Annotated in this window: 53 protein-coding genes, 1 tRNA gene, 1 pseudogene and 2 riboswitches (1 of these 57 only partly in view); of the genes and pseudogenes, 31 read left to right on the top strand and 24 right to left on the bottom strand. The window is 71.6% G+C overall.

What is annotated here, in order from left to right; genetic code table 11:
* The 4 genes from rph to ACGFIB_RS27655 form a co-directional block, all read left to right on the top strand.
* Positions 1-49, top strand: partial view of a ribonuclease PH gene (rph, locus tag ACGFIB_RS27670; protein ID WP_393376053.1) — the 3' portion only. 668 nt of this gene lie to the left of the window's left edge; 49 of the gene's 717 nt are visible here — the last part of the coding sequence; its start codon lies beyond the left edge, outside the window; the stop codon is at positions 47-49.
* Positions 50-67: 18 nt separating this feature from the next.
* Complete coding sequence (gene rdgB, locus ACGFIB_RS27665) at positions 68-670, top strand: RdgB/HAM1 family non-canonical purine NTP pyrophosphatase (RefSeq protein ID WP_357244772.1); 603 nt, start codon at positions 68-70, stop codon at positions 668-670.
* 46 nt (positions 671-716) lie between these two features.
* On the top strand, positions 717-2477 hold the full coding sequence (locus ACGFIB_RS27660; RefSeq protein WP_393376051.1) for a molybdopterin-dependent oxidoreductase: 1761 nt from the start codon (positions 717-719) through the stop codon (positions 2475-2477).
* Positions 2478-2597: 120 nt separating this feature from the next.
* Positions 2598-4502 (top strand): toxin glutamine deamidase domain-containing protein, encoded by a 1905-nt coding sequence (locus tag ACGFIB_RS27655; RefSeq protein ID WP_393376050.1) that lies wholly within the window; start codon positions 2598-2600, stop codon positions 4500-4502.
* Positions 4503-4541: 39 nt separating this feature from the next.
* Here ACGFIB_RS27655 and ACGFIB_RS27650 read toward each other — a convergent pair whose 3' ends face one another.
* On the bottom strand, positions 4542-5543 hold the full coding sequence (locus ACGFIB_RS27650) for an alpha/beta fold hydrolase (RefSeq protein WP_393376049.1): 1002 nt from the start codon (positions 5541-5543) through the stop codon (positions 4542-4544).
* 41 nt (positions 5544-5584) lie between these two features.
* Between ACGFIB_RS27650 and ACGFIB_RS27645 the strand changes: the two genes are divergently transcribed.
* On the top strand, positions 5585-6208 hold the full coding sequence (locus tag ACGFIB_RS27645; protein WP_393376048.1) for a TetR/AcrR family transcriptional regulator: 624 nt from the start codon (positions 5585-5587) through the stop codon (positions 6206-6208).
* A gap of 6 nt (positions 6209-6214) precedes the next feature.
* Here the strand turns inward: ACGFIB_RS27645 and ACGFIB_RS27640 are convergent, their stop codons facing one another.
* From ACGFIB_RS27640 to ACGFIB_RS27620, 5 genes are all read right to left on the bottom strand, one after another.
* The gene (locus tag ACGFIB_RS27640; RefSeq protein WP_393376046.1) at positions 6215-8704 is read right to left on the bottom strand and encodes an ABC transporter permease; all 2490 of its coding nucleotides are present in this window, start codon (positions 8702-8704) and stop codon (positions 6215-6217) included.
* A 3-nt stretch (positions 8705-8707) separates the two neighbouring features.
* Positions 8708-9451 carry an ABC transporter ATP-binding protein gene (locus tag ACGFIB_RS27635; RefSeq protein WP_357244783.1) on the bottom strand — a complete coding sequence of 248 codons (744 nt, stop codon included), beginning with the start codon at positions 9449-9451 and terminating at the stop codon, positions 8708-8710.
* A gap of 113 nt (positions 9452-9564) precedes the next feature.
* Positions 9565-10230, bottom strand: a complete 666-nt coding sequence (locus ACGFIB_RS27630) for a response regulator transcription factor (protein ID WP_229689778.1) — start codon at positions 10228-10230, stop codon at positions 9565-9567.
* A gap of 163 nt (positions 10231-10393) precedes the next feature.
* On the bottom strand, positions 10394-11575 hold the full coding sequence (locus ACGFIB_RS27625; RefSeq protein ID WP_393376044.1) for a sensor histidine kinase: 1182 nt from the start codon (positions 11573-11575) through the stop codon (positions 10394-10396).
* A gap of 174 nt (positions 11576-11749) precedes the next feature.
* A complete protein-coding gene (locus ACGFIB_RS27620; RefSeq protein WP_393376042.1) occupies positions 11750-12055 on the bottom strand; it encodes a hypothetical protein in 306 nt (101 codons plus the stop codon).
* A gap of 121 nt (positions 12056-12176) precedes the next feature.
* Here ACGFIB_RS27620 and ACGFIB_RS27615 point away from each other — a divergent pair, with 121 nt between their 5' ends.
* Positions 12177-12575 (top strand): hypothetical protein, encoded by a 399-nt coding sequence (locus ACGFIB_RS27615; RefSeq protein ID WP_357244788.1) that lies wholly within the window; start codon positions 12177-12179, stop codon positions 12573-12575.
* A gap of 83 nt (positions 12576-12658) precedes the next feature.
* Here the strand turns inward: ACGFIB_RS27615 and ACGFIB_RS27610 are convergent, their stop codons facing one another.
* The 4 genes and pseudogenes from ACGFIB_RS27610 to bcp all read right to left on the bottom strand — a co-directional run bounded on the left by ACGFIB_RS27610 (position 12659) and on the right by bcp (position 13945).
* A complete protein-coding gene (locus ACGFIB_RS27610) occupies positions 12659-12781 on the bottom strand; it encodes a hypothetical protein (RefSeq protein WP_263407833.1) in 123 nt (40 codons plus the stop codon).
* Between the two features lie 94 nt (positions 12782-12875).
* A tRNA-Leu gene (locus ACGFIB_RS27605) sits at positions 12876-12949 on the bottom strand.
* A 36-nt stretch (positions 12950-12985) separates the two neighbouring features.
* A pseudogene (locus ACGFIB_RS27600) lies at positions 12986-13189 on the bottom strand (HNH endonuclease signature motif containing protein); the annotation flags it as partial.
* Between the two features lie 288 nt (positions 13190-13477).
* Entirely contained in the window at positions 13478-13945 is a 468-nt protein-coding gene (bcp, locus tag ACGFIB_RS27595) for a thioredoxin-dependent thiol peroxidase (protein WP_142571476.1), read from the bottom strand.
* 135 nt (positions 13946-14080) lie between these two features.
* On the opposite strand from bcp, the gene ACGFIB_RS27590 reads away from it, so the two are divergent.
* The gene (locus ACGFIB_RS27590) at positions 14081-14416 is read left to right on the top strand and encodes a DUF3618 domain-containing protein (RefSeq protein ID WP_142571475.1); all 336 of its coding nucleotides are present in this window, start codon (positions 14081-14083) and stop codon (positions 14414-14416) included.
* Positions 14417-14500: 84 nt separating this feature from the next.
* On the opposite strand, the gene ACGFIB_RS27585 is transcribed toward ACGFIB_RS27590, so the two are convergent.
* Complete coding sequence (locus ACGFIB_RS27585) at positions 14501-15676, bottom strand: amino acid deaminase/aldolase (RefSeq protein ID WP_393376041.1); 1176 nt, start codon at positions 15674-15676, stop codon at positions 14501-14503.
* A gap of 201 nt (positions 15677-15877) precedes the next feature.
* Here ACGFIB_RS27585 and ACGFIB_RS27580 point away from each other — a divergent pair, with 201 nt between their 5' ends.
* Together ACGFIB_RS27580 and ACGFIB_RS27575 are read left to right on the top strand one after the other, a co-directional pair.
* Positions 15878-16594 carry a DUF6286 domain-containing protein gene (locus tag ACGFIB_RS27580; protein ID WP_393376039.1) on the top strand — a complete coding sequence of 239 codons (717 nt, stop codon included), beginning with the start codon at positions 15878-15880 and terminating at the stop codon, positions 16592-16594.
* A gap of 1 nt (position 16595) precedes the next feature.
* A complete protein-coding gene (locus ACGFIB_RS27575; protein WP_357261437.1) occupies positions 16596-17087 on the top strand; it encodes a hypothetical protein in 492 nt (163 codons plus the stop codon).
* Here ACGFIB_RS27575 and ACGFIB_RS27570 read toward each other — a convergent pair.
* From ACGFIB_RS27570 to ACGFIB_RS27530, 9 genes are all read right to left on the bottom strand, one after another.
* A complete protein-coding gene (locus ACGFIB_RS27570) occupies positions 17016-18503 on the bottom strand; it encodes a hypothetical protein (RefSeq protein ID WP_357261440.1) in 1488 nt (495 codons plus the stop codon). The two genes, ACGFIB_RS27575 and ACGFIB_RS27570, sit on opposite strands and share 72 nt — an antisense overlap.
* Positions 18504-18701: 198 nt before the next feature.
* Entirely contained in the window at positions 18702-20075 is a 1374-nt protein-coding gene (locus ACGFIB_RS27565; RefSeq protein ID WP_393376037.1) for an L-serine ammonia-lyase, read from the bottom strand.
* A gap of 33 nt (positions 20076-20108) precedes the next feature.
* Positions 20109-20501, bottom strand: a complete 393-nt coding sequence (gene gcvH, locus ACGFIB_RS27560; protein WP_142571470.1) for a glycine cleavage system protein GcvH — start codon at positions 20499-20501, stop codon at positions 20109-20111.
* Entirely contained in the window at positions 20498-21589 is a 1092-nt protein-coding gene (gene gcvT / locus ACGFIB_RS27555) for a glycine cleavage system aminomethyltransferase GcvT (protein ID WP_357244802.1), read from the bottom strand. Before gcvT ends, gcvH begins: the two co-directional genes overlap by 4 nt.
* A 41-nt stretch (positions 21590-21630) precedes the next feature.
* Positions 21631-21726, bottom strand: a riboswitch (glycine riboswitch).
* Positions 21727-21824: riboswitch (glycine riboswitch) on the bottom strand.
* Positions 21825-21923: 99 nt separating this feature from the next.
* Entirely contained in the window at positions 21924-22796 is an 873-nt protein-coding gene (locus ACGFIB_RS27550) for an AfsR/SARP family transcriptional regulator (protein WP_393376035.1), read from the bottom strand.
* A gap of 345 nt (positions 22797-23141) precedes the next feature.
* The gene (locus ACGFIB_RS27545) at positions 23142-23849 is read right to left on the bottom strand and encodes a gamma-glutamyl-gamma-aminobutyrate hydrolase family protein (protein WP_393376033.1); all 708 of its coding nucleotides are present in this window, start codon (positions 23847-23849) and stop codon (positions 23142-23144) included.
* Between the two features lie 11 nt (positions 23850-23860).
* Positions 23861-24625, bottom strand: coding sequence for a 3-oxoacyl-ACP reductase (locus ACGFIB_RS27540; protein WP_142571466.1), 765 nt, complete (start codon positions 24623-24625; stop codon positions 23861-23863).
* Between the two features lie 4 nt (positions 24626-24629).
* Positions 24630-26021 (bottom strand): aldehyde dehydrogenase family protein, encoded by a 1392-nt coding sequence (locus ACGFIB_RS27535; protein ID WP_457852314.1) that lies wholly within the window; start codon positions 26019-26021, stop codon positions 24630-24632.
* Positions 25988-27325 carry a glutamine synthetase family protein gene (locus ACGFIB_RS27530; protein ID WP_357244806.1) on the bottom strand — a complete coding sequence of 446 codons (1338 nt, stop codon included), beginning with the start codon at positions 27323-27325 and terminating at the stop codon, positions 25988-25990. The genes ACGFIB_RS27535 and ACGFIB_RS27530 overlap by 34 nt, the downstream gene beginning before the upstream one ends.
* Before the next feature lie 146 nt (positions 27326-27471).
* On the opposite strand from ACGFIB_RS27530, the gene ACGFIB_RS27525 reads away from it, so the two are divergent.
* From ACGFIB_RS27525 to ACGFIB_RS27505, 5 genes are all read left to right on the top strand, one after another.
* The gene (locus tag ACGFIB_RS27525; protein WP_393376031.1) at positions 27472-28275 is read left to right on the top strand and encodes a FadR/GntR family transcriptional regulator; all 804 of its coding nucleotides are present in this window, start codon (positions 27472-27474) and stop codon (positions 28273-28275) included.
* A 44-nt stretch (positions 28276-28319) separates the two neighbouring features.
* Positions 28320-29180 (top strand): hypothetical protein, encoded by an 861-nt coding sequence (locus ACGFIB_RS27520; protein WP_393376030.1) that lies wholly within the window; start codon positions 28320-28322, stop codon positions 29178-29180.
* Positions 29181-29286: 106 nt separating this feature from the next.
* Positions 29287-29481 (top strand): hypothetical protein, encoded by a 195-nt coding sequence (locus ACGFIB_RS27515; RefSeq protein WP_142571464.1) that lies wholly within the window; start codon positions 29287-29289, stop codon positions 29479-29481.
* Between the two features lie 278 nt (positions 29482-29759).
* Entirely contained in the window at positions 29760-31547 is a 1788-nt protein-coding gene (locus tag ACGFIB_RS27510; protein WP_393376028.1) for an ABC transporter ATP-binding protein, read from the top strand.
* A 295-nt stretch (positions 31548-31842) separates the two neighbouring features.
* Complete coding sequence (locus ACGFIB_RS27505; protein ID WP_357244812.1) at positions 31843-32661, top strand: alpha/beta fold hydrolase; 819 nt, start codon at positions 31843-31845, stop codon at positions 32659-32661.
* Here the strand turns inward: ACGFIB_RS27505 and ACGFIB_RS27500 are convergent.
* Genes ACGFIB_RS27500 through ACGFIB_RS27490 form a run of 3 tightly spaced genes read right to left on the bottom strand, consistent with a single transcriptional unit; the run spans position 32648 to position 33516 of the window.
* On the bottom strand, positions 32648-32794 hold the full coding sequence (locus tag ACGFIB_RS27500; protein ID WP_393376279.1) for an ABC transporter permease: 147 nt from the start codon (positions 32792-32794) through the stop codon (positions 32648-32650). The two genes, ACGFIB_RS27505 and ACGFIB_RS27500, sit on opposite strands and share 14 nt — an antisense overlap.
* A gap of 3 nt (positions 32795-32797) precedes the next feature.
* On the bottom strand, positions 32798-32938 hold the full coding sequence (locus ACGFIB_RS27495; protein WP_393376026.1) for a hypothetical protein: 141 nt from the start codon (positions 32936-32938) through the stop codon (positions 32798-32800).
* Between the two features lie 35 nt (positions 32939-32973).
* Positions 32974-33516 carry a PadR family transcriptional regulator gene (locus ACGFIB_RS27490; protein WP_142571462.1) on the bottom strand — a complete coding sequence of 181 codons (543 nt, stop codon included), beginning with the start codon at positions 33514-33516 and terminating at the stop codon, positions 32974-32976.
* 39 nt (positions 33517-33555) lie between these two features.
* Here ACGFIB_RS27490 and ACGFIB_RS27485 point away from each other — a divergent pair, with 39 nt between their 5' ends.
* The 6 genes from ACGFIB_RS27485 to ACGFIB_RS27460 all read left to right on the top strand — a co-directional run bounded on the left by ACGFIB_RS27485 (position 33556) and on the right by ACGFIB_RS27460 (position 41214).
* Positions 33556-33903, top strand: coding sequence for a hypothetical protein (locus ACGFIB_RS27485; RefSeq protein ID WP_393376024.1), 348 nt, complete (start codon positions 33556-33558; stop codon positions 33901-33903).
* Positions 33904-34459: 556 nt separating this feature from the next.
* Positions 34460-36619, top strand: coding sequence for a choice-of-anchor P family protein (locus ACGFIB_RS27480; protein ID WP_393376277.1), 2160 nt, complete (start codon positions 34460-34462; stop codon positions 36617-36619).
* A gap of 131 nt (positions 36620-36750) precedes the next feature.
* Positions 36751-37437 (top strand): SDR family oxidoreductase, encoded by a 687-nt coding sequence (locus ACGFIB_RS27475; RefSeq protein WP_357244818.1) that lies wholly within the window; start codon positions 36751-36753, stop codon positions 37435-37437.
* A gap of 74 nt (positions 37438-37511) precedes the next feature.
* Positions 37512-38855: a formimidoylglutamate deiminase gene (locus ACGFIB_RS27470; RefSeq protein ID WP_357028787.1), complete on the top strand. Its 1344-nt coding sequence runs from the start codon at positions 37512-37514 to the stop codon at positions 38853-38855.
* A 53-nt stretch (positions 38856-38908) separates the two neighbouring features.
* Entirely contained in the window at positions 38909-40057 is a 1149-nt protein-coding gene (gene hutI, locus ACGFIB_RS27465; protein ID WP_393376022.1) for an imidazolonepropionase, read from the top strand.
* 224 nt (positions 40058-40281) lie between these two features.
* Positions 40282-41214, top strand: coding sequence for a sigma-70 family RNA polymerase sigma factor (locus ACGFIB_RS27460; RefSeq protein ID WP_142571456.1), 933 nt, complete (start codon positions 40282-40284; stop codon positions 41212-41214).
* Between the two features lie 93 nt (positions 41215-41307).
* Here the strand turns inward: ACGFIB_RS27460 and ACGFIB_RS27455 are convergent, their stop codons facing one another.
* Entirely contained in the window at positions 41308-42174 is an 867-nt protein-coding gene (locus ACGFIB_RS27455; RefSeq protein ID WP_357244822.1) for an SDR family oxidoreductase, read from the bottom strand.
* Positions 42175-42271: 97 nt separating this feature from the next.
* On the opposite strand from ACGFIB_RS27455, the gene ACGFIB_RS27450 reads away from it, so the two are divergent.
* The 11 genes from ACGFIB_RS27450 to ACGFIB_RS27400 form a co-directional block, all read left to right on the top strand.
* Positions 42272-42691, top strand: coding sequence for a MarR family winged helix-turn-helix transcriptional regulator (locus ACGFIB_RS27450; RefSeq protein ID WP_142571657.1), 420 nt, complete (start codon positions 42272-42274; stop codon positions 42689-42691).
* Positions 42692-43077: 386 nt separating this feature from the next.
* Entirely contained in the window at positions 43078-44394 is a 1317-nt protein-coding gene (locus ACGFIB_RS27445; protein ID WP_142571454.1) for an ammonium transporter, read from the top strand.
* Positions 44391-44729, top strand: a complete 339-nt coding sequence (locus ACGFIB_RS27440; RefSeq protein WP_030510869.1) for a P-II family nitrogen regulator — start codon at positions 44391-44393, stop codon at positions 44727-44729. The genes ACGFIB_RS27445 and ACGFIB_RS27440 overlap by 4 nt, the downstream gene beginning before the upstream one ends.
* A 4-nt stretch (positions 44730-44733) precedes the next feature.
* On the top strand, positions 44734-47085 hold the full coding sequence (locus ACGFIB_RS27435) for a [protein-PII] uridylyltransferase (protein ID WP_393376020.1): 2352 nt from the start codon (positions 44734-44736) through the stop codon (positions 47083-47085).
* A 228-nt stretch (positions 47086-47313) separates the two neighbouring features.
* Positions 47314-50562, top strand: a complete 3249-nt coding sequence (locus tag ACGFIB_RS27430; RefSeq protein ID WP_393376018.1) for a nitrate- and nitrite sensing domain-containing protein — start codon at positions 47314-47316, stop codon at positions 50560-50562.
* On the top strand, positions 50559-50978 hold the full coding sequence (locus ACGFIB_RS27425; protein ID WP_142571452.1) for a roadblock/LC7 domain-containing protein: 420 nt from the start codon (positions 50559-50561) through the stop codon (positions 50976-50978). The genes ACGFIB_RS27430 and ACGFIB_RS27425 overlap by 4 nt, the downstream gene beginning before the upstream one ends.
* A 15-nt stretch (positions 50979-50993) precedes the next feature.
* The gene (locus tag ACGFIB_RS27420; RefSeq protein WP_142571451.1) at positions 50994-51353 is read left to right on the top strand and encodes a DUF742 domain-containing protein; all 360 of its coding nucleotides are present in this window, start codon (positions 50994-50996) and stop codon (positions 51351-51353) included.
* Positions 51354-51381: 28 nt separating this feature from the next.
* Positions 51382-51918, top strand: a complete 537-nt coding sequence (locus ACGFIB_RS27415; protein ID WP_229689775.1) for a GTP-binding protein — start codon at positions 51382-51384, stop codon at positions 51916-51918.
* Between the two features lie 367 nt (positions 51919-52285).
* The gene (locus ACGFIB_RS27410) at positions 52286-55543 is read left to right on the top strand and encodes a sensor histidine kinase (RefSeq protein ID WP_357244827.1); all 3258 of its coding nucleotides are present in this window, start codon (positions 52286-52288) and stop codon (positions 55541-55543) included.
* Positions 55543-55965, top strand: coding sequence for a roadblock/LC7 domain-containing protein (locus ACGFIB_RS27405; protein WP_138462164.1), 423 nt, complete (start codon positions 55543-55545; stop codon positions 55963-55965). The genes ACGFIB_RS27410 and ACGFIB_RS27405 overlap by 1 nt, the downstream gene beginning before the upstream one ends.
* Positions 55966-56083: 118 nt before the next feature.
* Positions 56084-56493: DUF742 domain-containing protein (locus ACGFIB_RS27400; protein ID WP_393376016.1), on the top strand; the 410-nt coding region annotated here is incomplete at its 3' end.

Here is a 56493-nt window from a genome sequence, read left to right as displayed (position 1 = left end):
GATCGGCTGCGCGGAGCTCACCCGCCTCCAGGCCGAGGCCCTCGCCTGATCAACGGGAGAACGACACATGAACAAGGTGGTCCTGGCCACTCGGAACGCCGGGAAGATCGTAGAACTGCGCCGGATCCTCGCCGACGCCGGTGTGCCGGTCGAACTCGTCGGCCTGGAGGCGTTCCCGCACATCGGCGACGTGGCGGAGACCGGCCTCACGTTCGCGGAGAACGCGCTGCTCAAGGCGCACGCGGTCGCCTCGCAGAGCGGGCTGCCCGCCATCTCCGACGACTCCGGCCTGTGCGTCGAGGCGCTGAACGGCATGCCGGGCATCTTCTCCGCCCGCTGGTCGGGCCGCCACGGCGACGACGACGCCAACCTCGACCTGCTGCTCGCGCAGATCGCCGACGTGCCGGACGGCCGCCGCCGGGCCCACTTCGCCTGTACGGCCGCGCTCGCGCTGCCGACGGGGGAGGAGCACGTGGTGGAGGGGGCCGTGCACGGCCACCTCATCCGCGAACGGCGCGGCACGGGCGGCTTCGGCTACGACCCGATCTTCGTGCCGGACGGCGACACCCGCACGACGTCCGAGATGTCGGCCGAGGAGAAGGACGCGATCAGCCACCGGGGCAAGGCGTTCCGGGCGATCGTCCCGGTGATCGCCGAGGTCGTCTCGTAATACCGTCGTAAGACCCCGGCGGGCCGGTAGGCGTACCGTTCGGAACGTGAACGCAGCAGGCATCCGCATGCCCGCCTGGGCGGCCGCACTGTCCGGCCTCGTCGCCGGCGCGGTGGCGCTCGGGGTGGCCCAGATCGTCGCCGGCCTGATCGATCCCGGCGCCGCGCCGGTCGTCGCCGTGGGCGGTGCGATGGTCGACGCCACGCCCGCCGGCCTCAAGGAATGGGCGATCCGCACCTTCGGGTCCAACGACAAGCCGGTCCTGCTCGGCGGCATCGTCGTCGTGCTCGCGCTTATCGCCGCCGGTCTCGGCCTGCTCGCCCGCCGCCGCACGGCGTACGGCACGCTGGGGCTGGCCCTGTTCGGCCTCGTCGGCGCCGCCGCGGCGCTGTCGCGGCCGGACGCGGGGGTGGCGCACGTCCTGCCCTCGATCGCGGGCGCCGCGGCCGCGGCCTGGACCCTGTCGCGCCTGATGCGCCGCGCCATGGGTGGCGACGAGGAGGAGTACGTCGCCGCCAGCCGGGCCGCCAGCCGGGCCCCCGGCCGGGCCGCAGACCAGGCGACGGGCGCCACGGTCCTGGCGGCGCACGCGCCGGCAGGACCGTCGTCGGCTGAGCGCACGAGAGCCGCGACCGTGGGGGAGGAGCGCCGCGCGGTGGAGCCCGGCCCCGCCCTGCCGCCCGTCATGCGGGCAGGAGGTGGTTCGGGCGCGGGATCGGGCTCCGCGCTGTACACCTTCGACCGGCGCAGGCTTCTGACCGGGGCGGCCGCGGGGATCGCGGTGGCGGGCGTCGCCGGTCTCGGCGGACGACTGCTGTCGGGCTCCAAGGACGCCGAACTGGCCCGGCGCGGCGTGGCCAAGATGCTGCCGCGCGCGGCGCGCCCCGCCGCGCCGATCCCCGCCGGGGCGGACCTGCGGATTCCCGGCCTCACGCCGTTCGTCACGCCCAACGCGGAGTTCTACCGTGTGGACACCGCGCTCGTCGTGCCGTCGGTGGACCCGGCCCGCTGGACCCTGAAGATCCATGGACTGGTGGACAGGCCGGTCGAGCTGACCTTCGCCGACCTGCTCAAACGCCCCCTGACCGAGGCGGACGTCACGCTGACCTGCGTGTCCAACGAGGTCGGCGGGCCGTACGCCGGCAACGCCCGCTGGCTCGGCGCGCGGCTCGCCGACGTGCTGCGCGAGGCCGGGGTCCGCCGCGAGGCCGACATGCTGCTCAGCGTCTCCGACGACGGCTGGACCTGCGGCACACCGGTCGACGTGGTGATGGACGGCCGCGACGCGCTGCTCGCCGTCGCCATGAACGGCGAGGTCCTCCCGGAGGCCCACGGCTTCCCGGTCCGTCAGGTCGTGCCCGGACTGTACGGGTACGTGTCCGGCACGAAGTGGGTCACCGAGATCAGGGCTACCCGCTTCGACCAGGAGGAGGGCTACTGGACGCCGCGCGGCTGGGCCCCACGAGGCCCGATCAAGACCCAGTCCAGGATCGACCTGCCCCATGACGGGGACAAGGTCACGACGGGCCGTACGACCGTGGCGGGCGTCGCCTGGGCGCAGCACCGCGGCGTCGACGCGGTCGAGGTGGGGGTGGACGGCGGCGCGTGGCGGCAGGCGAGGCTCGCCGACGTCCCGGGTCTGGACACCTGGAGGCAGTGGTCGCTCGACCTGGACCTGACGCCGGGCCGCCACACGATCTCCGTGCGGGCCACCGACGCGACCGGTTACACCCAGACAGCGGACGAGCTCCCACCCGCCCCCGACGGCGCCACCGGCTACCACACGATCACCGTGACGGCCCGCTGACCGTCCCCCGCACGTCTCCCGGTGCAGAGCCGGGTCTGGAGTTGGGAAAACCCGCCGTGCTTCGGACGGCCCGCCCCTACCATCGGCACCCTGATGTGCGCGAGGAGGGGGGCCAAGCGCGTGAGCCAGGAAAGGACGCGCCGGCATGCGAGGTGGCGGCTGCCGTCCGGTGTGTACAACCCGGTCGTGTCGGCCGACGGCCGGCGATGGCGGGACTACGAGCAGGCCGCCGAGGCGCCTGCGCCTTCGCTGGAGGACCGCCGCCTGGAAGTTCGGCTCGCGGCGCTGCCGCTGGGCGCGGACACCGTGACCATGCCAGTGGTGCCGGCCGCAAGGAACGGCGAGATCGGGGGACGCGGGGGACATGGCCTGGGGGCGCCGGCCGGACGGCGTGCGGGGTCGCCAGACGTCAGGGAAACAGGGTCGCCGGACCCTTGGGAACCAAGGTCGTCTGACAGCGGGGACGACTTCCCCCCCGCGACGCCCACAGACGCCGGGAACACCGAGGACACCGGGAACACCGAGGACACCGGCGACGCCGGAGACGGGAGAGATGCCGGCGACATCCGGGACCGGAGAGGCATTGGGGAGTCGGATGACGCCGAGGATTCCGAGGATTCCGAGGGCTTCGAAGGATTAGCGGACGCCGAGGGGTTCGAGGGGTTCGAGGACCCGGTGGAGGCTCCGGAAGCGGCGGGAGAGGCGGTGGCCGAGGCGACAGACGGGGAGGCCACCGAGGAGCCCACTGGGGAGTCCACTGGGGAGACCGCCGAGGAAACCGCCGGGGAAGTCACCGCGGGGACCGCCGCCGACGCCGCACTCGACGGCTCGCCGTCGACCGCAGAAGGGGCGAGCTTGGAAGAGCCAGGCTCGGAAGGGCCGGGCGCGGAAGAGGCTGGTTCGGAAGGGCTGGGTTCGGGAGAGGCAGACGCGGAAGAGCCCGGCCTCGGGGAGTCCGGCTCGCACGACTGGGGCGACTTCGCGCATGTGGAGCAGTGCGAGACCGCCGGAACTGAGCCGGACGACGTCGAAGCCGGGGTCGGGGCCGAAGTCGGGGCCGAAGCCGGAGTCGAAGCCGGGGCCGGGGCTGGGGTCGACGTCGAAGCCGGAGTCAGGGCTGAGCACGCGGATGACGTCGAGGACCCGGCCGTGCCCGGAGATCACCTGGAGATCGCGGTCGCCGGGACGCACGACGATGCGGAGCCGGGCGAGGCCTCGACGGCCGTGGCGTTCGAGGGCGATCGGCCGGGCGATCCGCCGCCCGGGACGGGACCTGACGCCGGTGCTCAGACGGGCCAGGGCCTGTGGCTCGCGGAGACGCCCGGCGGGGCCGTGGACGACGGTCCCGCGACGGGCGACTTCGCGGACGCCGACGACTTCTGGTCGGCCGTGCTGCACGACGAGACCGAACGCGACTGGCTGGACGGTCCGGGTCGCCCGCGACGGCTGGAGGAGACCCGCTCGTACGGCAAACCCGGCGGCCTGGCCGAGGCGGATCCGGACGGTCAGGTGAGCCTCGTGCAGGCGGTGAGAGGGCGCTTCCCGGACCCGCGCGGCACGTGGATCCGCCTGATCAACGCCGAAGGCCCGACGGAGGACGCGTTCAGGTCCAACAACGCCGTCGACTGCGCGCTGTCGGTGATGTCCACCTGGCATGGCGAGGCCGTCGTGGCGGCTCGCAGGCAGCCGGAGTACGACGGGTCGGGGCGCCCGCTGCTGACCGGGGAGACGGGAGGCGTCGCCCGGGCCGAGGAGTGGCTCGGGCACCGCTTCGAATACGTGGGCCACGGCCGCCGGGCATATGTGGCGATCGCCCAGCGGCTGATCTTCGGCGGACACGGTGCCGCCGCCGTTCTCATCACCCGCTGGGCCGGAGGAGGCAGCCACGCGTGGAACGCCGTCAACTGCCGGGGCGAGGTCCTGTGGATCGACGCCCAGCGGGGTCACATGGCCGTGGAACCGCCGTACGAGGATGTCACGGGGGTCTTCGCGGTGGTGATCGACCGCCAGGGCCGCCGCCTGTGACGGCCCTGGCGGCGGGCACGGGCCCGGCGGCGACGACGGTCAGTGACGGCCGTGGAGAGCGTCGTCCGCGTCGAGCCGGTCGACGAAGTCGAGGACCCGGGCGGCGACCCGCTCGGGGAACTCGCCGTTGAGGGCGTGGGAGGCATCCGGCCACAGCTCGACGACGCCTTGGGCGAGCAGCCGGCGGGCGCGTTCCGCGGCCCTGCCCGGATGGTGGATGATGCTGCGCCCGGCGATCACCGCGAGGGTCGGTACGTCGACCGCGGCGACCTCGTCGTCCGAAGGGTACGTCGGCGGGGGGAGGAAGGCGGCGAAGTCCCGCATCCCGGCGGAGATCAGAGCGGCGACCGGCTCGTCTCCGGAGGCGTCGGCTCCTCCGGAGATCCAGCTCAGCAGTCGCATGCGCCACGGTTCCGGGAGCGGCCCGACCGTCCCCAGCGAGACGGCGACCGCCTTCCAGGTGATCCGGCCGAACAGGCAGGCGGGATCGAGCAGGCTCAGGGAGGCGACCTTCTCCGGAGCGTGCATGGCGAGCCGGAAGGCGGTCCACCCGCCGATCGACACGCCCAGGAGGTGCGTCCGGGCGAGGCCGAGCCCGGTCAGGAGCTCCGCGAGCCACACGCCGTGGTCGGCCGCGTTCGCGAACGGCCTGCTCTGCACCGAGAGGCCGGGCTCGCCGAGCAGGTCGATCGCGTAGACGACACGGCCACGGGCGCGGAGACCGGCGAGGTTCGGCGCCCACATCGGGGTGGATGCGGTGCGTCCCGGCAGCAGGAGGAGCGGCGTTCCGGCATCGGCGCCGTCCGCACCGAAGCGGTAGGCGCGGACGGTTCCGAAGCCGGTCGGCACGTCCTGGAATCCGTCGTACGGCGGGAGGCCGGCCATGGCCCGGTCGTAGATCTGCCGGTAGCGCGCGTAGGCCGGCGCGTCCCGGAAGTGCCCGAGGCGCCGCCGACGGAACTCTGCTCCGATGTTGGGCCGCACGAGGTCGTTCACGTACGGGTCCTCCCGTTCACACTTGGCGGTACGATCGTATTGCATCGATATCACAATACGTTCGTATCGCCAAAAAGGAGCGGGCCGTGCCGAAAAAGGTCGATCACGCGGCTCGGCGGGAGGAGATCGTCCAGGCGGCGCTGCGGCTGTGCGCGCGAGACGGCCTGGCCGGAGTGACCATCGGGCAGGTGGCACAGGAGGCCGGCGTCTCCAAGGGGCTCGTGCAGCACTACTTCGCCGGGAAAGCCGATCTGCTGCGCGCCAGTGCCCAGATCCTGAGGGAAGAGATCGAGCGCCATGTCCGCGAGGCCGTCCGGGACGCTCGCGGCCCGGCGGACACGCTGCGGCGCGTGCTGTTCGCGATCGTCGAACTGGGCGTGACCGCGGTGGTCCCGCTGCTCGCCGGGCACGCGTTCTTGAGCATGGCCGTCGCCGACCCGGAGATCCGCGCCCTCTATCGTGCCGGCGGCGACGCCGTCCATCGCGAGATCGCCGCGTTGCTGGCGGCCTCTGGCGCGGTGCCGGACGTCGATCCCGGCGCGGAGGCCCACGCGCTGCTCGGTCTCGCGCGTGGCCTCGCGGACGGGGTGCTGCTCGGGGAGCTCGGCGTCGACGACGCGGCCGCGATCGTCGACCATCACCTCCGCCGGATCCTGCCCGGGGTGGCGGCCGGCTCCGGCACCCCCTCCTCGCCGCCGGTCTCCGAGTGACGATCGTCAGGAGTCGGCAAGTGCCCCGACGACCGAGGCCCGGGCGGCGCGGCGGGCGGGCAGCACCGCGGCGAGCACTCCGGCCAGGCCCGAAGCGGCGATGAAGATCAGGATCTGCTCGATCGGAAGCCGGAAGGAGACGTTCTCCGTGAGCGTCTCCGTCGCCGCCCAGCCGTACGCGACGCCGAGCACGACGCCGACGATCGCGCCCACCAGGCCGAGGACCAGCGCCTCGACCGAAAGCATGCCCCGCAGTTGTCCCCTGGTCAGGCCCAGGGCGCGCAGCAGCGCGGACTCGCGGGTGCGCTCGTGCACCGACAGCGACAACGTGTTCGCGATGCCGAGCAGCGAGATCACGATCGCGAGGGCCAGCAGCCCGGTGACGATCATGAGGATCGAGTCGATGGCCTCGTCGAACTGGCCGCGGATCTCGGTGGTGCTGCCGACCTTGACCGCCGGGTAGGCCGCCGTGGCGTCGTCCACGACCTTGCGCGCCCGCTCGGGGGCCACGCCGTCGGAGGCGTCCACCAGGATCTGCGCGTCGCCCACCGTGCCGAAGTGCTGCTCGAACGCCTGCTCGGCCATGGTGAAGGGCGGCAGCAGGGACACGTCGGCCTTCAGCACCGCCACGACCTTGAGGGGGGTCTTCCGGCCGCCTGACGCGACGGTCACGGTGTCGCCCACCTTGACGCCGAGGTCCTGGGCCACGAAGTCGGCCACCGCGACCTCGCTCCCGCCGAAGCCGTCCATCGTGCCGGACGACGCCTCCGGCTCGATGGCGGTGCCGATGGCCGACTGGGTGACCGTGCCCACCTCGAACTCGCGGCCGTTCACCTTGGCCTTCTTCCCGCGGAACTCGGTCACCGCGGCCAGGTCGCGGCTCGCACGAAGCGTGTCGGCGACCGAGCGGGGGATCGTGCCCGTCTGCGAGGACAGGATGTAGTCGGCGGGGAACTGCTGGTCGAGCTGGCCGCTCACGGTGGTCCGCATCGTGGAGGTCAGGACCGCCATGAACGTCATCAGCGTCACGCCGACGGTCAGGGCCACCGTCGTGGTCGCCGCCCGCTTGGGGTTGCGCCGCGAGTTGCCCACGGCGAGCCGCCCCGGCACGCCGAACAGCCGCGCCGGCACCCAGCCGGCCAGCCCGCTCAGCGGCCGTACGATCACCGGGCCGAGGATGAGCACCGCGAAGAACACGAGCACGCCGCCCGCCATGACCGCCAGCAGCGCCGCCTGGCCCGGCTTCTGCAGCACGCCCACCGCGGTGAGGCCGGCCCCGGCCAGCAGGAACAGGGCGGCGAACACCACCCGTACGACCCCGGTGCGGAACGCGTGCTCCTCGACCTGCGCGCGCAGCGCCGCGACGGGCGGCACGCGGGTGGCCTGCCGCGCCGGGAGCAGGGCGGCGGCCATCGTCACGACAACGCCGGTGCACATTCCGACGGCGATCGTCTGCGGGGACAGGCTCACGGTGCCCGTGGGGATGTCCGTCCCGACGGCCCGCAGCACGGCGACCGCGGCGGCCCCGAGGCCGAGGCCCGTCAGCAGGCCGAGCACCGACGACAGCAGGCCGACCACGGCCGACTCCAGCACGATCGAGCCGAAGACCTGCCGCTTGGTCGCGCCGATGCAGCGCAGCAGCGCCATCTCGCGCATCCGCTGCGCGACCAGGATGTTGAAGGTGTTGTAGATGACGAGCGCGGCGACGAGCAGCGCGACCGCGCCGAACAGCAGCAGACCCAGCCGCATGTAGGACGTGTCCACGTGGTTGCGCTTGGCCACCTCGTCGGCGTGTTCCCGCCCGGTCACGGCCTCCGCGTCGCCGACCGCCGCCGCGACGGCCGTACGCAGGCTCTCCGGCGAGGGCCCCGAGGAGATGACGTCGATCTCGGTGAAGCCCTTGGCGCCGGTGACGCGCCGCGCCGTGCCGGGGGTGAAGGCGACCGCTCCCCGGTAGGCGAGGTCCTGGTCGAGGCCCACATCGAAGATCCCGACGAGGCGGAACTCCTGTCGCTTGCCGGCCTGGTCGAGCACCGTGACGGTGGCTCCGGGCGCGAACCCCTGGGCCTTGGCGGTGTTCCTGTCGAGCACCGCCTCTGCGGCGGCGGAGGGCGCCCTCCCAGAGGTGATCTTGATGCGGCTCGCCGGAATGGACACACCGGCGGTGGGGTAGTCGCCCACGACCTTGCCGTCCTTGCCGATCAGCGGCGCGTCCCCGGACACCATCGGCTGGGCGTCCTTGACGCCACGCACCGCCTTGACCGCGGCGAGCGCGCTCTCCGGCAGGTTCCCATCGGGCTCGGCGCCGTTCTTGGGCGTCACCACCACGTCCACCTTGTCGGCGTCCGCGGCGAACGACTGGGAGAACCCGGCGTCGATGGTGTCGGTGAGCACGAACGTGCCCGCGATGAAGCCGACCCCGAGCACGATCGCCAGGGAGGTGAGCACCAGGCGCAGGCGATGCGCCAGGAGCCCGGTGAGGGTGGTCCTGAACACGGCTCAGGCCTCCAGCGCCATCAGCGTGTCGAGCACGGTCTGCGGCGTCGGCCGTTCGACCTCGCTCACCAGCAGCCCGTCGCGCAGGAAGACCACCCGGTCGGCGTACGACGCCGCCACGGGGTCGTGCGTCACCATCACGATCGTCTGCCCGAGCTCGCGTACGGACCTGCGCAGGAACGCCAGCACCTCGGCGCCGCTGCGCGAGTCGAGGTTGCCGGTCGGCTCGTCGGCGAAGATCACCTGGGGCTTGCTGATGAGCGCCCGCGCCACGGCGACGCGCTGCTGCTGGCCGCCCGACAGCTCGCCCGGCTTGTGCCCGAGCCGGTCCCGCAGGCCGACCGTCTCGATCACGCGGTCGAACAACGCCTGGTCGGCCTGGCGGCCCGCGATCTCCAAGGGGAGCAGGATGTTCTGCTCGGCCGTCAGCGTCGGCAGCAGGTTGAACGCCTGAAAGATGAAACCCACGCGCTCGCGCCGCAGGAGCGTGAGCTGCTTGTCGTTCAGACCGGTGATCTCGACGTCGCCGATGATCACCTGTCCGTCCGTCACGGTGTCCAATCCGGCCAGACAGTGCATCAGGGTGGACTTGCCGGAGCCGGACGGCCCCATGATCGCCGTGAACGCCTCCGCGGCGAAGCCGACATCGATGCCGCGCAGCGCGTGCACCGCCGCGTCGCCCTCGCCGTACACCTTCGTCAGTCCCCGCGCGACGACGGCGGCGCGAACCTGGGTTGTTGTGGTCATGACGCCACGCTATGGCCGTGATCAGGGCGTTTCCTCCGCCTCGCGGACGTCCTCGGAGTGCGGCCACGGGACGGCCCCGCCGGGACGTGTGCGACTTGTGAGGTAGGCCGGACTCAGCCCCGTGGATGATCGGGGGCGACCGCGCCGGTCTCGTACGCGTAGACGACCACCTGGGCCCGGTCGCGCAGCCCCAGCTTGGCCAGGATGCGGCCGAGGTGGGTCTTCACGGTCGCCTCCGCGAGATGCAGGCGCGCCGCGATCTCGGAGTTCGACAGGCCGCGGGCCACGTGGACCATCACCTCCCGCTCCCGCGCCGTCAGCACCCCCGCGTCCTGCCGCCGCGCGTCCCCCTCCGGCAGGAGCACGGCGAAGCGGTCGAGCAGGCGGCGGGTCGTGCTCGGCGCCACCACCGCGTCCCCCGAGTGGACCGACCGGATCGCGTTGATCAGCTCGGCCGGCGGCACGTCCTTCAGCAGGAACCCCGCCGCTCCCGCCTTGATCGCGGCGAACGCGTACTCGTCGAGGTCGAACGTCGTCAGGATCAGCACCTTGGGGCCGTCCGGCGCCGCACAGATCACGCGGGCCGCCTCCACGCCGTCCATCCGCGGCATGCGGACGTCCATGAGGACCACGTCCGCCTCGACCGTGCGCAGCGCCTCGACGGCCGCCAGCCCGTTCGCCGCCTCGCCCACGACCTCGATGTCCGGCTGCGCCCCGAGGACCATCCGGAACCCGGTCCGCACCAGTTCCTGGTCGTCCACCAGCATGACGCGTATCACTGCCGCTCCGCTCGTCGTCACCGTGATCCCCGTAACCGTACGCGGCCGGGGGACAGCCGGGTCCCCGCGCTCCTGGGAAGGCCGGTCCCCACGCTCCTGGGAAGGCCGGTTCCCACGCTCGGGGGAGGGCCGGTCACCGTGGCGGAGGGACGGTGGCGTCGGGTCACGCGGCCACCCCGACGGGAATCCGGACGACTACCCGGAACCCACCGCCCGGCCGGGGAGCCGCCTGGACGCTTCCGCCGTACATCGCCGCCCTCTCCCGCATGCCGATCAGCCCGTGCCCGCCGACCAGTCGTGGCGCCGCGGCGCCCCTGCCGTCGTCGCTGATCCTCAGCTCGATCTCGCCCCCGCCGTACGTCATCTCCACCCAGGCCCGCGCGCCCGGACCGCCGTGCTTGAGCACGTTCGTCAGCGCCTCCTGCACGATCCGGTAGACGGCGAGCTGCTCACCCTCCGGCAGGGTGGGGGCGGTGCCGGACACGGTGAACTCCGTCGGCAGCCCCGAATCCCTGACCTGCCCGATCAGGTCGCCGAGCTGGGCGACGCCGGGCTGTGGAGCGTACTCCTCCGCCGGGCTGCCGGCGTCCTGCCGCAGCACGCCCACCAGCCTGCGCATCTCGGTCAGCGCCTGCCGCCCGGTCGCCGAGATCGCCTGCAGCGCGCGCCGCGCCTGCTCCGGGTCGCCGTCGATGGCGTATCCCGCGCCGTCGGCCTGGACGACCATCACGCTGACGTTGTGCGCGACCACATCGTGCAGCTCGCGGGCGATACGGGCGCGCTCGGCCGAGGCGGCGATGCGCGCCTGCTGGTCGCGCTCCCGCTCGGCCCGCTCGGCGCGTTCGACCAGGCCCTCCACATAGCGGCGGCGGGTGTTGGCGTAGATCCCGGCGAGCCAGACGGCGACGATGAAGGCCGAAGACGACAGCCACGCCCGCCCGGCCTCGGGAGTCCAGCGGATCATCGCCAGCAGCAGCCCGAGCTCCGCGACCGCCCCGGCGGCCAGCGCCCACCGGAGCGTGCGGCGCGAGACGACGTTGTACAGCGCGACGAGGACCGCGATGTTGGCGGGCAGGACGACGACGTTGAGCAGCCACTGGACGAAGCTGACGATGGCGACCACCGCGAACACCTCACGGGGGTGGTCGCGGCGCCACACCAGCGGAACGATGAGCGCGGCCGACAGCAGCAGCAGCCCGGGCACGCCGACCTGCCGTGCCCCGAACGGGCTGGACCGGCTGAAGACCTCGACGCTGATCAGGCTCAACAACGCCAGTGGAGAGACCGTGAGCGTGTCCACGAGCTTGCTGTGGCGCCGGGTCCAGGCGCGCATTCTGCCGAACACGTACCCAACCATACGTATCGGCTGCTCAGGAAGGGCTCACCCTTGCGGCGGATACGGCGGTACGACTCAGGTCGCAGCCGCCCGCCGCGTTTACGCCGTTCTTACGGATCTCGGCGCATGCTTGCTTCCGGGAACGCTTCTGTGAAGCGGGTAAAGGGAGATTTGGATGGCGGATCAGGACGCGGCGCCGCGCGGCGCAGGGGACGAGTCGCGCGGCCCGCGCCCGGAGCCGGAAACGCGGTCGGAAACGGAGCCGGAGACGGAGCCGGAGATGGGGTCGGCCGGGCCGAGTGAGCCGGCCGCGACCAGCGGATCGGCTGAGCCCGCTACGCCGGGCGCACCCGTGTCGGCCGGGCCGGCCGGTGCTGGGCCGGCCACATCCGCGCCGACCGGATCCACGTCGCCGACCGGATTTACGTCGCCGAACGGGCCGACCGCGCCGAATGGGCCCACCGCGCCGAACGGGCCGACCGCGCCCACCGCGCCACTGTCACCTCGGAACAATCCCACATCACCCTGGACCAGCCCGTTGAACATGCCCGGGGCCGCAGGGGCGGGCTCGCCCTGGTCCGGTCCCGGTAGCAGGCCCGGATCGGGATCCGTGGGCGCGCCCCCGCCCGGCAGCGGGTATGCCTTCGGCCCCGGTGGCGCGGGATGGAACGCGCCGGGCTGGCAGGACCTGCGGCCACGGTTCGCGTCCGCCCCGCGGCCCGGCGTCCCCGCGCGCCTGGCGGCCCGGCGTCCCCGCGGACACGCCGGGCAACTCGTCGCCGTCGGCGTCGCGTCCGCGATCGTCGGAGCGCTCCTCGGCGGTGGCGTCGTGGCCGTCACCAGCATGATCTGGGACCGGGCGGGCGCGGGGACGAGCTGGGACGGCGGAGGCGACCGGCAGCGTTTCTTCCCTCCAGGCAACGGTCAGGACGCGCCGCAGTCCCAGGACGGCCTGCCGCCCTGGTGCAGGCAGACCGACGCCGGAGTGCGCTGCCAGGCGCCCGGCTGAGACTTCCTTCCGGAGATCCCACAGGTGCGTGCCGGCGGAGGGGCCGGCGCGCACCTACGGGTGCCGCCGGACTCCCATGGCGGTCACTCCCGCTCGCTCTGAGCGCGGAGCAGCGCGATCGCCGTCCGGATCGCCGCGGTCCGCGAGCGCGCTTCGCCGGTGGACACGAACCACTCCAGGAAGGACAGATCGTCGGCCCCGAGCATCAGGTTCAACTTCGCGAGCGCTGGCCGCTCGGAATTCGATGACTTCCGAGTTCTCGAATGATCTCGCGGCTCGCCATTGTCATTTGAATCGCAGTGGGGTCGACGAGATTCGAACTCGCGCTGTACGGTACCTAAAACCGTTGCCTCTGCCGATTGGGCTACGACCCCTTTTCCTCTTCCTTTGCCTGCGAAATTCTCTGTTTGAGAATGGCAGTTAGGGCAAAGGAACTGCAGGTTCTCTTTTCTGTTGTCCAGCCAATTGCCGTTGATGTGGTCGATGTGCAATGTCAGCGGCCGACCCTGCCAGGCGCCGCCTATCCTACAGTCTGCGCAGACGTATGGGACTCCTACTTCCCGCAGCGCCCGCCTGAGCTTGCGAGGCTTCTCACGACCGGATCCCGGAGGCATCAGCACGAGGATCTCCACAGGCAGGTATCGCCGGGGCGTCCGTGCGCCCTTGTTCGGAGAGGGCCCGCCGAAGTGGGATGTGTCGATGCCGAAGTGCTTGAGGCGGCGACTGATGTGGGCGTGGGCGCCGCCCGACCACGGGATGCCGAGGTGGCGCAGCACGTCGGCGATGCTGCTCGCGCCGGCGGCCGCGGCGGCGAGCAATTCAGGGGTGTACTTGTACTTCGCCATGCCCCGGAATTTATCGGCCGCCGCCGACAATTCCGGGAGCGCGACGAAAGGAATATTTCAGGAAATCCCCAGCTCTTTCGTGAGCCGGGCGACGTGACCGGTGGCCTTCACGTTGTAGAGGGCCTTCTCGATCTTTCCGTCGGGGTCGACGACGAATGTGGAGCGGATGACGCCCATCACGGTCTTGCCGTAGTTCGTCTTCTCGCCGTACGCGCCGTACGCCTTGTGCACGTCCAGACCGGTGTCGGACAGCAGCGGGAAGGTCAGCGCGTCGCGCTCGCGGAACTGCCGCAGCTTGGCGGGCTTGTCCTTGGAAACGCCCAGCACCACGAAGCCCTGCTCGGTCAGCGCGCCGAGGTTGTCGCGGAAGTCGCAGGCCTGCTTGGTGCACCCGGGGGTCATCGCCGCCGGGTAGAAGTACAGGATGACCCGCCTGCCGCGGAACGACTCCAGCGAGACCTCGTTGTCGTCGGCGTCGGTCAGGGTGAAGTCCGGCGCGGCGTCGCCGGGCTGGAGCTTGCTCATCTCGTCCTCCGGAAAAAGGTGACCCGCGGCGTTCGGCGGGCAAGCGTCCACCAAACTACCGGCTCAGCCCCTGTGCGGGGCGACCGCCGGACCTGGCAGACTGATCACACACGAATACCACAGGAGGGGGATCGCATGGCGGACACCGATCCCGATGCGCTGGAACGGAAGATCGAGCGCACGCGGGCGGAGCTCGCTCGCACGGTCGACGCCATCGCGGACCGGGTGAGCCCGAAGCGGGTCGCGGAGCGTGGCGTCGAGAAGGCGAAGGCCAACGCGCGTGACTTCGTCACGTCCGTGGAGGACATGGTCCTGGGGCCGCGCACGTACGCCCCGGCCGACGGCGAGGGCGAGCAGCCCGCGGAGTATCCGGCGCCCGGCATCGCCCCGGTGCTGATCGGGATCGGCGTGGTCGTCGTCGTGGGCGCGGCCGTCGTGCTGCTGCGCCGCCGCTCCCGCCGCTCCCGCTGACCCGCCGCCCGACGACGCCGCCATGACGCGGTTCACGGCGGCGTTCGCGTCCCCGCGGGAACGATCACGAGGCCGGGCCCGCGGTCACAGGAAGGTCCTGCCCTCGCCGCGGTAGGTCGGGACCTCCTCGGCCACCCGGTCGCCCTCCACGAGGTGCAAGGCGGCGAAGCGCTCGCACAGCTCCCCGGCCTTCGCGTGGCGGAACCAGACGCGGTCGCCGAGGCGGAGGTCGGTCGCGGCCTCGCCCAGAAGCGGCGTCTGCACCTCGCCCGCCCCCTCGTCCGAGTGATACCTGAGCCCCGCCGGCAGGTACGGCTGGGGCAGCCGGGTGGGCCCGGGGGCCCCGGAGGCGGGATAGCCCCCTCCGAGCACGGTCACGACGTCGGGAGCCGGCTTGCGCACGACGGGCAGGGCGAACAGCGCCGCCGGACGGCCGGTGAAGCCCCGGTAGAAGTCGAACAGCCGGGGATGGAAGAATCCCGAGCCCGCCGCGACCTCGGTGATCGCCCGCTCGGCGACGGTCTTCTCGATGCTTCCCGTTCCGCCGCCGTTGACGAACTCCAGGTCGGCGACCTGGCGCAGGGCCTGCACGATCCGGCCGCGCCGCACGATCAGCTCGCGGCGCGACCGCTCCTGCATCCAGCGCACCGCTCGGCCGTACGGTCCCGGAACGTCGTCGCCCATCCCCGCGATCTGGGCCTCGTACGCCATGAGCCCGGTCAGCCGCACGCCGGGACGCTTGGCGATGTGAGCGGCGATCTCGGCGGCCTGCTCGGGCTCGCGGATCGGCGAGCGCAGCGCGCCCGCCCGGAACGCGCCGCCGAGGGTCACGAACCCCGCGTCGATGTCCAGGCAGACCCGGATCCGGTGGGGGAGTCGCAGGCTCTCGATGAGGTCGAGGTGCTCGGGCGAGTCCACCATGACGGTGATCTCCCGTGCCGCCACCTCGTCCGATCCGAGGGCGCGCAGCGCGGTCCTGTCCGCGGTGGGGTAGGCCACGAGCACGTCCCGCAGGCCGGTGGAGACCAGCCACAGCGCCTCGGGCAGCGTGAAGGCCATGACGCCGGAGACGCCGTCCATGGCCAGGATCCGTTCGAGCACGGCCCGGCAGCGGATCGACTTGCTGGCCACCCGGATCGGCTTGCCCCGGGCCCGGCGCACCATGGTGGCCGCGTTCGACCGGAGCGCGTCCATGTCGAGGACGGCGAAGGGCGGCTCAAGGTGGGCCGTCGCCTGGTCGAGACGCTGTCGGTCGTCCATGGGCGCAGCCTAGTACGGCGCCGCCCGGAAACACATGAGCGCGGTTCACGTTAACCGGGCCCGGGCAAAAACTCCGCAGTGGCGCCGCCATGATCGCGCAAGGCGGCGGGTGACCCGCCCGTCCCGTCACCGCTCCGTGTACCCATGGTGAGGTGACTACCGAGCGGACCCGGCACGGTGAGCGGGAAGGGTGAACGGCTGATGAGCGTCGTGCAGGGAATCCTGGCGGGTTCGTCGGCGAGGAGCGAGCAGGGCGCCGGAAGCGACTCGGGCGCCAAGGGCACCAAGGGTGGCAGCGGCGGCAAGGGCGCCAGGGGCGCGGATGTCGAGGGCGCCGGAAGCGACACAGGCGACACAGGCGACAGGGGCGCTGCGGCGGGCCGGCGGAGCGCGGTACGCGTCCTGCGGCCGGCCCGGACTCCGGCCGCTGTCATGGTCGCCGTGGTGATCGCCCTGCTCGGCTGGGTGCTCACCGCCGTGGTCGTCGCCGTCATGCTTGGCATGCTGCCGCCCTGGCGGCTGCCGTCCCGGCTGCTGAACCTCACGACGGGCGACCCGGTCGTCCCCGCCGCCGCGATCGGCATGGTCGTGTGCGGGGCGGGACTGGTGGCCCTCGCGCTCGTTCCCGGCCGTCCCCGGCTCATGCCCCTGGAATGCCGGGATCCGCTGCTCGCGATGGGACTGACCCGCGCCGGTCTGCGCCGGACGCTCGCCGCCTCGGCCCGTGAGGTCGAGCACGTCCGGCGGGCCGGCGTCCACATCCTCCGCAGGCGGATCGAGGTCGCCGTGGTGGCCGACGCGGACACGACCGGCGCCCTGCTGCGCGAGGTCGGCGCGGCGGTCGGGGACCGGCTGTCGGGCCTCGGCGTCCGGTCCCGCCAGGAGGTGGTCGTACGGCTGCGCAGGAGAGGGGGCTGAGGTGCGTCCGCGTTGGGGAAACCGCGTCGGGCTCCTGCTGGTGGGCCTCGCGCTGGTCGCGGGGGGTCTCGGCCTGCTGACCGCCGTGCGCGGGCGGCCGGGCGTGGCCCTGATCGACGCGAGCGTGGCCGACGGGAGGGTGGCCGACGGGAAGCCGTGGGCGCTGCCCCTGCTGGCCGGGGCGGCCATGGTGCTCGCGCTGGTCGCGACCCGCTGGCTCTTCCTGGCGCTCGGCTGGGGCCGGGTCGGCAGCCGCACCGGCGCCGGCATCGCCATGCTCGGCGTGGCGCTGAAGGGGATCGACGGGATCGGCCACATCTCGGTCAGGCTCGTACGCGACGGCAGGGTGCGGATTTCGGTGTCGCTGCGGCGGTCGGCCGACGTGCGGCAGGTGATCAGGCGGCTGGACGAGTCGGCGATCTCACGCGTTCGCCGCGCGGTCGGCCGCGACGACGCGCTTGCGGTCGTTCGCCTGCATGTCCGCCGCCGCTGACCGCCTCCCTGACCCCCTCCCTGACCGCCCCCCTGATCTGCCCTCTGATTTGTCCCCTGATCTGCCCTCCGCGCGCCACGGCGCGGCGGTCGCGCCCGTGCCGAGGGCGAGCCCGGCGGCCAGGCAGGCGAGCGGCACGACGGGCACCACATAGCGGTGGTCGAAGGCGGCGATCAGGGGCGGCAGCAGAAGCAGGGCCGCCGCCGCGGCCCAGGGCAGCAGCGCCGACCACCGCCTGGTCACCAGCCCGGCGAGCCCGGCCAGCAGGATCGCCGCCAGCAGCGGCCCGCGCAGGAAGCCCTGCTCCTGGTAGGCGCGCAGCCATCCCGCGAACGGCTCGACCACCTTCGTGTCCCCGGAGCTTCCCTGGTAGGCGGTGGTCAGCTCACCGGCCGTACGGCCGCCGGAGGCCACCTTGGAGGTGAACGGCTTCACCGAGGCGGGGAACACGTACGCGCTCTGCGTACCCGGGGCGGGGTAGACCTTCCGGTCCCATTCGAACGCCCACATGGCGTCGTGCAGCCCGGTCGCCAGGAAGTCGAGGGGCTGGCTGCGGATCGCCAGCGAGGCGAACTCGCTCGCCAGCCGGTCCTTGTCCTTCTTCACCCGCTGGATGGGCGAGTCGGCGGCCCAGATGTAGGCGGGCGCGGCGAGCCGGGGCCCCGACGGGCACAGCACCGCCAGTTCCTTCGGCGGCTTCATGACCGAGCAGTCGGCGAAGGTCATCGTGCGCGACCACAGCCACGTGCTGCTGCCGCCCATCCCGTACGACCCGTGGGCGTCGTGGAACCAGACGGCGTACCCGCCGAGCACGGCGGACGCGGCGGCGAGTCCGGCGAGGGCGGTCCTCCAGCGTCCGGCGAACAGCACCGGCAGCAGCGCCAGCGCGATCAGGGGCAGCCCGAGGGTGCGGGTGACCGTGGCGCATCCGAGCAGCAGCAGCGCCGCGACGACGGACCACGCGCCCGGGCGAGGGCGCCACAACAGGATCGTCACGGCGGCCACGACCAGTGCGGTGAACAGCAGGTCCGCCATGATGAGGTGTTCGAGCTGGATCTGGTGGACGTCGAGCAGCACCGGCGCCGCCGCCAGCGCCGCTCCCCAGCCCGGCAGCCGTGTCCGCCGGCGCAGCACCGCGTAGACGCAGACGGCCATGCCGAGACCGAGCAGGTGCTGGACGATCACGACGGCGGTGATACTTCCCAGCGGGCTCAGCGCCGCCAGGAACAGCGAGTAGCCGGACGGCCGCGAGGGCAGCGGCCGCAGGTCGAGGGCCGAGCTGAGGTAGGCGAAGGAATCGGCCCAGAACCACAACGCGGGCCGGTAGCCGAGCACGGCGAGCGCGCGCAGTGCGACGCCCGCGACCAGCACGACCAGGAACGCCCGATGCGGGCGCAGCGCCTCGCGCCACCTCACGTGACGGCCCTCCTCCTCGCCGGGGAAGTCACCACCTTATTGGCTCCGGCCGACGTTCTGCCCGCGTGCATGATCACGAACGGTTCCACGGCAGGTGAGGTGGGTGCTCGCCGATTTTCTGCATGATCACGAAGGGTTCCGGTGCAGGTGAGGGGCATCGCCTGCGACAAATTACAAGATCACGGCGGGGGTGGGGGGTCAGCACTCGATGACGTTGACGGCGAGGCCGCCGCGCGAGGTCTCCTTGTATTTGTCGAGCATGTCCCTGCCGGTGTCGCGCATCGTCTTGATCGCCTTGTCCAGCGACACGAAGTGGCGGCCGTCGCCGCGCAGCGCGATGCGGGCGGCGGCGATCGCCTTGATCGAGGCGACGGCGTTGCGCTCGATGCACGGGATCTGGACGAGCCCGCCGATCGGGTCGCAGGTCAGGCCGAGGTTGTGCTCGATGCCGATCTCGGCGGCGTTCTCGACCTGCTCCGGCGTCCCGCCGAGCGCCTCGGTGAGGCCCGCCGCCGCCATCGAGCAGGCCGAGCCGACCTCGCCCTGGCAGCCCACCTCCGCGCCGGAGATGGAGGCGTTCTCCTTGAACAGCACGCCGATCGCGCCCGCGGTGAGAAGGAAACGGACGACGCCGTCCTCACCGGAACCCGGGAGGAAACGCATGTAGTACGACAGAACGGCCGGGACGATACCGGCGGCGCCGTTGGTCGGCGCGGTGACGATCCGGCCGCCCGCGGCGTTCTCCTCGTTGACGGCCAGCGCGAACAGCGTGACCCAGTCCATCGCCCGCAGCGGGTCGGTCCCGTCGGTTTCACCCTGCAGCCGCCGGTGCAGCTGGTGGGCCCGGCGGCGAACCTTGAGGCCGCCCGGCAGGACGCCCTCGCGGCTGGTGCCGCGCCGTACGCACTCGGCCATGACCGCCCACAGGTGCAGCAGGCGATCCCGGATCTCCTCCTCCGTACGGCCGAAGGCCTTCTCGTTCTCCATCATCAGGCCGGAGATCGACAGGCCGGTCTCCGCGCAGTGCGCGAGCAGTTCGTGCGCGGTCGTGAAGGCGTACGGCAGCGCCGTGTCATCGGGCTTGATCCGGTCGGCGCCGGTGGCGTTCTCGTCCACCACGAAGCCGCCGCCGACCGAGTAGTACACCTTCTCGCGCAGCACCGCGTCGCCGGCGTACGCCGTGAACCGCATGCCGTTCGGGTGGTGGGGGAGCGACAGCCTGCGCTCGAAGACGAGGTGCTCGCCGACCACGAACGGGATCTCCTGCACGCCGTACAGGGTGACCGTGCCGCTCGCCCGCATCGCCGCCAGTCGTTCGTCGACGGTGTCGACGTCGACCAGTTCGGGCTTGTCGCCGGACAGGCCCAGCAGGACCGCCTTGTCACTGCCGTGGCCCTTGCCGGTCAGCCCGAGCGAGCCGTACAGGACGGCCTCGACCCGGGTGACCTTCTCCAGCAGCCCGTCCCGGTGCAGCCCGCGGGCGAACCTGTGCGCCGCCGCCATCGGGCCGCCCGTGTGCGAGCTGGACGGCCCGATCCCCACCTTGAACAGGTCGAAGACGCTGATCGCCATTGACCGTCGCCTTTCACACGTCTCCGGTGGCCGTCAGGACTCGCCGGAGGTCAGCGCGGTGTACTCCGCGGCCGACAGCAGGTCGTCCGGCTCCTGCTCCACGCGCACGCGGAACAGCCAGCCCTCGCCGTACGGGTCGGAGTTGACCAGCGAGGGGTCGTCCACGACGGCGGGGTTGATCTCGACGACCTCACCGCCGACCGGCGCGAAGATGTCGCTCACGGACTTGGTGGACTCCACCTCGCCGACCGTGTCGCCGGCCGCGACCGTCGAGCCGGCCTCCGCGTGCACCTCCACGAAAACCACGTCGCCGAGCTGCTCGGCGGCGTACGCGGTGATGCCCACCGTCACGGTGAGGCCGTCCTCGATCCCGGCCACCCACTCGTGTTCCTTGGTGTAGCTCAGGTCGTCCGGAATGGTGCTCACTTGCTCCTCCTGTAGAAAGGCAGATCGACGACGTCGACCGGTTCTTGGCTGCCCCGGATGTCCACGGCCAGGCCACCCTTGTCCAGGGCGCCCTCGTCGACGTACGCCATGGCGATCGGGCGGCCGAGGGACTGCGACGGAGCGCCGCTGGTCACCTCGCCGACGACGGCGCCCTCCCGGGTGACGGGGTAGCCGTGGCGGGGCACGCGGCGGCCGAGCGCGGCGAGCCCGACCAGGCGCCGCCTGGTGCCGTTCTCCGCTGCCCGTTCGAGGGCGGCCTTGCCCACGAAGTCGCCGGGTTTGTCGAAGCGGACGACCCGGCCGAGGCCGGCGTCGAACGGCGTGATCGCGGCGCTCAGCTCGTTGCCGTAGAGCGGCATGCCGGCTTCCAGGCGCAGCGTGTCGCGGGCCGAGAGCCCTGCGGGGACGAGCCCGGCGTCCTTGCCCGCCTCGGCGAGGGCGTTCCACAGCGGCACGGCGTGCTCGTTCGCCACGAAGAGCTCGAAGCCGTCCTCGCCGGTGTATCCGGTGCGCGCGATCAGGGCGGGCGCGCCCGCGACGACGCCGGGGACGATGGCGTAGTACTTCAGATCGTCGAGGTCGGCGTCGGTCAGCGCGGCCAGGATCCCGGCGGCGCGCGGGCCCTGCACGGCGACCAGCGCGTACTCGTCCGACCGGTCGGTCACCCGCGCGTCGTGGCCGCGGACGCGGTCGGCGAGCTCACGGGCGACGAGGGCGTAGTTGGAGGCGTTGGCGACGACCATGTACCGGTCCTCGTCGAGGCGGTAGACGATGAGATCGTCGAGGATGCCGCCGGTCTCGTTCACGATCATCGTGTAGCGGGCGCGGCCGGGCGCGAGGACGCTGAGGTGGCCCACGAGGGCGCGGTCGAGCGCCTCGCCCGCCTGTGCGCCGACGACGAAGATCTCTCCCATGTGGGACAGGTCGAACAGCCCCGCGGCCGTGCGCACCGCGTTGTGCTCGGCCGACTCACTGCCGTAACGCAGGGGCATCTGCCAGCCCGCGAAGTCGGTCAGGGTCGCGCCCAGACTTTCGTGGACCCCGCGCAGCGGGGTGGATCGGGACATGCGCACCTCGGAAGGACGGATGCTGCGTTTGACATCGGGCATCCTCCCCCTCTGTCATCGGCGCCTGAGAGCTTCGTCCGATCTTTACCGGACTTTCACCTTCGGCGAGGCCTTCCGGCCTTCTTTCCAGAGGTCACCTGGCCCGCACGGTCCTTTGCCTTGAGAGGTTCGCGGGGAGGGCTTGCTCCTTCAGGGGCCCTGACCGGATGCCAGGACGCTCTCCCGCGCGGGATCACTGGTGTCCTGCAAGCCTAGTGGTTCGCCGCCATCCCCGTAACCGGCAGGTTCGCCCCGATTTCCCCGATCGGGGTATCCGGTCCTCGCGGGGCTCTCGTCACGACCTGCGATCGCACTCGCGTGACGGCCGATGCGCCGCGCACAGACGCGTCAGAGCGGACGGAAGGTCGTCGCCGGTGAGGATCCGCTGGTGGAGGGCCTGGGTGTCGGGGGACGGCTCGGTGCCGAGGCGGTCGACCAGGGTCCGGCGCAGTCGCTGATAGGACGCCGAGGCGTCGTGGGTGCGGCCCGAGCGATGCAGCGCCAGCATGAGCTGCCGGTGCGGCCGTTCGCGCAGCGGGTGGCGCCGTGCCCACTGCGCCAGGCCGCCGACGATCTCGTGATGGTGCCCGAGCGCCAGCCGTACGTCGAAGAGGTCTTCGGTCACCGCGCGCCGGTCCTCGTCGAGCCGTTCGGCCCAGGCGGACAGCTCGTCCACGTGCCGCATCGCGGGCAGGGCGTCGCCCCGCCAGAGGCTCAGCGCGTTCTCGAACATCCTCGCCGCATTGTGGTAATCGCCATTCTCGCGAGCGATTCTGGCCTGTTCCGCGAAATGGTTGAATACTGCAGCATCCACGGATCCCGACGGGACGGAAAGAAGGTAGCCGCCGTCCAGGGTGTGCAGCGGAGAAATGTCGGGGTCGCGCGGCGAGAGGCGTCGCCGCACCTGTGCGATGTAGGTGGTAAGATTCCGCGGCGCTGATTTAGTGGGGCGGCCATTCCACAACAGATCGATGAGCCGGTCCCGGTGAACCGCGATATTGGGATTGAGCAGGAACAATGCGAGGAGTTGCCGGTGCCTCGGAGCGAGCCCGGCGATGACATCCCCTGAAGGTTTCATGGCCAGGAACGGTCCGAGCACGGCGTAAAACACGGTTCCCCTCGCATGAAAGCAGCGTGAACGCGCCGACGATGCGGCTTTGATCGCCATTTGACCATATCTCTCCCCGGCGGCTTTCGTCAAAAATACGCCGTTTCTATGTCGGCCGCTGCGGAACCCCATAAACTCCGCTCTCGCGGCCGCAATGCCCTGCCCCGTGCGCGCCGATACGCCCGATAACCCAAATGAAATCGGTTTCAGATCATGCTCTCGCCGACTGTCCATGCCGGCGGAGTGAGAGTGCGACGCCGATTACGCGATGGTCAATGATCGATTCCGGCGCTCACCGGGTCGTCGCGGCGCCGCCTCCGGCCGCGGGAGCAGGCCGGGAGCACGCGGGGCCCGGCCTCGGTGCGCCGGGCGGGTGGCCGGGCCGCTCAAGCGCGATCGGACCGCTCAAGCGCGACCGGGGCGACGCCGGCCGGCGGCGGTGACCAGGGCGTGGAACAGCGGGCCGTCCTCGTCGGCCTCCGGGTGCCACTGGACGGCCAGGGCGAACGCCGCGTCCGTGACCGCGACGGCCTCGATCGTGTCGTCGTCGGAGCGGGCGGTGACCTCCAGCCCGCCGGCCAGGCGGTCGATCGCCTGGTGGTGATAGTGGGCGGGGGTGAGGTCCTCGCCGCCGTAGATCTCGGCCAACCCCGGCGAGAGCCGTACAGGGAGGCGGCCGAACGTCCCGGGGGCGGGGGAGTGGGCGGTGTGCCCGACCACGTCGGGCAGGTGCTGGTGGAGGGTGCCGCCCAGCGCCACGTTGAGCACCTGCAGGCCCCGGCAGATGCCGAGGAACGGCAGGCCGGTGCGCAGGGCGGCCTCCATCAGCCCGAACTCCGCCTCGTCGCGGAACTCCCGGACATATCCGGTCTGTTCGGCGGGCGGCGCGCCGTAGCGGGCGGGGTCGATGTCGCCCCCGCCCGCGATGATCAGCCCGTCCAGCCGCCCGGCCAGCGCGGCCGGCTCCCCGGCGGGCGGCAGGATGACCGGCTGGCCGCCCGCCCGCGCGATGTGGTCGACGTACATGTACGGCAGCAGCGCCGCCGTCATCTCCCAGACGGTGAACCTCGCCGGCTCGACGTAGCACGTCACGCCGATCACGGGACGAGCCATGGGCTTACCCCTTACAGCGGAGTGACGTACGCGCCGGAGATGCCGCCGTCGACCAGGAACTCCGAGGCGGTGATGAACGACGCGTCGTCGGAGGCGAGGAACGCGACCGCCGCGGCGATCTCCTCGGCCCGGGCGAAGCGGCCGATCGGCACGTGGACCAGGCGGCGCTGGGCGCGCTCGGGGTCCTTGGCGAACAGCTCCCGCAGCAGCGGGGTGTCCACCGGTCCGGGGCACAGCGCGTTGACCCGGATGCCCTCGCGGGCGAACTGGACGCCCAGCTCCCGGCTCATCGCGAGCACGCCGCCCTTGGAGGCGGTGTAGGAGATCTGCGAGGTGGCCGAGCCCATCACCGCGACGAACGACGCGGTGTTGATGATCGAGCCCTTGCCCTGCCGCTGCATGTACGGGATGGCGTGCCTGCAGCACAGGTAGACGCTGGTGAGGTTGACCTCCTGCACCCGGCGCCAGGCGTCGATGCCGGTCTCCAGGATGGAGTCGTCGTCCGGCGGCGAGATGCCCGCGTTGTTGAACGCGATGTCGACGCTGCCGAACTCCTCGAACGCGGTCCGGTACATCCGGGCCACGTCGTCCTCGTTCGCCACGTCGGCCTTGACGAACAGGCCGCCGACCTCACCGGCCGCCTTCGCGCCGGCCTCCTCGTCGAGGTCGGCCACCACGACCTTGGCGCCCTCCTGGGCGAACCGGTGGGCCGTGGCCAGCCCGATGCCGCTGCCCGCCCCGGTGATGACGGCGACGCGGTCCTGCAAACGCTGCATTGTTCTACTCCGTGGAGATGAAGACGTTCTTGGTCTCGGTGAAGGCCGACAGGGCGTCGGGGCCGAGCTCCCGCCCGAGGCCCGATTGCTTGAAGCCGCCGAACGGGGTCCAGTAGCGGACGCTGGAGTGCGAGTTGACCGACAGGTTGCCCGCCTCGACGGCCCGCGCCACCCGCAGCGCCCGGCCCACGTCGCGGGTCCAGATCGACCCCGACAGGCCGTACGCCGTGTCGTTGGCGATCCGTACGGCGTCGGCCTCGTCCTCGAACGGCACGACGGTCACCACGGGTCCGAAGATCTCCTCGGTGAACGCCCTGCGGAAGGACTCCGAGGACGAGGACGACCCGGCCAGCAGGGTGGGCGGGAACCAGTAGCCGGGTCCGCTCGGGCAGGACCCGGCGGCGTACACGTCGGCCTGGTCGACGAACGACGCGACGCGCTCCCGGTGCTCGGCGCTGATCAGCGGGCCCATCTGGCTCGCGGGGTCGTTCGGGTCGCCGACCTTCACCTCCCGCACCGCCTGCGACAGGCGCACGAGGAAGTCGTCGTAGACGGAGCGCTCCACCAGGATGCGCGAGCGGGCGCAGCAGTCCTGGCCGGAGTTGTCGAAGACCGCCATGGGCGCCGAGGCCGCGGCCTTGTCGAGGTCGGCGTCGGCGAAGACGATGTTGGCGCTCTTGCCGCCCAGCTCCAGCGTCACCCGTTTGACCTGCTCCGCGGCCTTGGCGCCGATCAGTCTCCCGACCTCGGTCGAGCCGGTGAACACGATCTTCCGCACGTCGGGGTGCTCGACGAGCCGGGCGCCGGCGACCTCACCCTCGCCGGGGACGACCTGGAGCACGCCCTCGGGCAGCCCGGCCTCCAGGGCGAGCTCGGCCAGCCGCAGCGCGGTCAGCGGGGTCCACTCGGCCGGCTTCACGATCACCGTGTTTCCGGCGGCGAGGGCCGGGGCGGCTCCCCAGGTCATGACGACCATCGGGAAGTTCCACGGCACGATGATCCCGACCACGCCCAGCGGCTCGGCGAACGTGACGTCCACCCCGCCGGGCACCGGGATCTGCCTGCCGTGGTCGCGCTCGGGCGCGCCCGCGTAGAAGTTCAGCACGTCGCGGACGTTGCCCGCCTCCCAGCGGGCGTTGCCCACCGTGTGGCCGGCGCCGGTGATCTCCAGCCGCGCCAGCTCCTCCGCGTGGTCCTCCACGACCTGCGCGAAGCGGCGCAGCAGCCGGGCCCGCTCGCCCGGGGCGACCGCGCGCCAGGCCGGGAAGGCCCGGACGGCCCGCTCGACCGCGCGGTCCACCTCCGCGGCGTCCGCCATCTCGACCTCGGCGATCACGTCCTCGGTCGCCGGATTGACTATCTTCACAGCCGTTCGAACCCCCGATAGAGCTCCCAGTCGGTGACCGCCGCGTCGAAGGCGGCCAGCTCGACCCTCGCGTTGTTGGCGTAGTGCTCGACCACGTCCTTGCCGAACGCCTCCTCGGCGATCGGCGAGCCCTCCCACAGCGTCAGCGCGTCGCGGAGCGTGGCGGGCACCCGCTCGGCCCCGGAGTCGTAGGCGTTCCCGCCGAACGGCTCGTCCAGCTCCAGCCCGGCGTCGATGCCGCGCAGCCCCGCCGCGATCATGGCCGCGACCGCGAGGTAGGGATTGACGTCGCCGCCCGGCACCCGGTTCTCGATCCGCAGGGAGGGGCCGTGGCCGACCAGCCGCAGCGAGCAGGTGCGGTTGTCCACGCCCCACTTGACGGCGGTGGGGGCGAAGCTGCCGGGCACGAAGCGCTTGTAAGAGTTGACGTTGGGCGCGTAGAGCAGCGTCAGCTCCCGCATCGCCGCGAGCTGCCCGGCGACGAAGCGCCGGCCGGTCTCCGACAGCCCGTACGGCTCGCCGCCCGCCATCACGGGCGTGCCGCCGGCGTCGCGCAGCGAGATGTGGATGTGGCAGGAGTTGCCCTCGCGCTGGTTCGGCTTGGCCATGAACGTGATCGACCTGCCCTCCTGGGCGGCGATCTCCTTGGCGCCGTTCTTGTAGAACACGTGGTTGTCGCAGGTGGACAGCGCGTCGGCGTACCGGAAGGCGATCTCGTGCTGGCCGAGGTTGCACTCGCCCTTGGCGGACTCGACGTACAACCCGGCGCCCTCCATGCCGAGCCTGATCCTGCGCAGCAGCGGCTCGATCCGGGAGGTGCCGAGCAGCGAGTAGTCGACGTTGTAGAGGTTGGCCGGGGTCAGGTCGCGGTAGCCCCGCTGCCAGGCCTGCTCGTAGCTGTCGTCGTAGACGACGAACTCCAGCTCGGTGCCGACGTAGGCGGTCCAGCCGCGTTCGGCGAGCCGGGCGAGCTGGCGGCGCAGGATCTGCCGGGGCGAGGGCACGACGTCCGCGCCGTCCTCCCACACGAGGTCGGCCAGCAGCAGCACGGTGCCCTCGTGCCAGGGCACGCGGCGCAGCGTCGACAGGTCCGGCCGCATGACGAAGTCGCCGTAGCCGCGCTCCCAGGACGACATGGCGTATCCGCCCACGGTGTTCATGTCGACGTCGACGGCGAGCAGGTAGTTGCAGCCCTCCGCGGAGTGGTCCAGCACCTCCTCCAGGAAGTACCGCGCCGACAGCCGCTTGCCCTGCAGCCGCCCCTGCATGTCGGTGACCGCGAGCAGGACCGTGTCCACGCGGCCCGCTTCGACGTCATCGCGGAGTCGCTCCACGCTGAGCACGGTGCCTCCCGTCCAAAAGTCTGGAATCAGACCATTGAGGGCATGCAAGCACCATGTTCCCCTCGTCGTCAACAATGTCCGGGGGGTTTACCCTCGGTCACAGAGACGGGGGACCCGCGGTGACGGGTGGAGGGACGATGCGCATGGAGAGCACCCCGGCGGACGCGTCCGTCTCCGGCCCCCGGGCTCCGGTCGCGTCCGTGTCGCGGGACGCGACCGTGGGGATCACCGGCGTGGTGTCGCTGCTGCGGCCGGTGCGGGCGGGCAACGCGTTCGAGGAGACCGTCGAGCGCCTGCTGCAGGCCATCAAGCTCGGCGTCGTCCCGCACGGTGAGAAGCTGCCGCCGGAGCGCGAGCTGGCCACCCGGCTCGGCATCAGCAGGGTCACGCTGCGCGAGGCGATCCGCGCGCTGCAGGAGGCCGGCTACCTCGACGTGCGGCGCGGCCGGTACGGCGGGGCCTTCGTCGTCTACCGGCCGCCGAGCCCGCGCAAGGGCGACCTGCGCAGGGCCGTCACCCGCATGGGCGAGGACGATCTCGAAGACGCGCTGACGTTCCGGATGGCCGTCGAGTGCGGGGCGGCCCGGGTGCTCGCGACCGCCGACCTGACCCCGCGGCAGCGGGAGACGCTGGCCGCCCGGTTGTCCGGGGTGAACGACGCGGCGCCGGACGACTACCGCCGGATGGACATCGCGTTCCACCTGGCGATCGCGGAGCTGAGCGGCTCGCCGCTGCTGGCCGCCGCCTGCGCCGACGCCCGGCTGCGGGTGACCGATCTGCTCAACGCGATCCCCGTGCTGCGGCCCAACATCGAGCACGCGGCCGTCCAGCACGCCGCCATCGCCGCCGCGATCGTGGACGGTGACCCCGAGGCCGCCGAACGGGCGGTGGCCGAGCACCTGGAGGGCACGGCGGCCCTGCTGCGCGGCTTTCTCGCCTGACCGCTTCCCCCGCCACGTAGCATCGGAGGCCGGGGGATCGCTTCATGGCCTATTGGTTTCACGAACGCATCGTCGAGGTGCACCGTCTGCCGCTGTTCTGCTTCTTCGTCGCGCTGATCACGGCGTTCGTCTTCACGCGGGTGAACGCACGGCTGATCAGGGCGCGGGTGCGGTGGCTCGGCAACGTGAGCGTGGGCGAGATGCACATCCACCACGTGGTGTTCGGCGTGGTGCTCTCGCTGCTCGGCGGGGTGGCCGGGCTGGTCCTGTCGGACGTGTCCACCGGCTGGTATGCCTTCTCCGCCGCCGTGTTCGGCGTGGGCGCCGCCCTCGTGCTCGACGAGTTCGCACTGATCCTGCACCTGCGCGACGTCTACTGGCAGGAGGAGGGCCGCACCTCCGTGGACGCGGTCTTCGTGGCGATCGCGGCCACCGGCCTGCTGCTGCTCGGGCTGCGGCCGCTCGCCTGGAGCGGCACGGACGGCCGAGGCGGCTGGACGGCTTCGGCGTTCCTCTTCGTCAACCTCGTCTTCGCCATGATCACCCTGCTCAAGGGGAAGATCTGGAGCGGCCTGCTGGGACTGTTCGTGCCGCCGCTGCTGTACGTGGGGGCGGTGCGGGTGGCCCGTCCCGGCTCGCCCTGGGCCCGCTGGTGCTACTCGGAGCGGGCGAGGCGGCCCCGGCCGCGCCTGATGGCCAAGGCGATCCACCGGGAGGAGCGCTGGCGCCGCCCGGTCATCCGGGCGAAGATCGCGGTGCAGGAGTTCGTCTGCGGCCGCCACGACCTGCCCGCGCCCGCGCTGCCCGCCCCGCACCACCGGCGGCGGGTCGTCTCCTCGCGACCACGGCCGGGAGCGGACCACCCCGGGCGTCCCTGGCGGTCGGGCCGGCCTCGCCCCCGCTGACCCCGCCGGAACCCGTGCGACGTGCGCGGATCTCCCCTGAGTATTTCGGCCGGTTCTGTGGGTATTTCACCCTGTGTAAGAACTGTTGGGGGGCGGGAGGACGGTAATGGAGTCTCGCGAGCGGTTCGTGTTCCAACGGATGGCGGCCCAGCTCAAACGGGAGACGGCGCTGCTCACGGGGGACCGGTTGATGGCCGCCGAGGCGCGTGGCGAGGAGGCCGAGGCCGACCTGTGTCTCACGTGGTACGAGATCATGGACACCGTCCGGGAGATCCGCCTGCTCTACGGAGTGCCCGGATGACGGACCGTCACGGTGGGTGCTCGGGCGATACTGCGACGGCGACCGCGTCTTCCCCCTTACCGGCGCCGCCGTTCCACCTGCGCCTCGTCGAGGACGCGCGGCCCGTCCGGCCGGTCGTGCGAGGTCGCCCTGCCCCGTGAGCCGCTCAGTGAGCCGCTCCGTGAGCCGCTGCGCGACCGTCCCGCCGACATCGGCCCGAAATCCCCGCGCACACCGGCGTTTCCGGTGAACTAGGGTCTCCGGAAGATCGCACGCTGGGTTCGCGCGAAGGGGGCTCCATGGGGATGGAGGGCGACGGCCCTGACGGTGGTCAGCCCGCGCCACGGCCGAAGGCGTCCCTGGGGGAGCGCGCCTCCTGGCGGCTGCTGCTCGGCCAGGTGCGACCCCACCGGCGGGTGCTCCTGCTGGGCGGCCTGCTCAGCCTCGTGGGCAGCCTCGCCGGGCTCGCCATGCCGGTCATGGCCAAGCGGGTGATCGACGCGTTCGGCGCGGGCGGCGCGCTGGCGGGTCCGGTGCTCGGGCTGTCGGCCGCGGTCCTGGTCGGCGCGCTGATCTCGGCGGCCGGGCGGTTCCTGCTGGAGCGGATGGGCGAGACGATCGTGCTCGACTCGCGACGGGGCCTGGTGGACCGCATCCTGCGGCTCACGGTCTCCGACGTGGACCGGCTCAAGCCCGGCGATCTGCTGTCGCGGGTCAGCTCCGACACCACCCTGCTGCGGGCCGTGTGCACGGACGCGCTCGCGTCCCTGGTCGGGGCGGTCTTCATGTTCCTCGGCGCCGCCGTGATGATGGCGATCATGGACGGCCTGCTGCTCGGGGTCACGCTCGCCGTCGTCGGCCTGGTCGCCGTCATGGGCGTGGCCATCGCCCCGCGCATCCGGCGGGCCTCGCTCCAGGCGCAGGTGGCGCTCGGCGAGATGAGCTCGATGCTCGACCGCGCCCTCCAGGCGTTCCGTACGGTCAAGGCCAGCGGCGCGGAGGCGCGGGAGACCGCGGTGGTGGGCGCGGCGGCCGTCGAGGCGCGCGACCGTGGCGTGGCCGCCGCCGCGTGGACCTCGCTGGCCGGGATCGGCGCCTGGATGTCGGTCCAGCTCGCGTTCCTCGCGGTGCTGGGGGTGGGCGGCGCGCGGGTCGCGTCGGGGGAGATGGAGATCTCCGCCCTGATCGCCTTCCTGCTGTACCTGTTCTACCTGGTCTCCCCGATCGGCCAGATCATCCAGAGCCTCACCCAGATCCAGAACGGCCTGGCCGCGGTGACCCGCATCCAGGAGATCGCCGCGATGCGCACCGAGCCCGCCGCCGCACCCGTGGCGCGGGCCGGCGGCGAGCCCGTCGGGGTGACCTTCTCCGGGGTCGTCTTCCGGTACGGCGAGGACCGGCCGGTGGTCCACAACGGCGTGACGTTCGAGGTGCCGGTCGGCGGCATGACCGCGCTGGTCGGCCCCTCCGGCGCGGGCAAGTCGACGGTGTTCGGCCTCATCGAGCGGTTCTACGAGCCGCAGGAGGGGACGATCGCCGTCGGCGGGCGCGACATCCGCGACTGGCCGCTCGGCGAGCTGCGGGCCATGCTCGGGTACGTCGAGCAGGACGCCCCCGTGCTCGCGGGGACGTTGCGGGAGAACCTCGTCTTCGGCGCGCCCGGCGCGACCGACGAGGAGGTGGCCCGCGCCCTCGCCCGTACGCGCCTGGACGACCTGGTCGAGCGGCTGCCCGAGGGACTGCGGACGCCGGTCGGGCATCGCGGCATCCTGCTGTCGGGCGGCGAGCGGCAGCGGGTCGCCATCGCCAGGGCACTGCTGCGCCGGCCCAGGCTGCTGCTGCTCGACGAGGCGACCTCCCAGCTCGACGCGGTCAACGAGATGCGGCTGCGGGAGGTCGTGGCGGAGGTGGCGCGCGAGACGACGGTCCTGGTGATCGCCCACCGCCTGTCCACCGTGACCGGGGCCGACCGGATCGTGGTGATGGAGGCCGGTCGCGTGCGGGCCTGGGGCACCCACGACGAGCTGGTCGCGGCCGACGAGCTCTACCGCGAGCTCGCCGCCACGCAGTTCCTCGTCTCGTCCTGACCGGGCGGCCCGCGATCCGTCCGCACACGGCATGGCGAAGCCGTGAGCAGCCCTTACACCGGGCCACAGCTTCTTTCGACCGGGAACCGGGAACGTCGCAGGTGCGTAACCTCTCCTTCACCACCGCCCGGTTGCCGGTGCCATCGCGCGTGCGGGCGCGTCCGGTGACCCGGGTCGGAGGCGGGGCGCCCGGTCGGTTCGGCAGGGCGCCCCGCCGCTTACCTCTCACGTAATCGATCTTCGCGCTGCCACCCGTCAGGCTCGGACGTGTTCGACCGAGACCTGAGGAGTGCGGATGTTCTTCGAGACCGCTGACGGCACGCGACTGGCCTACGAGGACTACGGGCAGGGTGAGCCGATCCTTTTCCTGGCGAGCTGGGTGCTGCACAGCGACATGTGGGAGTACCAGCTTCCGTTCTTCGTCGAGCACGGCTACCGGTGCGTGACGCTTGACCGGCGCGGGCACGGCCGCTCCGACCGCCCCTCGACGGGCTACGACCTGGACACCCTCGCTGACGACGTGGCCGCGCTGATCGAGCACCTCGGCCTGCGCCGCGTGACCCTGGTCGGGCACTCCGCAGGGGGCTCCGAAATCGCTCGTTACCTGGTCAGGCACGGTGAGGACAGGGTGGCCCGGGTCGCGTTCGTCTCCGCCGTCCTGCCGTTCCTCAAGCGGACCGCGGACAACCCGGAGGGCGCCCCCGAGGAGGGGCTGCGCGCCACGCTCGCCCAGTTCGCCACCGACCGGCCGAAGTGGTTCGCCCGGCAGGCGCAGGTGTGGTTCGCCACGCACCTCGGCAACGACGTCTCTCCGGCGCTCGTCGACTGGACGCTCGCGCAGTGCCTGTCGACCTCGCCGTGGGCGACCGCGCGGCTGTTCGAGGCGATCTACCACGCCGACCACCGGGACGGGCTGCGCGCGATCACCGTTCCCGCGCTCGTCGTGCACGGCGCCGCGGACATGTCGGCGCGGGTCGAGACGACCGGCCGCCGTACGGCCGCCCTCGTTCCCGGGGCGGTCTACAAGGAGTACCCCACCGGCGGGCACGGGCTGTTCGTGACCCACAAGGACGCCCTGAACGACGACCTGCTGGCCTTCCTCAAGAACGGTTAGCCGGTGCCCGCCCGGCCTCGACCGCGTGGTGAAGCGGGTTGACCTGGGCCACCGTCCGCATCCACTGCGGGGCGAGTGACATCGGCAGCAGGATGCCGGTGAACAGGATCATCGGCAGCGCGAAGAACTGCAGGATCTACGACATGCCGGTCTCGTCCGCGCCGCCGGCCTGGCCGACGTACCCGATGCGGCGCCGCACCTGCCCGGGGGAGGTCGGCAGGTCGTGCCCGGCGACCGTCGTGGTGCCGGCGGTGGGCGCGACCAGCGTCGCCGGCATGCGGATCGCGGGTGATCATTTCGTCTCCTCGCCGGTCAGGGGATGTCGTCGCGTTCGATGCGAGCGACGGCCTGTTCCAGCCACTCCAGTTGGGCGCGATATTCGGCCGCGCTCAACGCCAGGCACTCGTCCACGTGCCGCGGGGCGTCCGCCGCGCGCTTGGCGTTGCGAGCCCGCTCGAAGCTCGCGAACCCCGCACGCAGCCTCTCGGTCCTCTCCCGTACGACCGCCAGCAGGTCGGCCTTCGGCAGCCGATCCATGAACGTCAGCGCGACCTGGAACGGGTCGACGATCGGCATGATCTCCGACCAGTGCTCGCGCAGTCGCCGGTCGAACTCGGCCCGTCCCTGGGGAGTGATGGCGTAGACCGTGCGCCCGCGCCCGTCGGGGGGTCCGCTGTCGCCGGCCACCTCCAGCAGGCCTTCCTGGGCCATCTTCCCCAGCGCGTGGTAGATCGAGCCGAAGGCGATGTTGGCCCAGTGCTGGGTGCCCCACAGTTCGAGCGTCTTGCGCACCTCGTATCCGTGCAGCGGCCCGTCCAGCAGCACGCCCAGGATCATCACACGCGTCGATGTCATATACAAATTTGTATACAAGTTTGAGTATCGTGGTCAACCATGAACCCCGACACAGACAGGCACGAGATCCGCAGGGACGACGACGGCGCCCTGCTCGGCTACGTCGAGCGGATCGGCGAGGAATGGGAGCCGCTGACCGTCTTCGGCTACCCCATCGGCGCGGCAGGGCCGTACGAGCGGGCCGAGGAGGAGGTGCGCCGCACCGGGCTCGACATGCTCGCCGGGCAGTGGGAGTTCCTGGAGGACGGCGAGTGGTACCGCTGCGTGATCCTGGAGGCCGCCGCGGGCGAGGTGCGAGTGCGCCCGGCCGACCACCGCTACCCGCACCACCGCTACGCCCTGACCCTGGAGCGCCCCACTCCCGAGACGCTGCGCCCGCAGCGGTGAGGCGCGTTTTCGGCTGCCTGCGGTTGTGCTTTGCCGGGGTGCCGAGTCGTGACCGGAAGCCGTCGTATTTGTCGGATTCGGTCGATTTTGAATGAGTGTGGAGGACTGTCGGCCGGCTCTACGGCGATGCGCATAACCGTGATTCAGGCGGTCCGGAGGGCTGGAAACGGCCGTTCTTTTTCGAAGCGGAAAAACTGAAAATCTCTCATTTCCCCGGGCGTACCCAAAGAAGACCTCGGTAGGAACCGCTGCTCGCGGGTGCCTCCCATCGGCCGGAAGTGGCCGACTGTGGCCACTTGGGAACTTGCCGTAAGTGGCCTATTTACATCTATTCGCCGACCGGTCACCATATGACCGTGGCCACACCCCCTCGTTGATCGGCGGCTGGCGCCGAAAAGGTCACCGAGGTCGTCAGGCGATGCGATTTCGTATTCGCTCGCGCCAACACATGAGGGGAGGACGTCCCGGCTGGCGCAATCATGGCAATTTCTGAATGGCCAGCGATTTCGAATTCGTCAGGGCATGACGCCACATCAGAAGGAATGCAACCGTGAGAATGACGCGACGATTACGGGCCGCCGTGTGCGTGGTGGCGGCCGGTGTGACGCTGGTGGCCGGGGTGGGGACGGCGTCCGCCGCGCCCGGGGTCACCCCGGCGGACGTGACGCTGAACCTGGACCCGGGGGGATCGACGACGATCGCCAAGACCGTGTCCACTCCGGCGGTCCCGCCCAAGCCGGATATCACGTTCCTGATCGACACGACAGGAAGCATGGGCGGGGTCATCTCGAACGTGCGGACCAATGCGAACACCATCTTGACCACCATCGCCTCGGCGCAGCCGGACGCGCAGTTCGCGGTCGCCGAGTACAAGGACGCGGGGGACACGACGCCGTTCCGGGTGGCGCAGAACCTCACCGCCAACCAGACCGATGTCGCCAACGGCCTCAACTCGCTGGCCGCGACGGGTGGCGGCGACTTCCCCGAGGACGGCATCAACGGTCTGTTCCAGGTCGCGTCCGGGGCGGTCGGCTTCCGTCCGAACAGCTCCCGGATCGTGTTGCTGATCGGGGACGCACCCAGCCACGACCCCAGCAGCGGCCATACGCTGGCCAACGCGATCAGCGCCCTGCAGGCGGCCGACATCACGGTGCTCGCGTTCGACCTGGCCGGGCTGGACTCGACCGGGCAGGCGACCGCGATCACCGACGCCACGGACGGTCAGCTGTTCTCCGGCCTCGACGCCTCTGAGGTCAGCGACACCATCCTGGCGGCCCTGCACAACCTGCCGGTCACGGTCACCCACCAGTTGAGCGACTGCGATCCGAACCTGTCGGTGTCCCTGACCCCGGGCAGCCGGACGGTGACCAGCGGCGATGACACCACCTTCACCGAGACCGTCTCCGTCGGCGCCGGAGCCGAACCGGGCAGCACGCTCACCTGCAAGGTGGACTTCCTGCTGAACGACGTCCTGTCGCCGGGCTTCACCGAGACGATCACCGAACACGTCCCCAAGGTGACTCCGTCGATCGCCACGACGCCGTCGGGCCAGGTGCCCGCGGGCGGGAACGTCTCGGACACGGCGACCCTGTCCGGTGGGTTCCATCCGACGGGCACCGTCGAATTCCAGCTGTTCGGGCCCGGCGACACCGACTGCGAGACGCCTATCGCGACGCGCACCGGGACGGTGTCCGGCGGCGGCACCGCCGCGTCCGGGGACATCCCCGCGGGCGGGGTGGGCACCTACCGGTGGGTGGCCTCCTACAGCGGCGACGACGCGAACAACCCGGTCACCTCCGCGTGCGGCGACGAAGAGGTCGAGGTCGTCAAGGCCACCCCGGGCATCACCACCACCCCATCGGGGTCCGTGCCGGCCGGCGGCGTCGTGTCCGACACCTCCAACCTCTCCGGCGGGTTCCACCCCGACGGCCAAGTCACATTCAAGCTGTACGCTCCCGGCGACACCGACTGCGCGACGCCCATCGCCACCCGCACCGGCACGCTGTTCGGAAACGGCATCGCCGTGTCCGGCGACGTGACCATCGGCGCGGCCGGCACCTACCGGTGGACCGCCACCTACAACGGCGACGACAACAACAACTCCGTCACCTCGCCGTGCAGCGAGGAACAGGTCACCGTGACGCCGCAGCGGCTGACCGGGCGGGCCTACGGCCTGACCGCCGGCGCATCCCTGGCCGGCATCCAGCTGGTCAACATCGCACGCACCCCGGACACCGGCCCCATCTCCACCACCTCGACCGGCACCACCTCGGTGCCCTGCACCGCCACCCTCAGCGGACTGATCAGCGCACACGCCCTGTGCGCCCAGGTGGCCACCACCGAGTTCCCCGGCAAATCCGTGGCCACCGCCTCCATCGACGACACCACCATCGGGATCACCGGCATCCCGGTGATCACCGTCAAGACCATCAAATCCAGCTCCACCACCACCTGCGCCGGATCCACCGGAACCACCACGATCGCCTCCCTCAAGGTCGGTAACACGGTGGTCATCGCGGAACCCACCAACATCCAGCCCAACACCACGGTCAACGTCGGCGTCGTCAAGCTGGTCCTCAACGAGCAGACCTCCTTCACCACCCCGGACAAGGGCCTGACCGTCAACGCCGTCCACGTCACCGTCAACGCCCTCGGCCTGGCCAAGACCAACGTCGTCCTGGCCTCCGCCGAAAGCGACATCGGCAACTGCCCGTAACCCCGCCCACCTGAACCCATCGACCCGAAGGCCGGGCGGAACACCGTCGTTCCGTCCGGCCTTCGGCCTGGCTTCAGACACCCCCGGGCACCGGAACGGGAAGGGGGGAACGTCAAGCTAGGGTGAGGTGCATGCGACCCACGGCTCTGATCACCGGCGCCTCGCGGGGCGTGGGGGCGGCGATCGCCCGTGCTCTCGCCCCCGACTACGAGCTCTTCCTGGGCGGGCGGGACGGCACGGCGCTCGACGCGCTGTGCGCGGAACTGCCGGCGGCCCGCCCATGGGCGGTGGAGCTCACCGAGCTCACCCCGGCCGACGTCGAGGGGATCGACCGGCTCGACCTGCTGGTCCACAGCGCGGGCATCGCCAGGCTCGGTCACCTCGCCGACACCCCGGCCGAGGTCTGGCGGCGGACGATGGACGTCAACGTCATCGCGGTCGCCGAGCTGACCCGGCTGCTGCTGCCCGCGCTGCGCGCGGCCCACGGGCACGTCGTGCTGATCAACTCCGGCGCGGGGCAGCGGGCCAACCCCAACTGGGGCGCCTACGCCGCGAGCAAGTTCGCCCTGCGCGCGTACGCGGACGTGCTGCGCGAGGAGGAGCACGCCAACGGAGTCCGGGTCACCACGATCTTTCCTGGGCGGGTGGACACCGACATGCAAAGGGACGTCCGCGCCCAGGAGGCAGGGCCGTACGAGCCGGGAAAATACCTGGAGCCGGAGTCGGTGGCGCGGGCCGTGCTGGTGGCGCTGACGGCCACGCCCGACGCCCATGTCACCGAGATCACCGTACGGCCGTCCGGGGGACCGACCCGCTGACGGCCGCACGAGGCGCGGGGGGACGGGAGTTCATTACAGTGGCACTACCGCCACGCCGCCCATCTGGAGGACCGGTGCACGTGACTTACTGGTGCGAGATGGCGTGGCTGCCGCCCGGCGAGGTCGTCGAGAGCGTGGTCGTCGGTGTCGAGGGCCACCGCATCGTGGAGATCAGGCCCGAGGTGGCGCCTCCCCCGGGAGCCGAACGGCTGGCCGGGCTCACGCTGCCCGGCCTGGCCAACTGTCACTCGCACGCCTTCCACCGCGCCCTGCGCGGCCACACCCAGACCGGCCGCGGCAGCTTCTGGACCTGGCGCGAGCGGATGTACGCGGTCGCCGAGGCGCTCGACCCGGACCGCTACCTCGCCCTGGCCACCGCGACGTACGCCGAGATGGCACTCGCCGGCATCACCACCGTGGCCGAGTTCCACTACCTGCACCACGGGGCCGGGGGCAGGCCCTACGCGGACCCGAACGCGATGGGCCACGCGCTGGTCGAGGCGGCCAGGACGGCCGGGCTGCGCATCACCCTGCTCGACACCTGCTATCTGACCGGCGGCATCGGCGAGGCCCTCACCGGCACCCAGCTGCGTTTCGGCGACGGGGACGCCGAGCGCTGGGCGGCCAGGGCCGACGATCTCGCCCGGGCGCACGAGGGCGAGCAGGACGTGGAGATCGGCGCGGCCATCCACTCGGTGCGCGCGGTGCCCCCCGAGCAGATGCACGTCGTCGTCGACTTCGCCCACCGGCACACCGGGCCGCTGCACGCGCACGTGTCGGAGCAGCAGGCCGAGAACGAGGCGTGCGTCGAGGTCTACTCGGCGACGCCCGTCCAGGTGCTGCACGACCACGGCGCGCTGGGCCCGCGCTCGACCGCCGTCCACGCCACCCACCTGTCCGACGTGGACGTGGCGCTGCTCGGCGGCTCCACCACCCACGTGTGCATGTGTCCCACCACCGAACGCGACCTCGCCGACGGCGTCGGCCCCGCCCGCCGGCTCCTGGAGGCCGGAGCGCCCATCACGCTCGGCACCGACAGCCAGGCGGTCATCGACCTGTTCGAAGAGGCCAGGGCGGTGGAGATGGACGAGCGGCTGGTCACCGGCGAGCGCGGGCACTGGCCCGCCGCGCAGCTCCTGCACGCCGCGACCGCCACCGGGCAGGCGTCGCTGGGCTTCCCCGACGCCGGGTGCCTGGTGGCCGGGGCCTGGGCCGACCTCGTCTCCGTCCGGCTCGACTCGGTCCGTACGGCCGGCGCGACCAAGGCGTCGGCGGTGGAGTCCGTGGTGTTCGCCGGCACCTCGGCCGACGTGCACTCGGTGGTCGCCGGCGGGCGGCGGATCGTGGAGGACGGGCGGCACGTGCTCGGCGACGTCGGGGCGCTGCTGCGCGACGCGCTCGCCCCGCTGCACCGGTGAGGTTTGCGCCGTTCGCGGGGTGGCGAGGATGAGGTGACGTGGGGCCGAGCGGCATGACATCAGTCGTTTTCACGGGGATCGGGCTGCTGTACACGGCAGACCCCGAGCGAGAGGAGATCGAGGACGCCGCGCTGGTCGTGGACGACGGCCTGGTCCGGTGGATCGGCCGTTCCGCCGACGCCCCGCCCGCAGACGAGCGGGTCGACGTGGAGGGGCGCGCCGTCATCCCGGGATTCGTGGACAGCCACGCGCACCTGGTCTTCGCCGGCGACCGCACCGAGGAGTTCGCCGCGCGGATGGCCGGACGGCCCTACACCGCGGGCGGCATCCGCTCGACCGTCGCCGCCACCCGCCGGGCCACCATCCCCGAACTCGTGTCCACCACCGCGCTGCTGGTCTCGGAGATGGTCATGCAGGGCGCGACGACGTTCGAGATCAAGAGCGGCTACGGCCTCACCGTGGAGGACGAGCGCCGCAGCCTGGAGATCGCGTGCCAGTTCACCGAGGAGACCACGTTCCTCGGAGCGCACGTCGTCCCGCCTGAGACGACCGCCGACGACTACGTCCGGCTCGTGACCGGCCCGATGCTGGAGGCGTGCGCGCCCTACGCCAAATGGGTGGACGTGTTCTGCGAGCGCGGCGCGTTCGGCGAGGAGCACAGCAGGGAGGTGCTCGCGGCGGGCCGCAAGGCCGGGTTGCAGCTGAGGGTGCACGCCAACCAGCTCGGACCGGGGCCGGGGGTGCGGCTGGCCTGCGAGATGGGGGCGGCCTCGGCCGACCACTGCACCCATCTCACCGATGCCGACGTGGACGCGCTCGTCGCGACCGGGGTGGTCGCCACCCTGCTGCCGGGCGCGGAGTTCTCCACCCGGTCGCCCTATCCGGACGCGCGGCGGCTGCTCGACGCGGGCGTCACGGTGGCCCTGGCGACCGACTGCAACCCGGGCTCCTCGTTCACCACCTCGATGCCGTTCTGCGTCGCCCTGGCCGTGCGCGAGATGGGCATGACGCCGCTGGAGGCCGTACGGGCGGCCACTCGCGGCGGCGCGCGGGCGCTGCGGCGCACCGACGTCGGCGCCCTGTGCGTCGGCTCGCGCGCGGACCTCGTCATCCTGGAGGCGCCGTCGTACGTCCACCTCGCGTACCGGCCGGGAGTGCCGCTGGTGGCGCAGGTGTGGCGGACGGGGCGCCGCCTCGTTTAGACCCTCATAACCTGGGTAATCGCACTCTTTTCCGGCCTCGCATCCTCCTTGGGGAGGAAAACGAAACCATTCCCGGGTCGTATCCACATGGGGAATCTTTGCCATGGACCGGCCGTTGTGCGGGGCAGGAGCTGAAAACCGGGGGCCGTGCCGAGCGGGGCGGACACGTCCGGTTTGTCGGCTCACATATTGCATATCGCGGCGGCGGAACGAGGTGCCATCGGATGGCGACGGGGAATCGGACGCAGGAACAGCACGTCTCTGACCGGGATCTGCTGGGGACGTATCTGGCCGAGATCGGCCGTGTCCCGCTGCTGACCGCGGAGCAGGAGGTCGAGCTGGCCAAGCGCATCGAGGCGGGGCTGTTCGCCGAGCAGTTGCTCGACAGCGGGCGGCGCGAGCCGAAGATCGCGGACGCGGCCGACGAGGAGCTGGAACGCATAGCGATCTCGGGGCGGCGGGCGAAGGACGAGTTCATCCAGGCCAACCTGCGTCTCGTGGTGGCGGTCGCGCGGAAGTATTCCGGCCGGGGGATGCCGCTTATCGACCTGGTGCAGGAGGGAAATCTCGGGCTGGTCCGCGCCGTGGAGAAATTCGACTATCGGCGGGGGTACAAGTTCTCGACGTACGCCACCTGGTGGATCCGGCAGTCGGTGGGCCGCTCGATTCACGAGCAGGCGCGGCCGGTGCGGCTGCCCACCCACGCGGGTGAGCAGATGACGCGGCTCATGCGGGTGCGCAGGGACATGCTCGCGGAGTCCGACGCCGAGCCGACCGACGCCGACCTCGCCGAGGTGCTCGACCTGCCCGTCGAGCGGGTGCAGGAGCTGCGCCGCTGGGCCTCCGACCCGGTCTCCCTCCAGCTCGGCGTCGGCGACGAGGACGAGACCGAGCTCGGTGACATGATCGCCGACGAGACCTGGGCGGACCCCGAGCAGCAGGCCATGGCCACGCTGGAGAAGGAGCGCCTGGAGCAGTGGCTGACCGGCCTGGAGGGCCAGATGCGGGAGATGCTGCGCTGGCGTTACGGCCTGGTGGACGGTCGCGAGCACACCCTCACCGAGGTGGGGGAGCGCTACGGCATCGGCCGTGACCGCGCCAGGCGCATCGAGCGCGACGCATTGGTGCGGCTGCGCAAGATGGCCAGCGCCGCGTAGTCGGCGGCCCGCCCTCGGCCAAGTGACGAAGGCGGGTGTCCGCAGTCGTCCGTGCCCGTTGCAGCGAGGGGGCGCCCCGTCCGCCGGCCGCCGCTACTCGGGTTCGCCGTCGAGCCGTAGCGCGTGAGCGTTTCGGACGCACCAGTCGGAGAAGGTGCGGGGGCGGCGGCCAAGCAGGTGGCGCACGGTGTCGGTGCGGACTCCGGTCGTGTCCGCGCGCATGAGCGCCGCGGCTTCGAGGACCGCGTCGGCAAGGGGCTTCGGCGCGCCGTTGGGGTAGCGGGACCGGACGATCTCCTCGGGGGTGGCGGCCGTACGGACCTCTATGCGGCGGCCGATGGTGGCGGCGATGATCTGGACCTGCTCGGCGATGGTGAGCGTCTCGTCGCCGGTGAGGGTATAGGTCTGGCCTTCATGGCCGTTCTCGGTAAGCACGAGGGCGGCGACGGCTGCGATGTCGGCCGGATCGATCGGCGCGGACCGGCCCGGCCCGATCCCATCGAGGACGACCCCCTTCTCCCTGATGGACGGCCCCCATTCCAGGGCATTGGTCATGAAGCCGCCAGGACGCAGGATCGTGGCGGGTATGCCGGATGCCCGCAGCAGTTGCTCGCGTTCGTGGTGCCAGCGGCCCATGGCGGGCACCGGATCTCCGAAGACCCAGATCGACGACAACAGCACGATGTGACGCACTCCGGAGTCGCGTGCGGCGGTGACGGCGTTCACGGCCTGGTCCACGCCGATGCCCGGGGTGAGCAGGAAGAGCCGGTCGATGCCGTGGAAGGCGGGGGTGAGCGTCGAGGGCTCGTCCAGGTCGCCGAGCACGCGCTCGGCGCTTGCGGGCAGGTCGGCCGCCCGGGCAGGGTCGCGGACGAGGATGCGAAACTCCGCGTTCCTCGCGTCCAGCTCGCGGACCAGCGCGCGCCCGATTCTGCCGGTGGCTCCGGTGACCAGTAACATGACACTCCTAATCGTTTGCCGTCTAGCGATTACCGTGCGAGGGAACGTTAGCCGGTAAATGATTAGCCGTCAATCGATCTGTCGTCCGGAGGTGGCGGTGGCAGAGTTCCTCGACCTGCACAGCAAAACGACGAAGGCGCTGCGTGCGCTGGCCGAGACGGCCATGCGCCGCCATGGCCTGCATCAGGGGCAGGATCACCTGCTGGCGGCCCTGTGGGAGCGCGACGGCAGCACACCCGGTGAGATCGCGGCCGCGTTGCACGTCACCACGCCCACCGTCGTCAAGATGGCCACCCGGATGAGCGCCGTCGGCCTGCTCGTCCGCCGCCGCGACGAACATGACAACAGGCTCGTGCGGCTCTGGCTGACCGACGCGGGCCGAGCGCTTCGGGGGCCGGTCGAGGCCGAGCGCCGCAGCCTGGAAGAGAAGATCACCGCCGGTCTCACCGAGACCGAGCTCCGCCAGCTGACGACCGCGCTGGCCAAGATCTACGATTCGGCCCGAGACCTACTGTGATCAGGGCGTTCGGAATCCGGGACGGCGGTCCGGCCGGGGCCGGTGGCGGCGTCTCATCGGTCTCCGCCGCGGCGTCGAACGTGGACGGGCACGGATAGAACGCACCCTCGGCCACTTCGCGGCCGGTCGCATCGAACCGAGCGGAGGGCCGACGACGCGCACCCGTTTCGGGTGCGCGTTTTGTCGTTCCCGGCATGTTCGAAACCGGCCCGAAACACGGTGGCGGCGAGTTTCACACATGTGAAACACGCATGGTCGTGGGCTGAAACGGCGGAAGAACACGCTGTCGCCAACGTCAGTGCACCAGCCGGCCAAGGTCGCCCGGGAGGAAGTCACTGCGGGAGAGATAACCGGCCACACGCCAAATTGTAAGGAGGGCCGCGTCGGTGAAGATCGATACCGGCACCACCGCCTGGATGATCACAGCCACCGCTCTGGTGCTGCTGATGACGCCTGGGCTCGCGTTCTTCTACGGGGGCATGACCAGGGCGAAGAGCGTCCTGAACATGATGATGATGTCGCTCGTCAGCATCATCACCGTCACCATCGCCTGGGTCTTGTACGGCCACTCGCTGGCCTTTGACGCCTTCGGGGACGGGGACAACGTCGTCAACAAGCTCATCGGCGGCGGGGACGCCCTGGGTCTGCAGAGCCTGGTCGACACGGCCACCAAGGACGACGGCACCGGTATGCCGAGCCTGGTGTTCTCGGCCTTCCAGCTCACCTTCGCCATCATCACCGTGGCCCTCATCAGTGGCGCGATCGCCGACCGGGCGAAATTCGGCGCGTGGGTCGTCTTCGGCCTCGCCTGGGCGACGCTCGTCTACTTCCCCGTGGCCCACTGGGTCTGGGGCGGCGGCTGGCTGGCCGGCCTCGGCATCGAGGACTTCGCCGGAGGCACCGTCGTCCACGTGAACGCGGGCGCCGCCGGACTCGCGCTCGCGCTGGTGCTCGGCAAGCGGACCGGGTGGCGCAAGGACCCGATGCGTCCCCACAACCTGACCCTGGTGCTGCTCGGCGTCGGTCTGCTGTGGTTCGGCTGGTTCGGCTTCAACGCGGGCTCCGAGCTCGCCGTCGACGGCACCGCCGGTCTCGCGTTCATGAACACCCAGGTCGCCACGGCGGCCGCGGCCGGCGCCTGGATCCTCGTGGAGAAGCTGCGCGACGGCCACTCCACCACCCTCGGCGTCGCCTCCGGCGCCGTCGCCGGCCTCGTCGCCATCACCCCCGCCTGTGGCTTCGTCGACCCGTGGGCGGCGCTCCTGCTCGGCCTCGTCGCCGGCGCGGTCTGTGCGTACGCGGTGGGCCTGAAGTACCGCCTCGGCTTCGACGACTCGCTCGACGTGGTCGGCGTCCACCTGGTCGGCGGCGCGATCGGCGCGGTCTCGCTCGGCATCATCGCCCGCTACCCCTTCGCGGACGGCCAGAACGAGGGCCTCATCTACGGCGGCCCGATCTCCCAGCTCGGTGTGCAGATCCTCGGTCCTGTCGCGGTCGGCCTCTACTCCTTCATCATGGCGTATGTCATCGGAAAGATCATCGACAAGACGATGGGCTTCCGGATCAACCAGGAGGACGAGGTGACCGGCATCGACATCACCACGCACGCCGAGACCGGGTACGACCTCGGCACCGTCCACTCCTCTGGAGTGGCCTCCGTCAACGGGCCCGTGCCCGCGCCTGCGAAGAAGGTCGACGCATGAAACTCATCACCGCAGTCATCAAGCCGTTCAAACTGGACGACGTGAAGGCCGCCCTGGAGCAGTTCGGCATCAAGGGCATGACGGTCTCGGAGGCCAGCGGCTACGGCCGGCAGCGCGGCCACACCGAGGTCTACCGCGGCGCCGAGTACCAGGTCGACCTGGTGCCCAAGGTCCGGGTCGAGGTCCTCGCCGAGGAGGACGACGCCGAGGACGTCATCGACGTCATCGTCAAGGCGGCCCAGACCGGCAAGATCGGCGACGGCAAGGTCTGGTCGGTCCCCGTGGACACGGTCGTCCGGGTCCGCACCGGGGAGCGCGGGCCGGAGGCGCTGTAACCGGATGATGAGAGGGGAGGCGCGCTCGTTCGCCGCGGTCCGCAAGGACCGGGCCGCGGACATCGACAGATGGCTCACCGATCTGTTCCGCACGGCGGCCACACGGCCGTACGCGCGGGAGGGGGGATCGGGAGGGAAGGGCGGCCTCCTCGACGAGCGCGGCCCCGCCGCCTCCCCCGGGGCCGGCCCCAGTGGTATCGGACAGGGTGGGGCCGGCCTCAACGGGATCGGCGGGGTCGCCCTGGTCGCGGTCGGCAGCCTGGGGCGGGGCGAGCTCGCCCCGGGCAGCGACCTCGACATGGTCCTGCTGCACAACGGCCGCGACGACGTGGCGAGGATCGCCGACCGCATCTGGTACCCCATCTGGGACTCCGGGATCGGCCTGGACCACTCGGTCCGTACGGTGGACGAGGCGGTGAAGGTCGCGAGGGAGGACCTCAAGGCCGTGCTGGGCCTGATCCAGGCGCGGCATGTGGTCGGGGACCCCGAGCTGACCAGGGCCGTGCGGGAGGCCGTGCTCGCCGAGTGGCGGGCGGACTCCCGGCGCAGGCTGGCCGAGCTGCGCGCGTCGGCCGACAAGCGCGCCGAGTCCGGGGGCGAGCTGGCCTTCCTGCTCGAACCCGACCTCAAGGACGCCAGAGGCGGCCTGCGCGACGTGCAGGCGATGCAGGCCGTGGCCGCCGCATGGGTCGCCTCGGCGCCCGGCCCGCGGGTCCGCGAGGCCTACGAACTGCTGCTGGACATCAGGCACGGGCTGCACCTCGTCACCGCGCGCGGTACCGACCGCCTGGTGCTCCAGGAGCAGGACGCGGTCGCCGGCACGCTGGGCCTGCTGGACGCCGAGGCGCTGATGCGCCGCCTGGCCGAGGCGGGCCGGACCGTCTCCCACGCATTCGACGCCACCTGGCGGACCGTCGACCGGCTGCTCACCGGTCCCGCGCCCCGGGGCCGCAGGCCGCTCGCCGACGGTGTCGTGGAGCACGGCGGCGAGGTCGTGCTGGCCCGCGGCGCCAACCCGCGCACCGACCCCACGCTCGTGCTGCGCACGGCCGCGGCCGCCGCCGAGGCCGGGCTGCCGCTCGCGCCCGCGACGGTCTCCATGCTCGCCGCCCAGTCGCCGCCGCTGCCCGTGCCGTGGCCCCCGGAGGCGCGCGGCGCGCTGGTCGCGCTGCTCGGCGCGGGACGCGCGGCCGTACCGGTCTGGGAGGAGCTCGACCAGGCCGGCGTGCTCGTGAAGCTCATCCCCGACTGGGAGCGCGTACGGCACCGCCCCCAGCGCAACCCTGTCCACCGCTACACCGTGGACCGGCACCTCATCGAGACCGCGGCCGGGGCCGCGGCCTTCACCCGGGAGGTGTCCCGCCCCGACCTGCTGCTGATCTCGGCGCTCCTGCACGACGTCGGCAAGGGCTGGCCGGGCGACCACTCCACCACGGGCGAGATCGTCGCCAGGGACATCGGCGCCCGCATGGGCCTGCCCCCGGCCGACGTGGAGATCCTCGCGACCGTGGTGCGGCACCATCTGCTGCTGCCGGAGACCGCCACCCGGCGGGACCTGGACGACCCGGTCACCATCTCCAGGGTCGCGGAGGCCGTCGGGTCGAGGGAGGTGCTCGAACTGCTGTCCGCGCTGGCGGTGGCCGACGGCAACGCCACCGGCCCGGCCGCGTGGAACTCCTGGAAGGCGTCCCTGGTCTCCGAACTGGTCCGGCGGGTGCGGTCGGTGCTGTCCGGCGCGCCGCCGGCGCCCGCGCCGGCCCTTTCCCCCGAGCAGACGGCGCTCGCCCGGCACGGCGGCGGCGCGGTGCGCGTGAACGGAAGCGCGGTCACCGTGGTCGCGCCCGACCGGCCGGGTCTGCTGTGGCGGGCGGCCGGGGTGCTCGCGGCGCACCGCATGGCGGTCCGCTCCGCCTCCGCCGCGTCCGCAGGGTCGACGGCCGTCATCGAGTTCGTGGTCGTCCCCGAGTACGGCACCCCGCCCGACCCCGCGACGCTGGAGGCCGATCTGCGCCTCGTCCTGGCCGGACGACTCGACATCGAGCAGCGCCTGGCACGGCGGGCGAGGTCGATGCGGCCGTCCCGGGTGCCGGTGGCGCCGCCCCGGGTCACCCTGGTGGACGACGCGTCCCTCACCGCGAGCGTGGTGGAGGTGCGGGCGCACGACAGGCCCGGCCTGCTGTGGCGGATCGGCCGCGCGTTCGGCGAGTGCGGTCTTGACGTACGTGCCGCGCGGGTGGAGACGCTGGGCGCGGAAGCGGTGGACGTCTTCTATGTGGCGGATCGCACGGGCCGCCCCCTCCTCGATGAGCAGCAGCGCATCCAGGTGCGAGAGCACGTGCTCGCGGCCCTCAGATAAGGGGTAACGATCCTCACCTCTTGGTAACAATTGGGACGCTTGGGCAGGGGTAGGGCCGCTCACCATCGTGACCTTGTGGTCGAATTGTCCCCGCTTATACAGCTGTGTCACTTCATGCTGTCCAGACGCGTGAAGGCAGGCCGAACGATGGCGGGGCCGGTGAGCATGGAGCAGTCGAAAACCGATAACCGCAGGCGGCGGAGTCGTCTCTCGCCGCGCAACTGGCGAGTGCCAACACGTCTGACCGCGCTGATCGTCGCCCCGACGATCGTGGCCGTCCTCCTCGGCGGCATCCGTGTCGTGGGTTCGATCGACAGCCTGACGGCCTACCAGCGGACCAGGTCGGCGGCGGAATACTCGGTGCACCTGCGGGACCTGGCCGAGCAACTGGCTCTCGAACGCGACCTGTTCGTCTGGGGCGGCAACAGCAGGCGCGCGTTCAACGTCGACGGGGAGACCGAGGTCACCCGCACCCAGCAGCGCGCCGCGGTCGACCCGCTGATCCAGCAGGTGAAGGCCGACCTCAACGACCTCGACACCGACTACGGCACGCGTGCGGTGGAACAGGCGCAGCAGCTCTCGAGCCGCCTTTCGAGCCTCAAGGGCATCCGCGAGAACGGCGCGCCGGAGGACTACAGCGCCCTGATCGCCAACGTTCTGCGCCTGCAGGACGAACTGGGCAACAACGATGACAACCCCGCGATCGTGGGCAACGTCCGCGCTCTCAACGCTCTCGCCCACGCCAAGGAGGAGGCGGCGCTGCAGCGCGCCACCCTCACCCGTGAGCTGCTGGAGCGCAACCAGACCTTCACCACGTTCGAGCTGCAGGACTTCCTGGCCTCCCAGTCGCGTCAGCAGAGCTACCTGGCGACGTACTACACGGAGGCCCCGGCGGCCGAGGCGAGCCGCCTGGTCACCCTCTTCGGCGACAAGGACGTGGTCAACGGCGAGCTGACCAAGTCGTGGGCGCTCACGCTCGGCCTGCACAACCAGTCCCTCAACCGCTACCAGGGCAGGGACAGGACGGCCCAGCAGTGGTTCCAGGACAGCACGAAGGCGATCGAGCAGATGGCGGCCGTCGAGGGCCGCGTGTCCGGTCTGGTGCAGAGCCGCGCCCGCGACCTGCAGTCGGCCGAGCAGCGCAACGCCCTCATCGCCGGTGGCCTGATCCTCGCGCTCCTCGTGCTCGTGCTCGTCACGACCGTGCTCATCGCGCGGTCGATGGTCCGGCCGCTGCGCCGCCTGCGGGCGGAGGCGCTCGACATCGCCGGCCGGAGGCTGCCGGAGATCGTGCGGCAGATGCGCGAGTCCGAGGAGACCGGACGCGAGTCCCAGGTGCAGCCGATCGCGGTCGACAGCACCGACGAGATCGGCGAGGTGGCGCAGGCCTTCGACGAGGTCCACACCCAGGCCGTGCGCCTGGCCGCGGAGGAGTCCCGCCTGCGCACCAACGTCAACGCGATGTTCGTGAACCTCTCCCGCCGTACGCAGACGCTGGTGGAGCGGCAGATCTCGCTGATCGACGGCCTGGAGCGGGGCGAGGAGGACGGCCGGCGCCTGGCCGACCTGTTCAAGCTGGACCACCTGGCCACGCGCATGCGCCGCAACAGTGAGAACCTCCTGGTCCTCGCCGGTCACGAGCCGCCGCGGAAGCGGAGCCAGCCCGCCCGGCTGGTCGACGTGGTCCGCGCCTCGCTGTCGGAGGTCGAGGACTACGAGCGGGTCGTCGTCCGGATTCCCCGGACGATCGCGATCGCCGGGCACGCCGCGAACGACGTCGTCCACCTGCTGGCGGAGCTGGTCGAGAACGCCATCGCCTTCTCGCCGCGCAACACCAAGGTCGTCGTCTCCAGCAGCCCCGTCGAGGGCGGCGCCGTGATGCTCGGCGTCACCGACGCGGGTATCGGCATGTCGCCCGAGGAGCTCGTGGAGATCAACCGCCGCCTCGCGGAACCGCCCACGATCGACGTCTCGGTGTCGCGCCGGATGGGCCTGTTCGTGGTCGGCCGCCTCGCGTTGCGTCACGGCATCCGGGTGCAGCTGCGCCGGGGTGACGGCGCGGGAGTCATCGCGATGGTGCTGTTCCCCGTCCAGCTCATCTCCAACGCCGACCAGCCCGTGGTGCCGCGTCCCTCCGTCCCGGCCGAGCAGACGGCGGCCGGACTGCCGGCCCGGCAGGCGTTCGCCGAGCCGGACCCGCTCGCTCCCACGCCGGGAGGCGGTTCGTTCGAACCCTGGAACTCCGGCAACGACGCGGCGGGCGGCGGCCTCGGGGCCCGCAGGTCCTCGGCGGCCAGCGGACACGCTCCCGGTGGGAACGGGTTCGGCGGCACCGGCACGGGCGGGTTCGCCCCGTTCGGCGCGCCGACGGCGGATGCGCCGCCCACGCCCGCGGATCACCCGTACGGGGAAGGCGCGTTCACCGAGCAGTCGGGGCCGCATTCGGTGCCGGGCCTGCCCGGGAGGGCGCCGGACGGCGACCCCCGCCGACCGGCGTTCGGCGAGCGGTCCGAGCCGTCGTGGCCGTCGCTGCCCACCGGGCCGACGGGACTCCCGCAGCGGGGCGGGTCTCCGGGACCTTCGGCGTTCTCTTCGTCGGACACCGGCTCCTCGTGGGACACCGGCTCCTCGTGGGACACCGGCTCTTCGTCGGACGCGGGCTCCTTGTCGGACACCGGGCCGACCGCGTTCACGGCGTCTCCGTCCAGCACCGGTCCGACCGCGTTCTCCCCGTCGGACACCGGCTCCTCGTCCAACACCGGTCCGACCGCGTTCTCCCCGCCGAGCACCGGCTCCTCGTCGGATACGGGGCCGACGGCGTTCATGCCGTCTCTGTCCGGCACGGGGCCGGCCGCCTTCGCCGGCGCCACGCCGCCTGCGGGAACCGCCGGGGAGCCGGGGTCGTCGGCCGGGCCGCTGCCGTCGGTGGAGGAGTCGCCGCTGGAGCAGGGCGAGGAGTTCCTGCCGATCTTCGCCTCGGTCGAGTCGGCGTGGTTCCGGCGTCCCTCGGACACCGGGCCGCAGGCCGCGCCCTCGACGCGGACCGGCGCGGAGCCGGACGCGGGGAGGGCCGGCGAGAAGCCCGGCGAGAGCACCGGAGAGATCGCGAGGGTGCCGCGCTCCGCCGCCACCTCCGCGACCGCCTCCGGACCCGTCTCCGCCCCACAGGCGCAGAGCGGAGGTCCCGGCGGGTGGCGATCCCGGGCCGACGGCGGCTTCCACGCCGCGGCGAGCGCCCGGGACCCCCTGCTGGGCGGCGTGACCGCGGCGGGCTTGCCGAAGCGCACGCCGAAGGCCAATCTGGTTCCCGGCTCGGTGGGCGCGGACGGCCCTGCCTCCGCCGCCCCGCGCCCCCCGGTCTCGGCCGAGGCGGTGCGCAGCCGCCTGTCCAGCTTCCAGCAGGGTGTAAGGCGAGGCCGGGCCCAGACGGCCGGAGGCTTCGCCGAAGGGTCGGGTCAAGAGGAGGAGGGCTCGTGACTGAGCTGAGCGTGGATGCACGCAGGTTCGACTGGCTGATCACCGAGTTCGTCGGCAGCACGCCTGGCGTGGCGCACGCGGTGGTGGTGTCGTCGGACGGCCTGCGGCTGGCCCAATCGGACGGCTTTCCCCCCGACCGCGCCGACCAGCTCGCGGCGGTCGCCGCGGGCCTGCTCAGCCTCACCGCCGGCGCCGCGCGGGTGTTCGAGGGGGGCACGGTGTCGCAGACCGTCGTCGAGATGCAGCGGGGACTGCTGCTCGTGATGGCGATCAGCGACGGCTCCTGCCTGGCCGTGCTCGCCGCGCCTGACTGCGACATGGGCCTGGTGGCCTATCAGATGACCCTGCTCGTCGAGCGGGCGGGACAGGTGCTCACTCCGGCGCTGCGTGCCGAGTTGCAGACGTCGCGGCGATGATCAGAGGAGAGGGCGATGCGCGATCGTGACGGGTCGGAGGACGAGCCTCTGTTCCGTCCGTACGCCGTCACCGGTGGCCGATCCGAGCCGCGTTACCACATGGCGATGGAAACCCTCGTATCATCGGTGACCTTGAAGAGCAATGACTATGCCCTGCTCAGTCCAGAGCAGGAATCGATCATGATGCTATGTCGTTCCGTACGATCGGTCGCGGAGATCTCGGCACTGCTCCGGGTCCCGCTAGGCGTGGCCCGTGTGCTGATCGCCGACATGGCCGACGAGGGTCTGGTCCGCCTGCACATGCCGCAGCTGAACCAGGGACAGCCAGACCTTAACCTGCTCGAAAGGGTGCTCAGTGGACTACGCAGGCTCTAGCCGTGGTCTTACCTCGACGAAGATCGTCGTGGCGGGTGGGTTCGGCGTCGGGAAGACGACCTTCGTCGGTGCCGTCTCCGAGATCCTGCCGCTGACGACCGAGGCCGTGATGACCGACGCCAGCGCGGGCATCGACGACCTCGGGCTCACACCGAACAAGACGACCACGACGGTCGCCATGGACTTCGGCCGGCTCTCGCTCGACCAGGACCTCATCCTCTACCTGTTCGGCACGCCGGGTCAGCACCGCTTCTGGTTCATGTGGGACGACCTCGTCCGCGGTGCCATCGGCGCGGTCGTGCTCGTCGACAGCCGCAGGCTCGCCGACTGCTTCCCGGCCATCGACTACTTCGAGGAGGCGCAGCTTCCCTTCCTGGTCGCGATGAACGGCTGGGAGGGGCAGTTCCTCCACTCGGAGGAGGAGGTTCGTGAGGCGCTGTCGCTGGCTCCGCACGTCCCGGTCGTCCGTACGGACGCGCGCTCGCGGGAGGCCGTCAAGTCCACGCTCATCAGCCTGGTCGAGTACGTGCTGACCGTGCGGGCCGCGTACGGCAGACAGTACTGAGCTTGGGAAACGTCGTGTTCCCGACAGGCCGCGCCCCGCAGACGGGGACGGCGAGGGCGGCACCCCGGAGGGTGCCGCCCTCGCGGCGTCCGGCCGACGGCGATCCGCGCCTCCGCTGGTCCGATCCCCGAGATCCCCGCCTACCCGGCGGGGCACAATTCGGTATTGATGCTGACCCGATATTTAACGAAATAACGTCATGTACATGCCTGTCTAGGCTATTTGTGCACGGGTGTTCGGTTGGCCTCCCTGGTGTCGGTGTGCTGCAATTACCCTCGCCTGCAGGACGTCTCCCACGTCACGCCAGCCACATCCGTGCTGAGACATTCCCCCCTGTGCGCACATACGGCGAGAGGTTGCAAAGCCTGTGAGGACACAAGACCCCCGGACCGACGAGAGCCCCGGGACCGGGGTTCCGGCTGAGCAGGAGCCCGACGAGGGGAGTCGATTTCTCCTGCGCAACTGGCGCGTGCGCTCCCGGCTTGTGGCGCTGATCCTCATCCCGACGCTGGCGGCGCTGCTGCTGGGCGGCCTGCGTGTCGTCACCTCGGTCACCACGGCGTCCGAGTACCAGCAGATCAGCGACCTGGCGCGGCTCGTGGACAAGGTCGCGGGCCTCACCCACGAGCTGCAGTCGGAACGCGACCGCGCCGCCTGGAACGCGACGCTCGGCCACCCGGCGAAGGCGACCGCCGCGGTCAAGGCGCAGACCCTTCTCACCAACAAGGCGGCCACCGCCGTCCGGGACCTGTCGAACGAGGTCAGGACGAAGGTGAGCAGCCGCGCCTCCGACGAGATCGACCACATCCTCGGCAAGCTCGACGGCGTGGAGGTCCTGCGGAGCCAGGCCATGCAGGGGAACCTGCAACCCAGCGCGGTGCTCGACCAGTACACCCTCGTCATCGAGACGCTGATGGCCGTGCAGGACGAGCTGGCCAAGAGCACCCAGGACGACCGGCTCGCCGCCTCGTCCGTCACGCTGGCCGCGCTCGCCCGCGCGAAGGAGAACGACTCCCTGCAGCGCGGCCTGCTGACCACGGTGCTGCCCAACGCCCGCTTCGAGCAGGCCCAGCTGCAGAACTTCCTCGGCGCCGTGTCCGCCGAGGAGAGCGAGCTGCGCGCCTTCCGCAGGAGCGCCACCGCCGGCGAGCGCGCCGACTACGACAACACCGTCACCGGCGGCAAGGTCGACCAGGCGGAGTTCATCCGCACGCTGGTGCTCGACCGTGCCAACGCGGGCTTCCCGCTCAAGGGCTTCGACCAGTCGGTGCGCGACGACACCCGCCTCTGGTACGACGCGATGTCGCAGCCCATCAACCGGATGCGCACCGTCGAGGCCAAGCTGACCTCCTCCATCGTGGCGCGCAGCCAGTCGCTCAAGGACGACGAGCAGCAGCGGGCCATCATCGTGGCCGTCGCCGTCGCCCTCCTGCTGATCGCGGTTCTGCTCGTCACCACCGGTGTCGCCCGCTCGCTCGTACGCCCGCTGCGGCGGCTGCGCAGCGAGGCGCTGGAGATCGCCGGCAGCCGCCTCCCCGACACGGTCCAGAAGCTGCGGGAGGCCGGCGACGCCGCCGAGGTCCCGCCCATCACCCCGATGCGGGTGGTCGGCCGCGACGAGATCGGCGAAGTCGCGCGGGCCTTCGACGAGGTCCACCGTGAGGCCATCCGGCTGGCGGGTGACGAGGCCCGGCTGCGCAGCAACGTCAACGCGATGTTCGTGAACCTGTCGCGGCGCACGCAGACGCTGGTGGAACGCCAGCTGTCCCTCATCGACGGACTGGAGCAGGGCGAGCAGGACGAGCAGCGGCTCGGGAACCTGTTCAAGCTCGACCACCTGGCGACCCGCATGCGCCGCAACAGTGAGAACCTCCTGGTTCTCGCCGGGCAGGAGCCCGCGCGCCGCTGGGGCCAGCCGGTGGCCATCGTCGACGTCGTGCGCGCCTCGCTGTCGGAGGTCGAGAACTACGAGCGCGTCGACCTCCAGGTGCAGGGCGGAGCGTCGGTCGTCGGTCAGTCGGTCAACGACGTCGTCCACCTCGTGGCCGAGCTGGTGGAGAACGCCATCTCCTTCTCGCCCCGCGACACCAAGGTCACGGTGTCGAGCAACCGCATCGACGGCGGCGGCCTGATCATCTCCGTCAGCGACCAGGGCATCGGCATGACCCCCGAGGAGCTGGCCCAGACCAACTACCGGCTCGCCAACCCGCCGGTCGTGGACGTCTCGGTGTCCCGCCGCATGGGCCTGTTCGTGGTCGGCCGCTTGGCGCTGCGTCACGGCATCCGCGTGCAGCTGCGCCAGCAGGACACCGGTGGCCTGACGGCCATGGTGCTGCTGCCCGAGGCGCTGCTGGCCAACGCCGGCCCGGCGTTCCCCGGCGTGCCGGGGATGCCGCAGCCCGAGCTGACCAGCCCGATGCAGGCGGTGGGAACCGGGCCGCAGTTCGGCGCCGCCATGTTCGGCAACGCGCCCGCCCTCGCCAGCCCGACGCCGTTCGAGAACCCGCCGCGCACCCCGGTGTTCGGCGCGGACGCGCCCGGTGTCGGCGCCCCCGGCGCGGACCCCTTCGAGCGCGGGCCCTTCGAGTCCTTCCCGCGGGAGACCGTCGGCTTCGACCCCGACCCGTTCGCCCGCAACCCCTTCGAGCCGCCGCAGGACCGTGGCGCCGACGGCGACCCGTTCGCGCGCAACCCGTTCGAGACGGGCGGTGCGGGGCGGCCGGGCGAGTCCGATCCCTTCGCCCGCAACCCCTTCGACACCGGCGGCTTCGGTCAGGGCGGGCAGCCCGACCCGTTCTCCCGCAGCCCGTTCGAGTCCGGACCGTTCGACCGGGCGGCCTTCGACAAGACGCCGTTCGACAAGGCGCCGTCCGAGCAGACCTCGTCCGAGCGAGACCCGTTCGAGACCACGAACTTCGACTCAGGACCGTTCGAGTCCAGCCCCTTCGACACCAACCCCTTCAGCCGGGGTCACGTCGGCGAGGCTCCCGTGGACACGCCCTGGCCCGGCCACCTGCCCCCGCCGGGAGGCGGCTCCTGGCCCGGCACTCCGCAGGACACCGGCGCCGGCTGGCCCGGACGCACCGGACACGGCGCCTTCGAAGGCGACGACAACACCGGCCCGCTGCCGGTGGTGCGGACCTCGCCGCTGGAGTCGGAGGAGGAGTTCCTGCCGATCTTCGCCGCGGTCGAGTCGGACTGGTTCAAGAAGGTCGACGTTCCGGCGGAGAAGAGCGACTCGGACGACGAGGTCGATGCGGACACCAGGACCTGGTCGTCCCCGGCGGACGTCGGCTGGCAGGCGGCCAAGGCGGCCAGTGAGCCGGCCCTGGGCGGGGTCACCTCGTCCGGCCTGCCCAAGCGGGTGCCCAAGGCCAACCTGGTGCCTGGCTCGGCCACGGCTTCCACCCCTTCCGCGGAACCCGCCGCGGCAGCGGCGGCCACCCCGCCGCCGCCCCCGCCCGTGCTCTCGCCCGAGCGGGTGCGCAACAGGCTCTCCAGCTTCCAGCAGGGCATCCGGCAGGGCCGGGCGGTCGCCCGCGGGGAGGCCGGAGAGGACCAGGGATATCCCGGGGCGGCGGCCCTGGGCACGCCCGATGCCCAGGACAGTGAGAAGGAGGACTGATGAGGGAAATGAGCCAGGCCGCGCGCGGCATCAACTGGTTGATCACGGACTTCGTGAACAACGTGCCGGGTGTGGCGCACACCGTGGTGGTGTCGGCGGACGGGTTGCCTCTGGCGTTCTCGGACGGGTTTCCCAAGGACCGGGCGGATCAGCTGGCGGCGGTTGCGGCCGGGTTGATCAGTCTGACGCAGGGTGCTTCGCGGGTGTTCGAGGGTGGCCCGGTGACGCAGACGGTCGTGGAGATGCAGCGGGGGTTGTTGCTGATCATGTCGATCAGTGACGGGTCCTGTCTGGCGGTGCTGGCGGCGGCGGATTCCGATCTGGGTCTGGTGGCCTATCAGATGACGTTGCTGGTGGAGCGGGCGGGCCAGGTGCTGACCCCCGCGGTCCGCGCCGAGCTCCAGTCGTCTCATCCGCGGTGACGGAAGCCCCCGCGAAGTGAGGCACGCGGTGGAGGACAGATCGGGGAAGACGCCCTGAGCGGGCGGCCGGGACGGCCGCCGGCTTCCGGTGCGCGAGCGGAAAGGTCAGGAGGACGCTGTGGCAGGCGGCGGCTGGAACAACGAGGCCTATCCGCCGGTGGACGACTCCCACCGGCAGTACGGCGGCATGAACCCCCCGCCGACGCCGGCGCCCACGGAGCAGAGCTCCCTGGTGCGGCCGTACGCCGTCACCGGCGGGCGTACGGCACCGCGGCTCCAGCTCGCCATGGAGGCACTCGTGTCCTCCGCCACGGTGATGCACCAGGACCTTTCCATGCTCACCCCGGAACGCCAGGCGATCAGCACGCTGTGCCGTCAGGTGCGGTCGGTGGCCGAGGTGTCGGCGTTGCTGCGGATTCCGCTGGGTGTGGTTCGTGTGGTGATCGCGGACATGGCGGCGGAGGGGCTGGTGCATGTGCATCAGCCGCAGTTGGAGGCCGGTAAGCCGGATCTGAACTTGCTGGAAAG

Origin of the sequence: Microbispora bryophytorum (genome assembly GCF_043197435.1) — a bacterium.
Classification (GTDB): domain Bacteria; phylum Actinomycetota; class Actinomycetes; order Streptosporangiales; family Streptosporangiaceae; genus Microbispora; species Microbispora bryophytorum.
This window is presented reverse-complemented; position numbering and strand designations above follow the sequence as displayed.

Coding starts and splice junctions, on each gene's coding strand:
- rdgB (WP_357244772.1), top strand. CDS start 68: ATGAACAAGGTGGTCCTGGCCACTCGGAACGCCGGGAAGATCGTAGAA.
- ACGFIB_RS27650 (WP_393376049.1), bottom strand. CDS start 5,543: ATGCAATACGATCGTACCGCCAAGTGTGAACGGGAGGACCCGTACGTG.
- ACGFIB_RS27635 (WP_357244783.1), bottom strand. CDS start 9,451: ATGACCACAACAACCCAGGTTCGCGCCGCCGTCGTCGCGCGGGGACTG.
- ACGFIB_RS27610 (WP_263407833.1), bottom strand. CDS start 12,781: ATGCTCGGGGCCGACGATCTGTCCTTCCTGGAGTGGTTCGTGTCCACC.
- bcp (WP_142571476.1), bottom strand. CDS start 13,945: ATGAGCAAGCTCCAGCCCGGCGACGCCGCGCCGGACTTCACCCTGACC.
- ACGFIB_RS27590 (WP_142571475.1), top strand. CDS start 14,081: ATGGCGGACACCGATCCCGATGCGCTGGAACGGAAGATCGAGCGCACG.
- ACGFIB_RS27585 (WP_393376041.1), bottom strand. CDS start 15,676: ATGGACGACCGACAGCGTCTCGACCAGGCGACGGCCCACCTTGAGCCG.
- ACGFIB_RS27580 (WP_393376039.1), top strand. CDS start 15,878: ATGAGCGTCGTGCAGGGAATCCTGGCGGGTTCGTCGGCGAGGAGCGAG.
- ACGFIB_RS27565 (WP_393376037.1), bottom strand. CDS start 20,075: ATGGCGATCAGCGTCTTCGACCTGTTCAAGGTGGGGATCGGGCCGTCC.
- gcvT (WP_357244802.1), bottom strand. CDS start 21,589: ATGTCCCGATCCACCCCGCTGCGCGGGGTCCACGAAAGTCTGGGCGCG.
- ACGFIB_RS27550 (WP_393376035.1), bottom strand. CDS start 22,796: ATGGCGATCAAAGCCGCATCGTCGGCGCGTTCACGCTGCTTTCATGCG.
- ACGFIB_RS27545 (WP_393376033.1), bottom strand. CDS start 23,849: ATGGCTCGTCCCGTGATCGGCGTGACGTGCTACGTCGAGCCGGCGAGG.
- ACGFIB_RS27540 (WP_142571466.1), bottom strand. CDS start 24,625: ATGCAGCGTTTGCAGGACCGCGTCGCCGTCATCACCGGGGCGGGCAGC.
- ACGFIB_RS27525 (WP_393376031.1), top strand. CDS start 27,472: ATGCGCATGGAGAGCACCCCGGCGGACGCGTCCGTCTCCGGCCCCCGG.
- ACGFIB_RS27520 (WP_393376030.1), top strand. CDS start 28,320: ATGGCCTATTGGTTTCACGAACGCATCGTCGAGGTGCACCGTCTGCCG.
- ACGFIB_RS27515 (WP_142571464.1), top strand. CDS start 29,287: ATGGAGTCTCGCGAGCGGTTCGTGTTCCAACGGATGGCGGCCCAGCTC.
- ACGFIB_RS27510 (WP_393376028.1), top strand. CDS start 29,760: ATGGGGATGGAGGGCGACGGCCCTGACGGTGGTCAGCCCGCGCCACGG.
- ACGFIB_RS27505 (WP_357244812.1), top strand. CDS start 31,843: ATGTTCTTCGAGACCGCTGACGGCACGCGACTGGCCTACGAGGACTAC.
- ACGFIB_RS27495 (WP_393376026.1), bottom strand. CDS start 32,938: ATGCCGGCGACGCTGGTCGCGCCCACCGCCGGCACCACGACGGTCGCC.
- ACGFIB_RS27490 (WP_142571462.1), bottom strand. CDS start 33,516: ATGACATCGACGCGTGTGATGATCCTGGGCGTGCTGCTGGACGGGCCG.
- ACGFIB_RS27485 (WP_393376024.1), top strand. CDS start 33,556: ATGAACCCCGACACAGACAGGCACGAGATCCGCAGGGACGACGACGGC.
- ACGFIB_RS27480 (WP_393376277.1), top strand. CDS start 34,460: ATGACGCGACGATTACGGGCCGCCGTGTGCGTGGTGGCGGCCGGTGTG.
- ACGFIB_RS27475 (WP_357244818.1), top strand. CDS start 36,751: ATGCGACCCACGGCTCTGATCACCGGCGCCTCGCGGGGCGTGGGGGCG.
- hutI (WP_393376022.1), top strand. CDS start 38,909: ATGACATCAGTCGTTTTCACGGGGATCGGGCTGCTGTACACGGCAGAC.
- ACGFIB_RS27460 (WP_142571456.1), top strand. CDS start 40,282: ATGGCGACGGGGAATCGGACGCAGGAACAGCACGTCTCTGACCGGGAT.
- ACGFIB_RS27455 (WP_357244822.1), bottom strand. CDS start 42,174: ATGTTACTGGTCACCGGAGCCACCGGCAGAATCGGGCGCGCGCTGGTC.
- ACGFIB_RS27440 (WP_030510869.1), top strand. CDS start 44,391: ATGAAACTCATCACCGCAGTCATCAAGCCGTTCAAACTGGACGACGTG.
- ACGFIB_RS27435 (WP_393376020.1), top strand. CDS start 44,734: ATGATGAGAGGGGAGGCGCGCTCGTTCGCCGCGGTCCGCAAGGACCGG.
- ACGFIB_RS27420 (WP_142571451.1), top strand. CDS start 50,994: ATGCGCGATCGTGACGGGTCGGAGGACGAGCCTCTGTTCCGTCCGTAC.
- ACGFIB_RS27405 (WP_138462164.1), top strand. CDS start 55,543: ATGAGGGAAATGAGCCAGGCCGCGCGCGGCATCAACTGGTTGATCACG.